Here is a 55,539-nt window from a genome sequence, read left to right as displayed (position 1 = left end):
GTTCTTCGTTAATTTTGTGTGTATCGTCGTGTTTTTAATGCTCTAAGTCAACATAGCAAAGGGTGAGCCCTGCCCACTATATCGCTGTTTTGCAACGAAGCGAACCCAGATATAGTGGTGCCAACCCGATTCCGTTGATTCCGTTTTCAGAAAGGCCGTGCATGCCCATTACACCCGAACAACAGGCTGAAATTGACGCGCAACGCGGTCAGTCCCATCACACCATTCGGGCCACCGTGCCGGGTATGGAAGCTCATCTTTACGAGGCAAAACCTGTTTTGGATCATGGGTTTATCCGCGTCATTGATTATATGGGTGATGACAATGCGATCACGCAAGCGGCGCGCGTCAGCTACGGCAAAGGCACCAAATCGGTTCAAAACGACGAAGGGTTGATCCGGTATCTGATGCGTCACTGGCACTCGACCCCCTTTGAGATGTGCGAAATCAAATTGCATGTGAAGCTGCCTGTTTTTGTGGCACGTCAGTGGATCAGGCACCGCACGGCCAACGTAAACGAATATTCGGCGCGCTATTCGATTCTGGATCGGGAGTTTTATATCCCCGCGCCAGACCACCTTGCAGCGCAGTCGGTTGTGAATAACCAGGGGCGCGGCGCTGCACTTGAAGGCGAGGAGGCCGCACGCGTTTTGGACATCCTCAAGACCGATAGCAACCGTGCCTACGACCATTACGAGCAGATGATTTCGGAAGATGGCCAGCAAGGGCTTGCCCGCGAGTTGGCCCGTATGAACCTGCCCGCAAATGTCTACACGCAGTGGTATTGGAAGGTTGATTTGCACAACTTGTTCCATTTCTTGCGTTTGCGGGCGGACGCCCACGCACAATATGAAATCCGCGTGTATGCCGATGCGATTTGTGAGGTCGTCAAGGATTGGGTGCCCTTCGCCTATTCCGCGTTTGAAGATTACCGCATGGGCGGTGCACAGCTGTCTGGCAAAGGTGTCGAATGCATGCGCCGCATGCTGGCAGGCGAAAATGTGACCCAAGAGAGCAGTGGAATGAGCAAAGGTGAGTGGCGCGAATTTATGGCTGTGATTGAGGGGTGAGCAATCTTTTGTTAATCGCCAACGCCTATCCTTTCTTGGATGTATCAGTTAGATCTATTTGACATGAACCAAGCCATCGCAATTAGAGATGAAAAATCGCCGCCAGTGAGTGCGGACTTGCGTTTTGTAGATCTTTTTGCGGGGATTGGAGGATTTCACTTTGCGCTGCATGCGCTTGGTGCGAGGTGCGTTTTTGCCTCCGAAATCGATCCGCATGCAAGGCTTACGTATGAACAAAATCTTAAACCTGTTGCCAGCGAACTGTTCGATCTTGGCAATTTCGCTGGTGATATCTCGTCTGTAGATGCAACACGCATTCCAGACCACGACATCCTGTGCGGTGGGTTTCCGTGTCAACCGTTCTCCCAAGCAGGGTTCAAGAAAGGTTTTCATGAAGCCAAAGACAATCGCGGCAATATGTTTTTTGAAATTGAGCGTATTTTAAAAACGAAGCGCCCAAGCGCATTTTTCCTTGAGAACGTGCGTCATTTGAAAAATCACGATGACGGCCGAACACTTGCGACCATACAATCAAAATTGGAAGGTCTGGGTTACTCTTTTCTTTACAAAGTGGTCAAAGCTTCTGATCACGGCCTGCCGCAACATCGGCCACGGCTTTTTATGGTGGGGTTCAAAGGAGAAAAAACAGAGGAAAGCGAGTTTCGTTTCCCAGAACCTGAACCCCTCAACTTGTTCATGAGTGATATATTTGGCGCCCCTTGTAACAAGCCTATCGGCTATACGCTTCGTGTCGGTGGGCGTGGATCTGGTTTGTTAGATAGGAGAAATTGGGATGGCTATTTGGTCGATGGTAAAGAGCACCGTCTTACACCAAAAGACGGTATAAAAATGATGGGGCTTCCAGAAGGTTTTCAATTTCCAACGAAAACGCCTCTTACGCAGGCTATGAAGCAGCTTGGAAATTCAGTTGCAGTTCCAGCCGTGAAAGCAACTGGCGCTGCAATAATAAACCACCTCAATCTACGGAATGAGAAAAATGTCGACGTGGGATGAATTTCAATCGCATGAAATTTGCAAGAAAGGCGGCACAAGCAAAGCCTTAGACACCTTTTGTGAAATAGTTCCTGATTTCAGAGAACTCGCGCACCTGAGGCCATCCGAGTACGTGTCCGAAGTCTGGTCGCGGTATACGTCGCTCGAAAACCCCAACCGAGATATCAATGGGTTGGTATTTGAGTATACACTTATAAGCCTTCTTATGAACAAAGGCTTATTGCCAATTTATGTTCAGGCACGCGTCGCATTTGTGCCTAATGTAAACTTTGACCTCCTCCTTTACACTAAACAAAAGCCTGTTGTCATTAGTGCCAAGACGAGCCTGAGGGAACGGTACAAGCAAGCAGATTTGGAGGCGATTGCGCTGAAATACGTTCATCGCAAGGCTGACAGCTATCTTCTTACCCTGAATGAGAAAGAGTCGGCATCAGTAAACCGTAAAATCCAAACAGGCGATGTGATCGGTCTTAACAAAGTGATCCTTGCTACCAGTCCAGATATTGATGATCTGCTTGATACTTTAGGCGAATTGGACTTTGTCGAAGCGGGTACGATCGATATCGTGACGGCCAGTAGTATCATAGCGCCAAAGGTTTAGCTGCGTAAAAGCAGAAACGCACCGTTTCCATTAACCAAATTGACCTAGGGCCCAAAATGTGGCTAATCTGTGGATAAGTTTGTCCAAATAATGGTGCAGAGGCACGAGGGAGTACAATATGTTGAAGAAGTTGAGCATCGCGGCAGCCGTTGTTATCGCAGGCGCTAGTGCGGCGGCGGCAGAGGCGAAAATCTATTCGTATGATGGCGCAAAAGGCAATTATTGCCCCGCTGGTCTTCAGCCGATCACCATGAATGGTGTGATCTGCTGTGGCACGCCAAACGCTGGCAGCTACCAAGCGATGATGATGCATCCTGCGCCCAAAAAGCGCGTGAAAAAAGTTGTGAAGCGCCATACACACAGCCATGTCGTGCGCCACACCCACACGACGACATACCATTCGCACACACACAAGCACGGTCACAAACACCACTAAAGGCCAAGTGCTGAACACAAAAACGCCGCGCTGAGGATCCCTCGCGCGGCGTTTTTCATGTCTTGTCGGGTGGTGCGACTAGAGCAGAACCAACTCGCCTGCGCTTTCGCGGCCATCGCGGCCTGCGACCATCTCAAACTGGATTTTCTGGTCATCGTTCAACGATGTCAGGCCAGCGGCTTCCACTGCCGAGATATGGACAAAGATGTCTTTGCCACCATCATCGGGTGCGATAAAGCCATAGCCTTTAGTTTGATTGAACCATTTTACGGTGCCAGTGGCCATCCGCCTTCTCCTTCAGTCGTGGACCTGCGGGGTGCAGGTATCTTGTCTATTGGTGCGACATGGCGCTGGCTATGCCGCGGGGTTATGATAATTCAGTTAGTGTGATGGCGCGGAAATCAAGGTGCGCCCCTGTGACATTCGCGCCCAGAAAGGACCCCAGATGATCGTTTACGGATTAAAAGCCTGTGACACCTGCCGCAAAGCATTAAAAGCGTTGCAAGCTGCTGGACATCCCGCCCAGTTGCGTGACGTGCGTGCCGAGCCGCTTGATCCAGAGACGCTTACGCGGTTCGAAGCGGCCTTTGGTGCGGCGTTGCTTAACACGCGTTCAACCACGTGGCGGGGGCTGGATGAGGATACGCGCAAAACGCCAGCCATCGAATTGTTGCAAGAGCATCCCGCCTTGATGAAACGTCCCGTTATCGAAGCGGATGGGCGTCTCACACTGGGGTGGACGAAAGATGTGCAGGCGACGTGGATTTCCTGAGCAGGCGATCTGCCGACAGCGGACCCCCGCCGCGCACGACCAAAACGATCAGGACAAACAGCCAAAACGCCCTTTGATCCACGATGAGTGAGCCTGGGATATTGTCGAACCACACGCCGATATCGGCGGCGCCCAATCCGTGCCCAAAGATATCCACCCATGTTTGCACGGCAATAAAGCCAATCATCCCAAGTGCGGCCAATCGCGTGAAAAGGCCGATAAGGATCAGGAATGGCAGGATAAATTCCGCCCATGTGCCTGCCAATGCAACTGCCCAATGAAAAGTGCCCAGTTGCGATGGATCATATCCCACAGCCTCGATCGCCTTGGGGAAAATCTGGAAATAAGCGCCATCCGCGGGGACGAACAGCCCTGTGATCCCGTCGCCCAATTTCGTCAGGCCAGAGGCCCAGAAGTATTGCAACAGCGTCGCAACAAAAACTAGCCGTGCCAAAGTGGGTGTGATCCAATCTCCGGCAGCGGTCAGACGATCAAAAATGGCGTGATGCAAAGTGATAAGACGGGTCATGGGGCAGGGGCTTTCGGTAGGGTCAGGGACGTGATGGCGCCGCCCGCCAGCAAAATGCCAAGGGCTGCGCCGAGGTCGAAGTCAGCAACGGCCGCCGTGGCCGTATCAAGCGCTGCGCCAAGCGGCTGCGTTTCAAGCGCGATCAGGAATGTCGCCATGCCCGCAGGCAATAGGTGCGGCGTGGGATCATACTCTGGCCGCATGATCAGCACCGCTTCGCCGTGCATCTGTGGTGTGGGCGCGTCCAGCATATTTGCCGCCCAAATGCCGTAGATTGGCCAGCGTGAGCGCAACAAGATTGCCGAGGGCGCAAGCGCGATGCGGCTTTGCATCAGTGTTTCCGGGGGAATTGCGGCCAAAACACTTGGTTCTATCGGTGCGGCATCTTTCGCATGATAGCTTTCGCGCATAGCAAGTTCCAAGCGGGCCACATCGGCAAGATAGGGCAGGTTTTGGGCGGGTGGGAAGCCTTGCAGAAATGCAGGCAGCTCCTGACCGTAGTGCATCATCAGCGGCGTTTTGGGGGGATGGGCGCGCAGATATACCCCTGCCAAGGCATCAAAGAAGCGATCGCCAACCAACTTGCGAATAACCGGAAAGCCCGTGCGCAGGGCTTCGGTCAAACTGGCGGCTACGTTGTTGCGGTATACGGCAAACCGTTTGGGCGCGGTTTGGCCTTGCGGGTCAATCAAGCCCGCTGGCGTGGGTTGGGACGGATCCAGAAGGGCCACGGTGAAGGCGTCTTGGCAGATCATGCCTGCACCGTTGCAAGGGCGGTATGGGCGCGGGCGGCTTGGGCTTCCAGCACCGTCCAGTCGGGCACATCGGTGTCCCATTCGATCAGCACAGGGCGGGGGCCTGCGCGCTGCAGGACATGATCAAGCAAGGCCCAGACCGGATCCGCCACCTCTGCGCCGTGGCTGTCAATCAGCAAGGGCGCACCGTGATCGTCGGTGTCCTCGTCATGTCCGCCAAGATGGATTTCCCCAACCTTATCAAGGGGAAAGGCATCAAGATAAGACAGCGGATCGGTCTGTTGATTGACCGCCGACACAAACACGTTGTTGACATCCAATAGCAGGCCGCAGCCTGTTCGGTTGGTAATCTCGGTCAGAAATGCCACCTCGGACATCTGGCTTTCTGCGAAGGCCAGATAGTTTGACGGGTTTTCAAGCAGCATCTGACGACCAAGCAGGTCTTGAACCTGATCAATGTGGGCGCAAACGCGGGTCAGGGTTGTTTGGGTATAGGGCAGTGGCAGCAAATCGTTCAAAAACCCGATATCGTGGGTCGACCACGCAAGATGTTCCGAAAAACTGGCTGGTTTGACGCGGTCGCACAACGCCTTGAGCCGCGCAAGGTGGTCTGGGTCAAGCGGGCCTTCGCCGCCAATCGACAGGCCAACACCATGAACGGACAGGGGAAATGTCTCGGCAAGAGCGGCAAGCTGCGCCAAGGGGCGGCCACCTGCGCCCATGTAGTTTTCGGCATGCACTTCCAACCAGCCAACCGATCCCGCGTTCTCCATAATCTGGGTGAAATGCTGCGGCTTGTAGCCAACGCCTGCGCAATGCGGCAGGCCGTGAGGGGGGGATTGATCAAACATCTGTCAGGGTCTTTGTCAGGGAGTGGGTGGCGCGGGGCGCATAAAACGTCCCGCGCCGAAACGCTTATGCTGGCAGATCGCGGTCCAGTGGCTCAAGCGAGCCCATGCGGCCGCCTTCTTTTTCCATTGTGACGCATGTGCCCGCGTCGACCGATTTCCATGCATTGCCTTGGTAATCGACTGTTGAAGACCCTGCACAAGTTGTGCCTGGGCCTGCTGCGCAATCGTTTTCGCCTGCAAGGCTGATGCCGTAGCATTTCTCTTTCGACATGGCGGTTGCCGTTGTGGTGGAATGTGCAGTCAAAGCGGCTGCAACGGCGCCTGCAACGGCGAGTGTTTTCATAGTATTGGACATAAATGTCTCCCTTTGGTTTCATGTGTCAGGGTCCCGAGAAGGACTGATCAAACCCTAGGTCAGACTGTCGCGGCAGCGCCATTCACGGGCGCGTGTGACACGGCTGCGTGAATATCCGCTATGAAACGGTGAACGGTGCGGCCCTTGTTTTTCAGGGCCACAGGAACGACTTGAAACAAAAAGCCCCGCTAAAACAGCGGGGCTTTGGTGTTTTGTTACAGATTTTCAAGCGTTGCGCTGATCAGGCGGCGTCGCATCAAGCGCCAATTCCGGAATCAGATCGGCAAGTGGTTGCACGGATGTCTGCTTTTCACCCAAGCGGCGCACCGACACTGTGCCGTTTTCCACTTCGCGCGCGCCACACGCCAGAATGACAGGCACTTTGCCAAGACTGTGTTCGCGCACCTTGTAGTTGATCTTTTCGTTGCGAATGTCGGCTTCGGCGCGGATGCCAGCGGCACGCAGCTTGGCGACGGTATCGTGCACATAGTCGTCTGCATCCGAGATGATGGAGGCGACGACCACCTGACGCGGGGCCAACCAGAACGGCAGTTTGCCCGCGTGTTCTTCGATCAGGATGCCGATGAACCGCTCGAACGAGCCTAAAGTTGCGCGGTGCAACATAACAGGGCGGTGTTTGTTGCCGTCCTGACCGATGTATGTGGCGTCCAGCCGCTCTGGCAGAACGAAATCAACTTGGTGCGTGCCGCATTGCCAATCGCGTCCGATTGCATCTGTCAGCACAAATTCCAGTTTGGGCCCGTAAAACGCGCCTTCGCCGGGGTTCAATTCGGGTTCGATCCCTGCGGCGCGGGTGGCTGCCAACAAAGCGGCTTCGGCTTTGTCCCAAACCTCGTCTGATCCCGATCGTTTTTCGGGACGGTCCGAAAACTTCACTTTGAACTCTTCAAACCCAAGATCGCGGTAAATGGTTGAAAGAAAGTTAATGAAGTCGGCTGTTTCGCTCTCGATCTGGTCTTCGCGGCAAAAAATATGCCCGTCGTCTTGGGTAAAGCCGCGCACGCGCATGATGCCGTGCAGCGCGCCCGAGGGCTCATAGCGGTTGCAGCTGCCGAATTCGGCCATCCGCAAAGGCAGGTCGCGGTAAGATTTCAGGCCTTGGTTGAAGATTTGCACGTGACACGGGCAGTTCATGGGTTTGAGCGCGTTCACGGCTTTTTCGCGGGCGTGTTCTTCGTCCACTTCGACGATGAACATGTTTTCTTGATACTTTTCCCAGTGGCCCGAAGCTTCCCAGAGTTTGCGGTCCACGACCTGAGGGGTGTTCACCTCGACATAGCCACCTGCGCGTTGCTGGCGGCGCATATAATCTTGCAGCTCGGTGTAGACGGTCCAGCCGTTGGGGTGCCAGAAAATCTGACCCGGCGCTTCTTCTTGCATGTGGAACAGATCCATCTCGCGGCCCAGTTTGCGGTGGTCGCGTTTGGCGGCTTCTTCCAGCATATTCAGATACTTGCGCAGATCTTCCTTGTTCTGGAAGGCCACGCCATAGATGCGTTGCAGCATCGCGCGGTCGCTGTCGCCGCGCCAATAAGCGCCTGCGACGGACATCAGTTTGAAGGCGTCAGCGGGCACTTGGCCTGTATGTTGCAGGTGCGGTCCACGGCACAGATCCTGCCAGTCGCCGTGCCAATACATGCGTAGGGGTTCGTTGCCGGGGATGGCGTTGATCAGTTCGACTTTATAGGGTTCGCCCCGGTCTTCGTAGTATTTGATCGCAACGTCGCGGTCCCAGACTTCGGTGCGCACGGGATCGCGCTTGTTGATGATTTCCTTCATCTTTTTTTCGATCAGCCCAAGGTCTTCGGGGGTGAAGGGCTCGGCGCGGTCAAAGTCGTAATACCAGCCGTTTTCGATCACGGGGCCGATGGTGACTTTGACGTCTGGCCAAATCTCTTGCACGGCGCGGGCCATGATGTGCGCAAGGTCGTGGCGGATAAGCTCAAGCGCAGGGGCAGCGTCCTTCAAGGTATTGATCGCAACGGAGGAATCAGCTTCAATCGGCCACTGTAAATCCCAGTGCTGATCGTTGACAGTCGCGCTGATGGCCTTCTTGCCAAGGCTTGTCGCGATAGAGCTTGCGACCTCTGCGGGGGTCACGCCAGCCGCATAATCGCGGACCGATCCATCGGGCAGTGTCAGGGAGATTTGGGCAGTCATTGTGCGGCCCCTTTCGTCAGTTTTGCGCCTACGAAGCGCACGGTTGCGGGTTGGGTTATGCGGGCCTTTTGGCCTGCCTGATCAAAGGCGTCAAGGCGCGAAAACGCATGTATGGCCTAGCGTCTGCTCACGGTATGGCAATGCGTCAGACGCTCGGCCAATCGCGGATCACGCAACACCTGCCTGATTTGCCCTAAACACTGACCCCGAACAGCCAGCCGATTGCGGCTGTGATGGCCATTGCCAGCACCCCCCATGTGACCACGCGCAAGGTGGCGGGCAGAAGCGGTGCGCCCCCTGCTGTGGCCCCAAGCGCCCCGAGAGCGGCCAGCGCAAACACCGTTACGATCAAGACGGTCGGAATGATGGCTGAGGCTGGCGCAAAGAAAGCGGCCAGCACGGGGATTGCGGCGGCCACGGTAAAGGTGGCCCCTGACGCGAGTGCGGCTTGCAACGGATTGGCGGTGTGGACCTCTGACAAGCCAAGTTCGTCGCGGATATGCGCGGCCAGCGCGTCTTTGTCTGTCAGTTCCTGCGCCACTTTGGTGGCGGTGGCCTGGCTCAGCCCGCGTTCGCGGTAGATTTCAACCAATTCGGCAAATTCTTCTTCGGGCATTTCGGCCAGTGCGACTTTTTCACGTTTGATGTCGGCGCGTTCTGTGTCGGATTGCGAGGATACCGAAACATATTCGCCAGCGGCCATCGACATGGCGCCAGCCACCAGACCTGCGATGCCCGCGATCATCACGGCGCGCGGGGTTGGGTCGGCGGCGGCGACGCCCACCACGAGCGAGGAGACAGAAACAATCCCGTCATTTGCGCCCAAGACAGCTGCGCGCAACCAACCTGTGCGGTTTACATAGTGGGGATCATCTGGGTGTGCGCTGGTGTCGGACATATCGGGCCTCGGTTAGGGTTACGCCCGCTACTATGCTATTCGGCTGCGGTTTTGTCTTTGGTCTTTGTGTCAAAATCCGAAGCGTCGTGGCGTTCGTGCAGTTGTTCATGCGCCTCGCCCCACTTGCGGTTGACCATGCGGCCGCGCTGGTAGGCAGGGCGCGACATGACCGTATCGGCCCAACGGTTCACGTGTTCGTAGCTGGCGGTGTCCAAAAATGTGGCGCTGTCGCCATAGAGCGCGCCTTGCACAAGTGCGCCATACCAAGGGGCAATGGCCATGTCGGCGATGGTGTAGTGATCGCCTGCGATGAATTCGAAGTCTTCAAGCTGCTGGTTCAACACGTCCAGCTGGCGCTTGGCTTCCATCGAAAAGCGGTTGATCGGGTATTCGAATTTTTCGGGCGCATAGGCGTAGAAATGGCCAAAGCCGCCGCCCAGATAGGGGGCAGATCCTTGCAGCCAGAACAGCCAGTTGAGCGTTTCTGTGCGCCCTTCGATATCTTGGGGCAGGAAGGCGCGGTATTTTTCGGCCAGATACAGCAGGATCGCGCCCGATTCGAACACGCGCACGCCGGTGGATTTGTCGAAAAGCGCGGGGATTTTGGAGTTGGGGTTTACGTCCACAAAGCCGCTTGAGAATTGATCGCCTTCGCCGATGTCGATCAGCCACGCGTCATAGTCAGCGGCGTGCCCTGCGGCCAAAAGCTCTTCTAGCAGGACCGTGACTTTGACGCCGTTGGGTGTGGCCAGTGAGTGAAGTTGCAAAGGGTGCTTGCCTGTGGGCAGATCCTTGTCATGGGTGGCCCCCGCGGTGGGTCGGTTGATCGAGGCAAACTTGCCCCCGTTTTCAGCATCCCATGTCCAGACTTTGGGGGGCGTATAGCTCATGATCGGGGTCCCTTGTTTATGCGTTTGGTTGGAAGGTAAGGCAGATTGGGTGGGATGCAATCCGATTGAAGGCCGAAGAGGGGCCAAATGCGAGGGATCGGCGCAAAAGCGTATACAATTGCATGCTGCAAAATCGACATTTAAGCGCAAAAAACCGACATTTGGGCTGGACGCTTTTGCTGCGGTGCGGTATTTCCTATTGGAAACAGCTGCTACATTTAGGGGATATCAGATGACCGCCTACAACAAAACGTTTGAGCTGACGATTGAAGATCTGGATGTGATTGAAACCGCGCTTTTGGAAAAGAAGCGCGAGTTGGCATTGGAAGATCAGGCCAGCGGCGACGCCCGCCAAATCCATGACTTGCTTGGTCGTCTGCACAATCAAAAGGTGTTCTACCGTCCCAAAAACGACGTCTATGTCGGTGGCTGAGGCCTTTATTCAGCGCAAAGCAAAAGCCGCCAGGTTTCGAGCGGCTTTTTTTATGGGCGTTTTATGCGTTGGGCGTTGTCAGGCCGCCGCGAACACGCTGTAGGCCATGATCAGGCAGCACAGCCAGCCCGCAACAAAGATCAACGGGCGCAGCGGCATGGTGGCCCATGCGGTGATGTAGCCGATGGCATGTGCGACGCGCAGCCAGAAAAAAGCGATGGCGGTCCAGTAGGTTAGCGCGGTGAACCCATCCAAACGGTCAACCAGAAGAACAAGGATCGCAAAGGGAACCGCCTGTTCCAGCAGGTTCATGTGCGCGCGGTAGGCACGCCCGACCCATGCACGGTGATTGCGGTGATTGCCCACGCGCACAAAGCCATCGGGGTGGTCGGCGGGCAGGGCCGTGTCATCGGCCGTGTTGACCCCGATAATATAGGGAATCCAAAGCGAGGCCGCGAGGATCATCAGGCAGGTCAGGATACCCAGTTCTGTTGGAAAGCTGTCCATCCTATGCCGCTCCTGTTGCGGCGGTTCGGCCTGTTTCAAGGAAGGTTTTGAGATTGGAGAGCATCCGCACCCATCCATCTGCGACACCGTCCTGACCTGCAGGGATGTCGTAGTGTTCCAGCGTCAGCTTGCAGTTTTCGCCATCGGCTTCGATCAGGTAGACAAAGCGCGACTGGGTCATTGTCGGGCCTTCCCACTTGGGGGCGAAGGTGGATTCGATGCGCGATTTGGGGTCCAGTTTGGTTTCAACCGTTTCGAGCATCAGGTTCCCGTCAGGGGTGTAATAGTCGATCCGTGCGCCATCGCGTCGGATGTCATTGGCCATGAAGTGGTAATTGGGCATTTGATCGGTCGAGGTGAGCGCATCCCAAAGCGCGTCTTGGGTGCAGCGAATATAGGTATGCATGACGAAGTCAGGTTTCATCTGAGCGGGCCTTTCGAGTTGGGTCTTGAGCGTCATGACGGCGCGGGCGGTAGGGTGAACGCGCATCGGTTCGACCCATCTGTCCATCGCCTCCATGATCGGCAGGGCGTTGAGGTAGTGATATTTGAAACGGCCATCTTTGCGGGTGGTGATTAACTGCGCCTTTTCAAGAAGTTGCAGGTGTTTCATCACGCCAAAACGGGTCATGCCATCGAGGGTCTTTTCAAGCTCTGTCAGGCTTTGTCCGTCCTTGCGGCGCAGAGCGTCAAGCAAGGTGCGCCGCGCGGGATCAGAGAGGGCTTTGAATATCTTATCCATGCTTTGACTTTAGGTGATTAAATAGTCACGTGACAATAGGGTAACTTATAAAACATGCTAATCACTTGAACTCACGGTCTTTTCTCGTAGGGTTCTGCCAGTACATAACGGCATGCTGGACACGCAGCCGCGCCAAACTTGGGGGATATCATGAAAAAAACGGCTTTGGCCTTGGGAGCGATTCTGGCACTTGGCGCCTGCGAGCTTGAAGGCGTATCAAGCACAACCGCACCCGGCACGCAAAGCGCACCCGCCGCAGCAGCAGGCGGCCTGCCAGATGCACCGCCCCCCACAACGGCGTCCAGCCGAGCGATTGCCGCGTTGCCAGACGGCGTTCCAGCCTCGGCGCTCTACCGATCGCCCAATGGGTGCTATTCTTATGCCGTGCGCTCTGAAGGCGGCTATTTGATCCCGCTGATCAGTGTAACCTCTGGCACGCAGGTCTGTGACCGTGTCTGACCCACAGATCTGGCACGCGCCCACGGGACGCAAGATTGCGTTTCACCAGACCGATGGCGACGGGCCGGGGGTGGTCTTTCTGGGTGGGTTCAAATCGGACATGGAAGGTTCTAAGGCGACGTATCTTGAGCAATGGGCCCGCGCGCAGGGCCGCGCGTTTTTGCGGTTTGATTATTCGGGGCATGGGCAATCGTCGGAAGAGTTCACGGCAGGGGCGATTGGCGATTGGTTCGAAGATGCGCTTGGCCTGATTGCCAGCCAAACCGATACGCCGCAAATTCTGGTTGGTTCGTCTATGGGCGGCTGGATTTCCCTGTTGATTGCACGGGCCAAACCGCGCCGCGTGCACGCGTTGGTGACCATCGCAGCCGCGCCTGATTTCACCGAAGATGGCTTTTGGGCCGGGTTTTCGGATGCGCAAAAGGCCGAGTTGGAGGCCAAGGGCCACGTGGCCCTGCCGTCAGAGTATGGTGAGCCATATATCATCACCAAGCGGTTGATCGTCGAGGGCCGTGCCAATCTGGTGCTGCGCGATCCGCTGGAGCTGCCATTCAAGGTGCGCGCCTTGCAGGGCACGGCAGATACATCCGTGAGCAGCCAGACTGCTTTGCGCCTGATGGATCATGTGACCTGTCCTGACTACCAATTGCTGATGGTCAAAGACAAAGACCATTCGTTTAGTGATGACGCGTGTCTGCCGCTGATCGTTTCCGCCATCCAACACGTGACCTAACGAAACGCTTTGGGACGGTTTGAAAGCCTGCTTAACCTTGTTTGACAGCTTGTCGGGACCTTGGGAGGGGACAGCATGGCATTAAGCTTGGGCGAAAAGGCGGGTTGGGGCCTGGCCGACATGGGCGTTGTGGTCTTTGTGGTGGTCAAGCAACTTCTGGTTCTGGCATTTCTGACCAATTATCTGGGCGTCCCGATTGGTGTGGCGGGAATGGTCACAACGGCTGTTTTGCTGTTTGATATGGTGACGGACCCGTTGATTGGATACCTGTCTGATCGGACAGACAGCCGCTTTGGGCGGCGCGCACCGTGGATGTTCTTTGGGGCGTTGGTTTTGGTGGCGGGTGTGATTGGCATTTTTGCTGTGCCCCAGGGATTTGGGACAACGGGCAATCTGGCGTGGGTCACAGGGTTTTTCATTCTTGCGACGGTCGGGTTTACCATGGTTGCCATTCCGTATGGTGCAATGGCAGGCGAAATCACCGATGATCCGCGGGAACGCAGCCAGATGACAGCGTGGCGCATGGGGTTTGCATCGCTTGGCATTCTGCTTGGTGGGGCCGTTATTCCCGTGCTTGCAGGCGATAGCCGCGAGGGGCATGTGTTTGCCGCCATGGCCGTTGCGCCGATTATCGTGGGTGCGATCTGGATCAGCATTTTCGCCACCCGCAAAGCGCCGCGTGAACCTCTGCCAAGCCAGCAGGCCTTTGCGCCGATGCTTGGGTTGGTCTTTGGCAATCGGGCCTTTGTTATCCTGGCGTTGCTTTACGGATTGATGACCATGGCAGTTGCGCTGATCACGGCGGGTTTGCCCTTTGCGGCGTTGTATCTGGTGGTCGATGACGGGGGCACGGCGCTGTCTGGCGTGGCGGCGGGGCTTGGGGTGTTGAGCCTGATGTTTGCGGCCTTTGTCGTGGGATCGATCCTGAGCCAGGCGGTCTGGGTTGTCTTGAGCCATCGCCTTGGCAAATCCGGGGCGCTGATGCTTGGGCTGGCGCTTTATATGGTGCTGCTCTACGGGCTGTTTTCGGCGCTGCCATCGGTGAATGTGACCCTGATTGCAGGGCTTTTTGTGCTAGCGGGCATGACCAACGGCGCCTATCAGCAAATCCCATGGGCTATGTATCCTGACCTGATGGATGTGACCAAACGCGAAACGGGTGCGGCCATTGAAGGCGCCTTTTCGGCGATCTGGCTTTTTGGTCAAAAGGCGGCCAATGCGCTGGCACCATTGGTGTTGGGCGGGATATTGCAGGCCTACGGCTGGCGCGAGACGACCATGGGCAGGGTCGAGCAACTGCCAGAGGCGATCACCGCGTTGCAGTGGTCTATCACGCTGGTGCCCGCGGCGGTGATGGGTCTGTCGATTTTGTTATTGGCGGTGCTGTATCGGCCATCGGCCAAACGCGTGCTGGAGGCGGTGTGATGCAGGTCCACGAGGTTGACGCATTTTTGGCCAAACGCGAAGCGGATGTGCCGCATTTGCGTCCCGATCAGCACAAACGGGTCATCTGGGCGGATAAGGCGGGCCAGCGCACCCCGATCAGCGTTGTTTTTGTGCACGGGTTTTCGGCCAGTTCGGGCGAGTTGCAGCCCCTGTGCGAGATTATCGCGCAAGCACTGGGCGCAAATTTGCACTACACACGACTGGCAGGCCACGGGCAGGACGGGGCCGCGATGGGGCAAGCCACGTGGACCGATTGGATGGCGGACACGGACGAAGCCCTTGCGGTGGGCCGCGCTATAGGCGAGCGCGTGGTGGTGGTCAGTTGTTCGACAGGTGGCACGCTTGTCACGCTTGCGCTGGCCCGGCAGGCGCGTGATATCGCGGCGACTGTCTTTGTGTCCCCCAACTACGGGATGACATCTGTTATTGCCCGTGCCTTGCTTGCCGCGCCTTTTGTGCGCAGGTGGGGGCCAATTCTTCTGGGGGCCGAACGCGGATTTGAGGCGGCCAATCCGCGCCACGCAACCTATTGGACCCTGCGCTATCCGACCAAAGCGGTCTTTGCGATGGATGATGCTGTGCGGGCCTGCCGCGGCGTTGATGTGTCAACCATCAAGACACCTGCGTGTTTTGTCTTTAGCGAAAAGGACCGTGTGGTGGATCCGTCGAAAACACGCGCGGTCGCTGCGGCATGGGGTGGGCCAGCCGAAGTGATGCCGCAAGAGGCAAGGCGCGGGGATGATGAGAATGCCCATGTTCTGGCCGGCGATGCCCTTTCGCCGCTGTCCACAGAACCGATTGCAGAGGCCGTTCTGAGGTGGCTTGAGCCGCATGTGTAGAAAATTGCATAGGTTTGCAAAAATCACTTGAGCGCTTGCTTGGCCCCGCTATTGTAGCCCCAGACATATTTGGGGGAGGCTGAGATGGCTGAATATTTGAAGCGCGGAAAATCCGAAGCGGACCGTGCAACAGACGATGCAAAAGTCCGTAAATCGGTTGAGGATATTTTGGCAGATATCGAAGGGCGCGGCGATGCGGCCGTGCGCGACCTGAGCCAGAAATTTGATGGCTACAGCCCCCAAGCCTTTGCGCTGACGCAATCCGAGATTGAAGCGGCCATGTCAAAGCTGAGCAGCCGCGAGATTGATGATATCAGGTTTGCGCAAGATCAGGTGCGCAACTTTGCCCAAATCCAGCGCGACAGCATGACCGATGTCGAGGTCGAGACGATGCCCGGTGTGGTGCTTGGCCATAAGAACATCCCTGTGCAATCGGTGGGTTGCTATGTGCCGGGTGGCAAGTTCCCGATGATCGCAAGTGCGCATATGTCTGTGTTGACCGCCAAGGTGGCAGGCGTGCCGCGCGTTCTGGCCTCGTCCCCGCCTGTGAATGGCGCGCCGCACCCTGCGGTGGTCACGGCGATGCATCTGGCAGGGGCTGACGAGATCATGATTTTGGGCGGCATTCAGGCCGTGGGCGCGATGGCGATCGGCACCCAAACCGTAACGCCTTGTGATATGATTGTAGGGCCAGGCAATGCTTTTGTGGCCGAAGCCAAACGCCAGCTTTACGGGCGTGTCGGCATTGATCTGTTTGCAGGGCCAACAGAAACCTGCGTGATCGCGGATGAAACAGTGGACGCCGAGATTTGCGCGACAGATTTGTTGGGCCAAGCCGAGCATGGCTACAACAGCCCCGCGGTGATGATCACCAACAGCCGCAAACTGGCCGAAGAAACCATGGCCGAAATCGCGCGGATTTTGGAAATTCTGCCAACAGCCGAGACAGCCCGCGTGTCGTGGGAGGACTATGGCGAGATCATCCTTTGCGACAGCTATGACGAAATGCTGGCGGTCAGCGAAGAGATTTGTTCAGAGCATATTCAAGTGATGACCGACCGTGATGATTGGTTCTTGGAGAATATGACCAGCTATGGCGCGTTGTTCTTGGGGGCGCGCACGAATGTGGCCAATGGTGACAAGGTCATCGGCACAAACCACACGCTGCCAACCAAGAAAGCCGGGCGTTACACAGGTGGGCTTTGGGTCGGCAAATTCCTCAAGACGCACAGCTATCAGAAAGTGCTGACCGATGAGGCGGCAACGCTTGTCGGCGAATACGGATCGCGCCTGTGCATGATGGAAGGGTTCGTCGGTCACGCCGAGCAATGCAACGTGCGTGTGCGCCGCTACGGTGGCATAAACGTGCCATATGGTGCGGGTGCGCCTTACCGTGACGCAGCGGAGTGAATGGCACGGGCAGACCGGGGCGCTGCCCCGGACCCCGAGGTATTTTGCCAACAATGAATTGAAAAGGGGGAGGCCATGAGCCTGTCGATCGTGGCGCCTTTGGATGCGTTGCAGGCCTGTGATCTGGGCCAAGCACAGCGGGCCTTTCGTGCGATTTTCACGGCTGATGCGCAGGTCAAGCTGGCCCATCCGTTCGAGAGTTTGAGCGTTGATGCGTTCTGTGACGGTGCTTTGGCGCAGCTGTATGAAGCCTTCCCCGATGTGGAGCGGCGCGTCTGGATCTCGATGTGTGCGGAAGATACCAACGGTGCGCTTTGGATTGGGCAGGGCGGCCATTACGCGGGCCTGTTTGCGGCCCCGTTTCTGGACATACCCCCGACACGGCGTTGGGCGCATATGCGCTTTCACGAGTTTTACCGCGTCGAGGGTGGCCGGATTGTGGAAATGCAGGCGATCTGGGACATTCCCGAGGTAATGATGCAGGCGGGTGTTTGGCCTTTGTCGCCCTCGCTTGGGCGCGAGATGATGGTGCCCGGACCGATGAGTTGTGATGGGCTGCAGATTTCTGGAGATGGCAGCCGCGCGATTCAGGTGGTGAGTGATATGCTGGAGGGGTTGTCGCACAACCGCGAGGGCGAGGCGGCGATGCGGCTGGATCACTACTGGCATCCGCGGTGCAGCTGGTACGGGCCTGCGGGCATCGGCACGGCACGGGGGATCAAAGGGTTTCGCAACCACCATCAAATCCCGTTTCTGAACGCCATGCCAAATCGCGTTGGTGGCAAGGCGACGGGGCATCTGTTTGCCAGTGGCGATTACGTCGGGTTTACCGCGTGGCCTGGTATGAAGATGACGCTGGATGGCAGCGGCTGGTTGGGCATTCCGCCTGTGAACAAGGATCTGACGATGCGCAGTCTTGATTTTTGGCGCGTGGATCAGGAGGGAATGATCCGTGAAAACTGGGTGTTGGTGGATCTGTTGCATGTTTACGACCAGCTTGGTGTTGATGTTCTGGCGCGGATGCGCGAGATGACGCAGACATGAAGCGTGCGCCCGCGAGCATGAGGGGGTTGGAAAACCTGGGCCGTGTGCGGCTGTCCAAGTCGTTCTACATGCGCGATATGCTGTATTCCGAAATCAGCAATATCCACGGCGTTCCCAATGTTCCTGACCGTCCTGATGTGGCGATTGAGCGGGGCAGGGCGTTTTGCGAGACGATCCTTGAGCCGATGCAAGACACTTTTGGGCGGTTGGCCATCCGCTCGGCGTATCGGTCGGCTGCGGTGAACAGATTTGGCAATGAAAACAACCTCAATTGCGCGCGCAACGACAACCCCGACGAGATACATGTCTGGGATTATCATGACGATGCCCATGCGGTTGCAGGTGCGTCTGTCGTTGTGCCGTGGTTTGCTGATCAATTCGAAAAGGGACGTGATTGGCGCGACCTGGCGTGGTGGATACATGATCATCTGTACTATTCGAACCTGTGGTTTTTCCCGAAACTGGCGGCGTTCAACATCGCTTGGCGGCCCGTGCCTGTGCCCAAGATCAACAGCTATGCCGCGCCCAAGGGCAGCCTGCTGCGTGCGGGGCAGGAGCCTGATGAGACCGTGCAGATGCGTCAAAAACGCTATGCTGATTTCCCGTCCTTTAGGGGTATTGCCAGCCCTGTGAGGCCTCGTTAATCTGATTTTGCAAACCTATGCAAAGGACTTCAGATGCTGCCCAAGACCCCTTCGTTTCGCCTTGATGGAAAGCGTGCTTTGGTCACTGGCGGCTCGCGCGGCATCGGGTTGGGCAGCGCCGTCGCCTTGGCAGAAGCGGGCGCCCATGTGGTGATTGCGGCGCGCAGCGCGGATGAAATTGCGGCCTCTGTGACGGCAATGACGGATGCGGGGCTGAGCGCAGAAGGCCTGCAGCTGGACGTCACGGATATGGCCGCTGTCAAAGACGCTCTGGCCACGCCTGTGGATATTTTGGTGAATTCGGCAGGGCTGGCCCGACATTCGCCTGCATTGGATACGCTTGAAGATGATTTTGATGCGGTGATGCAGATTAATGTGAAAGCGGCCTATTTTCTGGCGCAGCAAGCGGCAAAAGGCATGCAAAACGGCGGGTCGATCATTCAGATCAGCAGTCAGATGGCGCATGTGGGCGGGATTGATCGCGCGGTGTATTGCGGCACCAAACATGCGGTTGAGGGCATGACCAAGGCGATGGCGATTGAATGGGGCGCACGTAACATTCGGGTCAATACCGTATGCCCGACGTTTGTGCGCACAGCGCTGACTGCACCCACATTTGAGGACCCTGAAAAGCGCGCATGGATTGAGCGGATGATCAAGCTGCCCCGCGTGGCCGAGGTCGAGGACCTGATGGGGGCTGTCTTGTTTTTGGCATCTGATGCCAGTGCGATGGTGACGGGCACGTCGTTGCTGGTCGATGGCGGGTGGACGGCGGAATGAACCGTAAAGTGACCTCTTTGGATGTGGCTTTGCGCGCAGGTGTCAGCCAATCGGCCGTCAGCCGTGTTTTCAGCGGGGCCAGTGCCAGCAAATCGACCCAGAAGAAAGTGCGAGAGGCGGCCGAAGCCCTCGGGTATCGTCCGAACCGTCTGGCGCGTGGTCTGATCACGGGGCGCAGCCGGATTATCGGCCTGGTTGTGGCCTATCTGGATAACCAGTTTTACCCCGACGCGGTTGAGCGGTTGAGCAATGTTTTACAAGAGCAGGGCTACCATATCCTTATTTTTACCGTGCGCGGGCATGGCGAGCATGTGGAAGACACGTTTAATCAACTGTTGGACTACCAAGTGGACGGGATTATTGCCGCCAGTGTCGGGATTTCAGATGAATTGACCGATAAATGCGCGGCAGCGGGCATTCCTGTCGTGCTGTTCAACCGTGGTCATGAGGGGCGCACGCTTAGCCATGTGACCAGCAACAACCGTGCGGGGGCGGCCAAAATAGCGGAGTTTCTGGTTGCAGGCGGTCACACGCGGATCGGGCATGTGTCGGGTTGGATGGGCTCGACCACGGGTGTGGACCGCGCGCTTGGATTTGCCCAAGGACTGGCGGATGCGGGTGCGACACTGGTAGGGCAAGAGGACGGTATGTACCGCCGCGATGTCGCAGCGGAAATGGCGGAAAAACTGGTTGTGGATCAAGGGTGTGATGCCCTGTTTGTGGGAAATGATCACATGGCGTTTGGCGTGATGGATCACCTGCGCGGCACGCTGAACCTGAGGATCCCTGACGATGTCTCGATTGTCGGCTACGATGACGTGTCGATTGCAAGTTGGGTCGCTTATGATCTGACCACCTTGCGCCAGCCCACAAACCGTATGGTGAGTGCGACAGTCGACACCCTGATGGGGTTGATCGAACGCACGGGCGACACACAGCATATTGAAATTGATGGGCCGCTGATGATCCGCAGCTCTGCACGTAGACCCAAAGGATAGCTGATGCGCGGTTTTGATAACAAATTCAAAGACTTCCCTGACTATATCATCGGCATCACCAAAGAGATTTGGGAAGATCGCGGTATGGGCGAGGCGATGTCGCGCTACTACCACCCCGATGTGATCGTGCGCATGCCTGGCAGTTTCGGACGCGGCGAGGCGGGAATGACGGCAGCGACAATGGCCACGATTGTTCAGTTTCCCGATCGCACGCTTTTGGGACAAGACGTGATTTGGTCTGGCACGCCAGAGGACGGGATGCTGTCATCGCATCGCATTTTGTCGACGGCGACGCATATGGGCGATGGCATGTTCGGCCCGCCCACAGGGCGCAAAATTGCCAGCCTCGCTTTGGCGGATTGCTATGCCAAGGACAACATGATTTCCGACGAATGGCTGATCCGCGACAGTGGTGGCATCGTGCGTCAAATCGGTGGCGATCCCAAGGAATTTGCTGCTGAAAACATGGGCAAGATCACGCCCTTTACCCCCGATATGGATGTCGATGGCCCCTATATGGGCCGGGGTAACGACAACGCGTGGGGCGCGAAAACAGCCGACATGTTAACGCGCCTCATGCAGGCCGAATTTTCGTTGATCCCAGAGGTCTATGACCGCGCGGTTGAGACCCATTATGCAGGCTCGCGCACAGGGCATGGCACCGCCGCTGCCGATGAATTCTGGCTTGGCTTGCGCAGTGCATTTCCGTCGGCGCAGTTTAGCGTCAAACACGTGATCGGGCGCGAAGATCCCATGATGCCGCCCCGCGCGGCGGTGCGTTGGGCGCTGGACGGCACCCATGATGGGTGGGGCGCTTTTGGGCGCCCGACAGGGGCCAAGGTGCATGTTATGGGGATCACCCATGTGGAATACGGGCCGTGGGGCCTGCGCCGCGACTACACCCTTTACGACGAGGTTGCGATCTGGACACAAATCCTGTCGCACACCGGATAGCCAAAACACTTGTGGAGCCTGACCAATGCAAGCCAATGACATGACCGCGCGGATCGTCCGCTACGGCGATCTCAAACCCTGTAAAACCGCATTTATTGACGCCCATACACCCGGGAGTGATCAAAAGGAAAACTTTACGATCATCGGGGGCGGCGTGTCGGAAAGCGCTGACCAGCATGTGCATATTACCGACCAGATCGGGTTTAATATTGGTGCGGCAGGACAGCCGCCCAAGTGCCGCAACTCGCTTCACAGTCACCGCACGGCTGAGGTGTTTTTTGTGCTGTCCGGTCGCTGGCGGTTTTTTTGGGGGCGGCATGGCACGGCAGGCGAGGTGGTGCTGGAGGAAGGGGACATCTTTAACATCCCTACAGGCATCTTTCGCGGATTTGAGAATATCGGTACCGACTACGGGATGATCATGGCGATCCTTGGCGGCGATGATGCAGGCGGTGGCGTGATCTGGGCACCGCAGGTGATTGAGGACGCGCAGGACCATGGCCTGATACTGGGCGAAAACGGCAAGCTTTATGACAGCAAGAAGGGCCAAGGCCTGCCTGAAGGCGTAAACCCCATGCCCCTGCTGACCGAAGAAGAGTTGAAGGCATTTCCCGAACCCACAACCGCGGATGTCATTCCCAACTATGTGGCGCGCTATTGGGATATGATGGCCTTGGCCGACAAACAGCCCTGCGATGTCATTTCACCAACGGGTCTGTTGAAAGACAAACCAGGATTTGAAGTGGAACTGCTGTCGCGCACGTCCGTCAGTGATGCGCCGCACACCTGTGATCAGCACGAAGTGTTGATGGGCATGAAGGGGCATTGGCGTGTCACGGTTGATGGTTTTGATACGGCCATTGCGCCCGGCGATACCTTTGCGATCCCGCCTGGTGTGACGCGGTCGATCAAACCTGCGATGACGGGGCAGGCCAGCCTTTACCGGGTGCGTGCGACCGAAGATCCAGCAGGGCTGACATGGCAGTCCTAGTCTTGCGAAAAAGCGCTTGAGGGCAGGGGTAAAAGACTTCACTCTGCCAACAAATACAGGAGCAGTTTTATGGTCAAAACCAGCCATGTCGGCAGCCTTCCCCGCACGCAAGAGGTGGTGGATTTTATCTTTGCGCGCGAAAACGGCGAAGCCTATGACAGTGCGGCGTTTGACGCCTGCATGCGATCGGCGGCGGCCGAGACAGTGCGCAAGCAGGTGGAGGCAGGTATTGATATTGTCAGTGATGGCGAAACGTCAAAGATCAGCTATGCGACCTATGTCAAGGATCGCTACACGGGGTTTGACGGGGACAGCCCGCGCAATGCCCCTGCCGATCTCAAGCTGTTTCCGAGCTTTCTTGAACGCCTTGCAAACGAAGGGGGCACACCGCAATACGCGCGCCCGATGTGTGTCGGCGAAGTAAAATCCAAAGGCCAAGAGGATTTGCATAAAGATATTGCGAACCTCAAGGCAGGGATGGCCGAACACGGAGCCGCCGAGGGCTTTATGAACGCCGCAAGCCCCGGTGTGATTAGCCTGTTTTTGCAGAATGATTTTTATGCCAGCCGCGATGAATACCTGGCCGCTTTGGCAGATGCCATGCGCGAGGAATATCGCACGATTGTCGATGCGGGGCTGTATTTGCAGCTTGATTGCCCCGATCTTGCGCTGTCGCGGCACATGCTGTTTCAGGACCTGAGCGATGAAGAATTCCTGAAGATTGCGGCCAGCCATGTTGAGGCATTGAACCATGCCCTTGATGGCATCGATCCGTCACGTGTGCGTGTCCATATCTGTTGGGGTAATTATGAAGGGCCGCATGTCTGCGATATTGATATGGACAAGGTGTTTGGCACCTTGATGAATGTGGGTGCCAGCCAGCTTTTGTTTGAAACCTCAAATCCCCGCCACGCCCACGAATGGACTGTTTTCCGTGATCGTGCGGCCGAAATTCCAGACGATAAAATCCTTGTGCCCGGCGTTGTCGATAGCACAACAAATTTTGTCGAGCATCCCAAGCTGGTGGCCGAACGCATTGAAAAGTTTGTGAACATTGTCGGCGCGGATCGTGTCATTGCAGGCAGCGATTGCGGGTTTGGCACATTTGCAGGCTTTGGTGCTGTGGATCCGTCTATCGCCTATGCCAAACTTGGTGCTTTGGTCGAGGGGGCAAAGTTGGCGCGGCTATGACTGAACCGATCGTCTTTTTGCCAGGAATGATGTGTGATGCGCGGCTCTTTGGGCCGCAAATCGCTGCGATGTCCTCTACCCATGCTGTGACGGTTGCGCCAATCACCCAAGGGGAACGTGTCGAGGAAATCGCAAGCGGTCTGCTGGATTTATTGCCCAAAAAGTTTGCTTTGGCGGGGCTATCGATGGGCGGGATCGTCGCGATGGAGATTCTACGCCGCGCACCAGACCGGATTTCGCGGCTATGTTTGATGGACACCAATCCATTGGCAGAGACACCACAGATTGCCGCGATGCGCGAACCCCAGATCGTCGGGGCCAAAACAGGTCGCCTGTTAGAAATCATGCGCGATGAAATGAAACCGAACTACCTTGCTCCCGGTCCTGCGCGCGATGAGGTTTTGTCGCTTGTGATGGAAATGGCCCAAACGCTTGGGCCAGAGGTTTTCATCCGTCAATCCCGTGCCCTGCAACGCCGCCGTGACCAACAGGGGACCCTACGCAAAATCAAGGTGCCGACTTTGATTATGTGTGGCGAACATGATGCGCTGTGTCCTGTAAGGCGGCATACGTTTATGGCAGAATTGATCCCCAATGCGCGTTTGCACGTCATTGACCGAGCTGGTCATCTTCCGACTTTGGAAACACCAAATGAGGTGATTGATCAGCTGTATGCATGGATGAAACAGCCCTTTGTGCTGCAAAACCCTGTGGTCGGATCACAGACCTGAATAAGCCGCGTCGCGTTCTGCTTTGTCCAACACGATCGGCTCAACCACGGGTTCCATGGACGACGCATCAAAAAACGGCGTGTCTTTCCAGCGACCGGAGATGCGTTCACGCGCCATTCGGCTGATCATGCCTGCCATCATATGGCGCATGCCGGGGTGCGTGGTTTTACCGTTATTTTTGACAAAGCCCCGCGTTTTTACGGGGCCAATGTCCGCACCGTCTTCCATGGTGCTGGTGACGACCCCGACAAAGGGAAGTTTTGGTGATTTCATTGTGTTGTACATCGGCGTGTTACAACATTTGGCATACCAACGCAGAATGCCGGCCTGACGAAGTTTCATCACGCCAAGGTTTTCACCACCTTTAAGGATTTTGAGGTTGCTTGGACTGGTTTGATACAGATCCACGCCTTCCGCGCCAGGATCATCAAGGCCGAGGTGGTTGTTGGCCGCACGGCAGTCATCGCAATGACAGACAATATGCGTGCCGTGTTGCGGACCGACGTTGAGAAGTTTTGCGCAAAGCGCCCCGCATGTGCAGGTAAGCGTTACATCTTTGTTCATCGTCGGCCCCTTTTTGATATCGTTATGCGGCCGCGTTGTCGTTAGCCGCCTTTTTCGATGATGGGCGCGCATTGGCGTCGATAAATTCAAGCACCAGCGGGCGGATATTTTCGCGCCATTTGCGTCCCGCGAAGATACCATAGTGGCCTGCACCTGGTTCCAAATGACTAGCCTTTTTGCTGTCATCAAGGCCAGTCAACAAATCGAGAGCGGCAAGGCATTGACCCGGCGCCGAGATGTCATCGTTTTCACCTTCAACGATTTTCACCGCAACATCTGTGATATCACCGATGTCCACCTGCACGCCTGCAACGACGAATTCGTTTTTCGCAATTTCACGTTCTTTGAAAATGCGCTCAACCGTTGAAAGGTAGAATTCGGCAGTCATGTCCATAACCGCCAGATATTCGTCATAGAATTTGTTGTGACGGTCGTGTTCGGATGCTTCGCCATTGGCGACCCGCGTGATTTGGTCTTGGAAGGCTTTTGAGTGTGTTTGACTGTTCATCGAAATGAAAGATGTCAGCTGAAGCAATCCTGGATAGACCTTGCGACCGACGCCTTTGTATTTGTACCCAACACGCTGGATCATCATCTCATGCAGTTGCGTCATCGTCACGGAGTGGCCGAAGTCTGTCACATCAGTGGGGTTTGCGTTCGGGTCAACGGGCCCGCCAATGAGTGTCAGAGACGCAGGTTGCGCCTTTGGGTCTTCTTTGGCCAGATAAGCCGTTGCCGCCAGAGCCAGCGGGACGGGTTGGCACACAGCAATCACATGGGTTTCCGGGCCAAGTTCCTTCATGAAGTCAGCCAGATAGAGGGTGTAATCCTCGATGTCGAATTTGCCTTGGCTGACGGGGATATCACGGGCGTTGTGCCAGTCGGTGATATAGACCTCACAATCAGGCAACAGCGACAGCACCGTCGAGCGCAGCAATGTCGCGTAGTGGCCCGACATGGGGGCCGCGATCAAAACCTTGCGCTTGCGCGTTTTTCGTCCTGCGACCTCGAAGTGAAGCAAGTCGCCAAAAGGGCGCTCAATGATCGGTGTGTATTTTACGATGTGGTCTTTGCCATCTTCGCAGGTAAAGAAATCGATACCCCAATCAGGTTTGACCACCATGCGCGCAAAACTGCGTTCGGTGACTTCGCCCCAAGCGCGCATCCAATCCAACATGGGATTCGGCATTGCCGCTGTGGCGGGATAACTGTTGAGCGCGTGGGCGGTGGCCCCCAACCATTGGTTGGTGTTCCGCATCGTTTCCATAAAGTCGTATGACATCATGTATTTCACGGGTCTCTCCATATATGAGGCTGTCTGGTTTCACCTATCAGACAGGCGTAACAATTCGTCGCCTTTGCTCCCCGTGAAAGCGACTGTATTCTGCATGTGCAAAGTAGAGGGGCAAATTCGATATGACAATGGAAGAATCGTCAAAAACGTCTGGTCAGACTGACACAGGCGATACCGACGCATCCGCAGCCGACGATAAAATCACCGAGAATTTGGCGAAAATCGAAGCCCTTTCCACTCGCTTGACGAAAGCCATGCAGCACAAGCGGCCCGTCAATCCTGCTTTGGAAGGGCCCGGCGGCGATTTGATGATGAAAGCCGCAAATGCCTATATGACCGAAATGATGCGTGATCCGGGCAAGCTGTTTGAAACGCAAGTCGCCTTCTGGGGGAAAAGTTTCAAACACTACCTTGATGCACAATCCGCATTGGCCACAGGCAAGCTTGTCGCGCCCAAGGATGACACGCCTACGGATCGACGTTTCAAAAACCCCCTTTGGGACACACACCCCTACTTTAATTTTATCAAGCAACAGTATTTCCATCAAGCCGAAGCCATCGCAAATGCGGTCAATGCCCTTGATGATCTGGAGGATGCTGATCGCAAGCGCCTGACCTATTTCACAAGCCAGATTGTCGATATGATGGCACCCACCAACTTTTTGACGACCAATCCCGATGCTTTGGAAAAAGCGGTGGCCACAGAAGGTGAGTCCTTGGTTCAAGGGCTTGAAAATCTGGTGCGCGATATTGAGGCCAATGATGGCGACCTGTTGGTCACCTTGGCGGATAAAAACGCGTTTAAGGTTGGTGAAAACCTTGGAACGACGCCCGGCAAAGTCGTGTTTCGCAATCGCATGTTTGAGCTTATTCAATATGCGCCGACCACGGAACAAGTGCATGAAACACCGTTGGTGATCTTTCCGCCATGGATCAACAAGTTCTACGTTCTGGATCTCAAAGAGCAAAACAGCCTGCTAAAATGGATCGTAGATCAAGGGTTCACCCTGTTTGTCGTCAGTTGGGTGAACCCAGATGAATCCTACGCCGATGTCGGGCTAGAGGACTATATTCAAGAAGGCTATATGGCCGCCATCGCCGAGGCCAAAAAGATTTCGGGCACCAAGAAAGTGAATGCGGTCGGCTACTGTATTGCAGGCACCACTTTGTCGCTGACCTTGTCAAAGATGAAACAGGACAAGGACAAGTCGATCAACTCGGCCACGTTCTTTACAACCTTGACCGATTTTTCGGATCGGGGCGAGGTTGGGGTTTTTCTGGAAGATGATTTCGTAGATGGAATCGAAAAGCAGGTGCAGCAAGATGGCGTGCTGAACAGCTATTTCATGTCCCGCACCTTTAGCTATTTGCGCTCAAACGATCTGATCTATCAGCCCGCCATTCGCAGTTACATGCTTGGTGAGGCGCCACCCGCGTTTGACCTGCTTTTTTGGAACGGGGATGGAACAAACCTGCCGGGGAAGATGGCCATTGAATACTTGCGGGGCCTTTGTCAGCGCGATGAATTTGCCAGCGATGGGTTTGATCTCTTCGGTCAAACGCTGAAGATCAAAGACGTCAACGTGCCTGTGTGTGCCATTGCTTGCGAGGCCGATCACATTGCAGCTTGGAAGTCATCGTTTAACGGCGTTAAGAAAATGGGCAGCAAGGACAAAACCTTTATCCTGTCCGAGTCTGGCCATATCGCGGGCATCGTCAACCCTGTGAGTAAGAACAAATACGGGTTTTATACGAACTCGAACATCAACCAGTCGGCTGACGACTGGAAAGAAACAGCGGACTTTACACCAAAACAATCGTGGTGGCCGACATGGGGCGAATGGCTTTCGGGTAAATCGGGCAAGATGATTCCCGCACGTCGCCCAGGCGATAAAGGCCATAAAACCTTGGATGATGCACCTGGCACGTATGTCGTTGCAGCTGTAGGTGACTGAAATTACGCCATTCTTTTTTCATATCGTGGCAGGGTGACGCAGGGGTATGCTGCAGCGCAGAAAAAGGTTGATATTCTGCGCTGCAGCATGCATATTGTTTGCAGATGCAGAAACCGGGGTTGGCTCGGTCACGATCTAAACCAAAGGACCTGATACAATGGCACAAGATTTCACAGCAGTCATGAAAGACATGATGGGCGCATTCCCAGTAGACACAGCTGCAATGCAAGACGCGTTCAAAACACAAGCTTCGCTTTCGGAAAAAATGTCTTCCGTAGCTCTTGAAGCTGCCGACAAATCGACAGAAATTTCGTCGAAGTGGACAAAAGAGACACTGACCAAACTGGCAGACGTCACGAAAGTCAAAGAAGATCCTGCTGACTACACAAAAGCGATGACAGACTTCGCTTCGGCAACGGCTGAAGCTTCGGCTGAATATATGGCTGCTTTCGCTGAAGTTGCGAAAAAAGTTCAGATGGAAACAGTTGAACTGATGCTGGCCGCTGGCAAAGACATCAGCGAAGAAACAACTGCTGCCGTCAAAAAAGCGACAACAGAAGTAACTGCTGCTGCGAAAAAAGCTGCCGCTAAATAAGCGACGCTTTTAAGTATTCACTGCTGAACTCCTCCCAAATCTCAGTGTGAATATCGGGGTGGGCCTTTCGGGGCTCACCCCTTTTCTTTGCGTCGTGCAAATGGATGCTTTCCTTTTGTTCTGCATGCGCATAGGCTTTCTCTGCACTGCAAAAAGGTTTGGGAGGACCCGCCGCATGGCTGATGAAAAGCCCCCACTTCTGATCAAGCGCTACGCAAGCCGCCGTCTCTACAACACAGAGACAAGCGATTATGTGACGTTAGAAGACATCGCGACAATTATTCGGGAAGGGCGGGAAGTTCAGATTGTGGACTTGAAGTCTGGTGACGATCTGACACGTCAGTATCTTCTGCAAATCATAGCGGAACACGAAAGCCGCGGTGAAAATGTGCTACCGGTCGGTGTCCTGAATGATCTGGTGCGCAGCTACACCACGCAGGCGGGATCGGTCGTGCCGCAATTTCTGCAAATGTCGTTTGATATGCTGCGGGATGGCCAGACCAAAGTTGTCGATCAGATGAACACCCTGAACCCTCTCAGTAAAATGCCCGGGTTTGAGGCCATGCAAGCGCAGCAACAAGCGTTCATGAAAGCGATTACAGGTGGCATGACAAACTGGTCCGCGCCCACGCAGGAAACACCCGCCAAAGAAACTGGTGAAGATCTGGACGAGATCAAAGCACAGCTGGCCGATCTGCAAAACAAATTATCGAAACTGAAGTAGTCAGTCGTTGCGTGACATCGCATCGTCCCGAACACTTATGTGGTGCGACATTCATAGAATTGTGGGGACTGCGCGGTGGATGCATGCACTCCGTAGGCCGACATAACACGTCGTTCAGGTGACTTCTGCAAACACCTTTTTCAGCGACGCCTCAAGCTTTTCAAACATTTCATCCATTTGCGCAGTCGTCATAATGAACGGGGGGCACAACACGATGGATTGGCCGAGTGGCCGGCAGATCAACCCGTGATCGGTACAGGTATTGGCGATACGTTCTGATACGGACAGGGATCCGTCAAAGGGGGTTTTGCTTGCTTTGTCTGCAACCGCCTCAAGCGCGCCCATCAGTCCCTTGCCGCGCCATTCACCGATATTGGAGTTATGGGAAAGCGCTTCCAACCCCGCTTCAAAGCGCGGGATCAGGGCTTGGGCTTGTTCCAACAGGCCACCTTCAAGGATCAATTCGATGGATTTGAGCGCTATGGCGCAACCGACAGGATGGCCAGACGCGGTAAACCCGTGTGGAAATTCTTCCATCATGTCGGCTGCATGTTGCAACCGATCTGACAGGTCCGGCCCCAAGATGACAGCGCCCATGGGGAAATAGCCTGCGGTCAGCGCTTTGGAGCTGATGATCGCGTCGGGGATAAAGTCATAGGTCTGGCACCCCCAGACCGATCCTGTGCGCCCGAACCCGCAAATTACCTCATCTGCAATCAGGGGTATCCCGTGTTTTTTCAAAATAGGCTGAACGGCTTGGAAATAGCCGTCTGGGGACGGGATCACACCGCCTGCACCAATCACAGGTTCCGCAAAAAACGCAGCAATGGTGTCAGCGCCTTCGCGCGCGATGACATCTTCCAGTTCGGCGGCCAGACGCGTGGTGAACGCAGCCTCGGTTTCCCCGTCCTGTCCTTCGCGCCAATAGTGGGGGCAGGTCAGGTGGATGAAGCCGTCGAGCGGTAAGCCGAACACCGAATTATATGGCTTGCCAGTCATGGACGCTGAAACAACTGTCACACCGTGATAGCCGTTCTTGCGCGTAATGATCTTTTTGCGCTGCGGCGCACCTTCTGAAATCCCGAGCATCCACAGCATTTTGACCATCGTGTCATTCGCCTCGGACCCCGAGTTGGTATAAAAAACCTTACCCCGTTCAAAGGGCGACACTTCGATCAGCTTTTCAGACAGCATCACCGTTTGGTCGGACATCCGCCCAAAAAACGCGTGATAGCCTGGGAAGCGTGCAAACTGTGCTTGTGCAGCTTGTGTCAGTGCAGGGTGGTCAAAGCCTGCCACCATGTTCCAAAGCCCCGAATTGGCATCCAGATACTGCCGCCCGTTTACATCCACGACATAGGGGCCATGCCCGTGTGTCAGAACAACTGTTCCGCGGTCATGGATGGTCGGCAGATCGGTGAAGCCATAAAAACTATGGGCATCTGCACGGGCGTCCCAACTTTGTGACATGGTATTTTTCATCGGGTGACCTCTTGATATGACGCCAACGCTACGCGGGCCGTTGCGCGTTGCCAAGAATGGTTTTAGCGTTCAGCCACGTTTGTTGAAAGGACCCCGATGGCAACCTCCCAAGACCGTTTCACCCTTTGGGGTATCGAGGTGTTTTTGGCCACGGTCGAAGAGCGCAGTATCAGCGCGGCCGCGCGTAGATTGGGCACATCCCCGGCAACGGTCAGCCAACAGTTAACAAATCTTGAAACAGCCATCGGTACGACACTTCTGGATCGATCTCAGCGCCCCATTATGGCCACGCCCGCTGGTGATACATTCCGGGTGCGCGCCCAGAATATCGTAAATGAGGCAACTCAAGCGCGGTCCGAACTTGCCTTGGATGGTCAAACGACTTTGACAAGTTTCCGCCTTGGAATGATCGAAGATCTGGATGCGGATGTAACGCCAAGGTTGCTTTCCGACATGGCCGAAAAGCTGGAAGGCTGCCAATTCCTGCTTGAAACGGGCGCGTCCCACCGCTTGTTTGATCTGCTGGACGCCCGCGCCCTTGATATGATCGTCGCTGCAGATATGGGCGCTGCTGCGGATTGGACGGACGTCTATCCGCTTTTGTCGGACCCATTTATCGTTGCAGTGCCGAAAGGGGAGCCTGTCGATGCACTCTCGCTCAGTCAAAGGCCGCTTATTCAATATACGCAGCGCCATCACATGGGCCGCCAAATCACCGCCCATTTGGCGCGTCAGCGCATTCCGTTCATTCGTCAGTTCGAATTGGACAGCTACCATTCGATCCTTGCCATGGTTGCGGCGGGTCAGGGATGGGCCATCCTGAGTGCGCTTGGCTGGATGAGGGCAGGGCGTTTTCGTGATCAAGTCGACATTGCGCCCCTGCCGTTCGGCAAACTTGGCCGAACGATCAGTTTGAACGCCCGCAAAGACGTATTGCGGGACATGCCTGGCGAAACGGCGGATGCGTTACGCGCAATTCTTGCGGAAATGATCGTTCGTCCAGCGGTGGCGGAAACACCATGGCTGTCCAATGCGCTTCGGGTTGAGCGTTAAGCGGCTTTTGACACGGTTGCCTTGTCCAGAGCCGCAAGCAGAATGCCGGCAACGGCATCGCATTCGGCCAGGGTTAATCTGGCAGGCAACCGCACATCGCACGCCCGCATCAACATGGCCCGCGTCTGTGGCAGATCATCCGGCACATCAAGGAATTCCCAATTCCAGAACGCGCGTGCATTGTCAGTGCTTTGGCCAAATATCTGAACTTTTACGCCCATCGCTGCGCTGATCTGGGCAAATTCAAGCATTTGGTTTTTTGAAAGGCCGACCAGATTAAACTGTAGGCTATCGGGGGCGCGTTCTTCCGGTGCCAGTTTCTCAGGCACCTCGATAAATCGGGACGTGCTGATCTTGGCGGCAACATGGTCGTGATTGCGCAGACCGTCACGCACCCTGCGCGGCACCTCGGGTAGTTGTGCGCGGACGATGGCGGCGGAAAGATTGGACAGACGCAAATTATAAAGCGGCAATTTATTCTGCCACCGCTGCATCGCATCATGTGCGACATCGTGTTTTTTCCAAGCGTGTTCATAGGCGCCAGACATAATCACTGCGCGGGCGACAAGATCGGCATCATCGGTGACAAGGATGCCTCCTTCGCCAGCGTTCAAAAGTTTGTAGGATTGAAACGAGAAGCATCCGATTTTGCCAATCGTGCCGATGTTTCGTCCGTCCCAAGTTGTCCCGAGACTATGGGCGGCATCTTCGATGACGGGGATGTCACGCGCATCGCACAGAGCCATAATGGCATCCATGTCGCTCGTATGTCCGCGCATGTGGCTGATGATGACCGCTTGTATCGTGTCATCCAGTTTGGCTGCAAAGTCTTGGATATCGATGCGGTAGTTTTCGCCAACTTCACACAGCACAGGCACACAATCCGCGTGCACAACCGACGACGGCACAGCAGCAAACGTGAACGCGGGGATCAGGACACGTGCATCACGTGGCAGGTCTAACGCCTTCAGAGACAAAAACAGCGCCGCCGAACAACTAGATACCGCCAGCGCGTAGCGGCTGCCCAACATTTCGGCAAATTCGCTTTCCAACAGGCTGACTGGCGCGCCCGCAGCGGCGGTGTATCTGAACAGATCACCAGAACTTAGAAGTCGCTCAATCTCGGCTTGCACGGCGGATGGGATGGGTTCGGCATCATAGACGTTGGGGGCATTGAGAGGCTGCATATTCGGTATATCCTAATTTCTCTTTCGGATATCCTAAATGAGCTGGCTCAGAAATCATATGATTAATTCCGCCGCACCCAATCCTTTAGCGCCATCCAGCGCATAGCTGCACTCGTAATGGCGCCACCAAAAACGGAACCACCCGGAAGTGCAGGGGTTGGCAAGCGTCCCACACAGTCAAAATCATCGCGTTTGCCTAGCATCGCATCAACGCAAAGTGCGCCGCAAAAGCTGCCAAGCACCAGCCCGTGGCCCGAATACCCACCGCTGGTGAACAGGCCATCGCCCAGATCAGCCACATAAGGCAGCCGTGTGGCCGTCACCGCAAGGGTGCCGCCCCAGGTGTGGGTAAACGTGACGTCCGAAAGGTCGGGGTAAATGCCCATCAGGTTTTTGCGCACCCGAGCGGCGATATCGCGGGGAAAGCGCCGTCCATAGCTTTCGCCACCCCCATAAATCAGCCGACCATCCTGTGTCTGCCAAAAGTAGTTCAGCACGAATTTATCATCAAAAACGGCAACGGGCCGCGTGATGGGGGCAGACAGGCCAAGCGGCTCTGTCGCGGCCATATAATTGTTGATCGGCAAAACCCGCGCTGCGGTTTTGCGTGTCAGATGCGCGCCGTAGCCATTTGTTGCGTTCAGGGTAAAGCGGGCTGTCACGCGCCCTGCATCGGTTTGGACCATGCCGGGCGCAATTTTGTGGACGGTGCTACGTTCATGAAACACCACACCCGCGGCAACGCATGCACGGGCCAGCCCGAAGGCATAGGCCAGCGGATTGCAGTAGCCAGAAGTGGTATCAAGCACGCCCGATTGATAGGCTTTTGTCCCAAGTGTCCCGGCCATTTGGTTGGCATCAAGCGGGCTAAGAGTATGACCCAAGCCATTCAGCGTCTTTAGAACACGGGGCTGATCGCGTGGCGCTTGCGCAAAGGACGCAGCCAGCAGCCCTGCTTGAAACTGTGCATCGGGTGCGTGTTGGGCCATAAGATCGAGCGTCATCTGGCGGGCCTTGATCGCCAAACGCTCAAAATGTTCGGCCTCGCCACGTCCGAATTTTGCGGTCAGCTTTTGAAGATCCCAATTCCATCCGCGGCCGACCTGTCCACCATTGCGCCCCGATGCGCCCCACCCAACGCGGTGCGCGTCCAGCACAATGACCGACATGCCCGACAGGGCCGCGTGCAAGGCCGCAGATAATCCTGTAAAGCCAGCGCCGATAACGCATAGTTCGGCTTTGGCCTCTCCGCGCAGCGGATCGAAATGGGCAAGCCCTTCACAGGTTTGGGCATACCAACTGGACGGGTAGTGGCCTTGGGGCTCATTTGCGAACAGCCAGCGGCTCATACGTTCAGCAAAAGGTGTTCGCGTTCCCAGGGGCTGATCTGCTGCAGAAACTCGTCATATTCTGCGCGTTTGACGATGGAATAGACACGAGAGAATTCTTCGCCAAGCAGGGCGTTGATCTTGGGCGCGTTATCCATCGCATCAAGTGCTGCATAAAGGCCCCTTGGGATGGCTTCGGCAGCATCATAAGCATCGCCTTCGCAAACGTCGGTCGGGCTCTTTTTTTCAAGCAAGCCAAGAAGCCCGCAGGCCAAAGATGCGGCAAACCCCAGATATGGATTACAATCCATGCCAGCCAAACGGTTTTCGACGCGGCGGGCATCCGGATCGCTAATGGGAATACGAATGCCTGTTGTGCGGTTGTCGCGGCCCCATTCCAGATTAATCGGGGCTGCGTGATCAGGCACGTAACGGCGGTAGCTGTTGACGTAAGGGGCCATCAACGCAATGGCGCTTGGCATATGGTTTTGCAGTCCCGCGATAAAATGGGCAAACGCATCGGTTTCGTTGCCAGCAGCATCGCTAAAAATATTACGCCCGTCTTTGCCCAGAATAGAATGATGAACATGCATGGCGCTGCCTGGTTCGTTCTCTATCGGTTTGGCCATGAACGTCGCAAAACAATCATGTTTGAGCGCAGCTTCGCGGATCAGCCGTTTGAAATAAAATACTTCATCAGCCAGTTTCACGGGATCACCGTGTCGTAGGTTGATCTCGACCTGACCCGCACCGCCTTCTTGGGTGATCCCGTCAATCTCGAAACCCTGCGCTTCGGCAAAATCATAGATGTCGTCAATAACGGGGCCGTATTCGTCGACTGCAGACAGCGAATAAGCCTGCCTTGCTGCGGCGGGGCGGCCTGTGCGCCCAAGCATCGGTTCTATGGCGTGGCGGGGATCGGTGTTGCGCGCAACAAGGTAGAACTCCATCTCAGGGGCGACAACAGGGTGCAGACCTGCCGCTTCATAGGCCGCCACCACGCGTTTGAGCACATTGCGTGGAGCCATCGGGATCGGTTCTCCATCGCGCGTCGTGGCATCGTGGATCACTTGTAACGTCCAATCACCTGTCCAAGGTGCCGCTGTCGCTGTGCTCATATCAGGTGTCAGGATCATATCGGGCTCGACAAACCCGTTTTCCCCTGCAGCTTCCCCCCATCCACCAGCGATGGTTTGAAAGAAGATGGAGTGTGGCAGGAAAAACTGTTTCTGCTTTGCAAATTTGCTGGCAGGCACCGCTTTGCCGCGCGCAATCCCCGACAAATCGGCGATGACACACTCAACTTCGTCCAAGCGGTGTCCCTTTAGATAGTCACGCGCGGCTTGGGGAAGATCATCTGTCCATGTCATGGCGCACCGCGCTTCAAAAAGTCGGCAAGTGCCTGGGCGACTTTGTCCCCCTCGTTGGGAAGGCTGACCGCGGCTTGTGCCTGATCCATCAAGTCCTCCGGATAATCCGCGGTCCCGCGCCGGTTTTCGATATAGCTACCGATGACAGGGTTGGTCAGCTCGGGGTGGGGTTGGACCGTCATCACCTTGTCACCGTAGACAAGTGCCGCATTACGACAAAACGGGCTGGACCCGATGACCCGCGCATCTGCTGGCACAGTGACAACCTGGTCTTGATGCCACGCATTTACAGCAACCCGTCCAAGGCCTTCCATTTCATAATCATGACGCCCGATGGCCCAACCGCCTGTGAATTTTTCCACCGTGCCACCAAGCGCCTGCGCAATGATTTGATGACCAAAACAAATACCAACCATCGGACGATCTGCATCATAAATCCTGCGGATCAACTCTTCGAGCTTGGGAATAAATGCGTGGTCCTCGTAGGCGCCGTGTTTGGACCCTGTGACCAGCCAACCATCAGCCGATTTCGGGCTGCGTGGAAATGCCATGTCCACCACATTCCAGGTCTGAAATGTGAAATTTTGTCCTTCGAACATTTGATGAAACAGAAGATCGAAATCGCCGTGACTTGCTTTTACTTCATCAGGCGTATGCCCACATTGCAGGATGCCGATTTTCATCTGTGACCTCTGTCGTTTGCCAAAGCCTAGCCGATGCATTTAACCCGCGCTAGAGCCGTTCGCGGTAGAGCGCAAATTGCTCTGATTCAGGAAGTGCGCTGATCTTGGTCACCTCCTGCCGTTTGGTGGCGCATAGATTTTCGATAAGCAGTGGATCAAAGATCGCCTGCATCGTGGCCGCGGTTTCGAACCGATCAATCGCGCTTGTCCAGTCGGGCGCAAGGCGGGGTAAATCCAATGTGTATGCATTGCCTGTTATCGCAGGGGGCGCGGAAATCCCGTCTTCAATTCCACTTAGTGCGCTGCCCAGTATGGCGGCCAGCATCAAATACGGGTTCGCATCACACCCCGCGACCCGATGTTCGATACGCCGCGCATGGCTTGGCCCGCCGGGAATACGTATGGCGCAGGTGCGGTTGTCATACCCCCAACCAACCCCGCACGGTGCATGCGTTTCGGGGATAAGGCGGGCGTAGGAATTGCCATGGGGTGCAAAGACCAATGTCGCATCACTCATCGCCGTCAGGCAGCCTTGCACAGCATGATGCAAAACATCTGATCCCGCGCGGCTTGCATCATCAAAAATGTTTTGCGCGCCTTGCATAACGCTGAAATGGACATGCATGCCGTTGCCTGCATCGCTGTCGTCGGGCTTGGCAGCAAAGCTTGCATTCAACCCATGCTTCAGCGCCATCTCCTTGACCAGAAGTGTAAAAAGAGCCGTGTCATCTGCGGTCTTTAATGCATCCTGATGGTATAGGTTTATTTCGAATTGCCCCACACCAGCTTCGGAAATCGCAGCATCGGCGGGGATATCCATCGCCTCCGCCGCATCATAAAGCGCATCGAAAAACGCCTCAAACCGATCCAGCGCGCGCAAAGACAGAACCCCCGGTGCTGTGATTGGTGCGCCTGATTTGGGATCGTCCGCGTCAAGCAATGTGAATTCCAGCTCGGTTGCTGCGATGACCCTAAGACCCTTTGCTGCAAATCGATCCAACACCCTGATCAATGCAACACGCGGATCGCCTGCAAACCCGGCCATATACATCGGGATCAGGGTTGAAGGCGTGCGCAGCCATGGCATAGGGACAGGGTCGCGCTCCCAAGGGGTAAGGATGCCATCGGCATCGCCTGTTTCAAAAACCAGCTTGGATCCATCGATATCTGCCCCAAAAATATCGACATTCAAAACCGAAAAAGGCAGCGCCATTGGCTGACCTGCATGGGCCGCCGCGACCCGTTTGCCGCGCCACTGACGGTTTAGATCAACACAAGCCATACGTACGGTTTTTGGATGTGCTGTCATCGGATGATCTGTGGCATCAACTTCATCTTGGGTCGTGCTGTTTGCGGCAAATGGCGGTTCAGCTTTTTGTTAATGATGCCAAAAATCCCGATGATAACCAGCGTAAGCAAGATGAAATACATCGCCAAAATGGGGTAGGGTACGAAGGGGTTAAACGTCTTGTCGGCAAAATAATTGGCATAATAAAGCGCGTCTCCGCGTTGCTGCCATGCCGGAAACCCGCTGAAAAAGACGAGGGTTGTGGAATGAAACAAAAAGATCGCCTCATTGGTGTAGGCAGGCCATGCCAGCCGCAGCATCGTTGGCCATATGATCCGCTTGAACCTTGGCCAGCCTGACATGCCGTAGGCGTCGGCGGCTTCTGTGTCACCTTTGGGTATGGATTGCAGGGCACCATAAAAGATCTCGGCGGAATAGGCGGACGTGTTGAAAAACAAAACCACAAGTGCCCCCGCCCAGGCCGCGGAAAGCGGATCAAAAATGGGCGAGACCTGTTTCAAGGATAGAAAACAGAAATACCCAAAGAAGAACTGGATAAACAAAGGCGATCCGCGGAAAATGAAGATGAACCATTCAGATGGTTTACGGATAAGCGGATTTGGACTGGCTTTGCCGACGGCCAGCGCGGTCGCAAAAAAGAAGCCTGCGGCAAGTGCGATCACACCGAAATAGATGTTCCAGAGCATGCCAGACCCAATCAGTGTGAATTGCTGGCACAGGGTAAAGTCCGCACGCGGCAACAAACGCTCGCCAATACCGACCGATCGCAGGCCGTAGTCCATGATCGTCTGCGCACAGCTCATGCGGCTTTCCTTTGTGCTTCACCTGCAGCGGTGGCTTGGCCGTGCGTCAGGCGCGCCATCAGCCTGTCCAGCACAACCTCGGACAGTTTGGTGAACGCCAGATAAAAGACCAGCAAGGCAAGGAAATACCACATCCGCCAGTCCCCGTGGGGGTAATCGGTGAACCGCGGGGTTTTTGATCCTCCAAGCTCGCGCGCCCAATAGACAATGTCTTCCACACCAAGCAGGAACAGCAAAGGCGTGGCTTTTATCAGAACCATCCACAGGTTCGATAGACCCGGCAGCGCGTAGACCCACATCTGCGGAACAAGAATGCGCCAGAAGGTTTGACGCTGGTTCATGCCATAGGCGGCGGCTGTCTCTAGCTGCGCTGAGGGGACAGCCCGCATCGCGCCATAAAGCACGTTGGCCGCAAAGGCACCAAATACGATGGCAAATGTTAGAACTGCCGTCGCAAATCCGTAAACTTCATGCACCCATTGCGGCGCGTTTCCCAATGGTAATTTAGCGGCTGCACAGACAACAAAGTCGTTTCCCTGGCGCACGGCTTCCGTCCAGTCGGGACAAAGAATGCGGTGACGGATGTATTCAAACATCTGGTCCAACGCGATAACGAAAAACAAGAAAAACGCGATGTCAGGCACGCCGCGCACAATGGCAATATAGGTCTTGCCGAACCATCGTAGGGGCGCAAAACCCGCCCGCGCGGCAGAGGCGCCGCCAAAGCCGAATAACAGCGCCGTTGGTGCCGTGATCGCCAACAAAAGAAGCACAGTGCCAACAGACCAGTAGAGCGACATATGTTTGCCCGTGGTCAGGTAGCAGGCCATCCATTGCCAATCGGGCAATGAGGCGGGGTCTGTGCAGAAGGTGAACATGGCGCTTGCCTATGCGAATGGATAAAAAAAGGGCGGCCCGAACCGACCGCCCTTTTCAGTTTGATTTAGAACGTCGCCGAATCTGGCAGCCACTTTGTGATCAACGCGTTCAGCGACCCATCGTCTTTCATGGATTGAATGGCGGCGCTCATTTTATCGCGCAATTCGTTGTCGCTTTCGCGTACGCCCATGCCAATGCCGCCGCCCAAAAGAACGTCTTCCCCAACGATCATCAATTCGGCTTCTGCTTCGGCGATTGGCATCAGGAAGGATTTGTCGGCCAGCACCGCATCGGCTTCGCCAGCTTTGACGGCTGCGACCGTTTCTTCCGGTGTTGCAAACTCTACCAGTGTTGCGCCCATTTGTGCTACGTGACCTGCTTGGATGGTGCCCGATTGCGCCGCGATCACGCCACCGTCCAGATCAACGCTGTCTGACATCGCCAGATAGGCCGAAGGGTCGGGTTGCGTATATGGATCGGTGAAGTCGATCACTTCATCACGTTCGGCCGTGATCGACATGCCTGCGATAATCGCATCGTAATTGCCCGACACAAGGTTCGGAATGATGCTGTCCCATTCGTTTGTAACCCACTCGCATGAAAGTTCCGCGCGGGCACACAGTTCATCACCAAGTTCGCGCTCGAATCCATCCACTTCGCCTGCATCGTTCAGGAAGTTGTAGGGGGGGTATGCGCCCTCGGTGCCAAGACGCACAGTGCTGTGGCCATCGGCCATTGCCATGCCTGCCATCAAGGCTAATGCAGCCGTCGAAATAATCAGTTTTTTCATGAGTTTATTCTCCCTTGCTCATGTATTCGTTTAACTGTGGCCTGCGCTGAGAAACTGGCGCAGGCGGTCAGATTTTGGCGCGCCGAACACAGCGTCGGGCGGCCCTTCTTCTTCGATCAATCCGTGATGCAGGAACACAACGTGGTCCGATACATCGCGGGCAAGATTCATATCGTGGGTCACAATCAGCATGGTGCGCCCTTCGGCGGCGAGGTCTTTGATCACGCGGATCACCTCTTGTTCCAACTCTGGATCAAGGGCTGATGTGGGTTCATCAAACAGCAATGCTTTGGGCTCCATGCACAGCGCACGGGCGATGGCGGCACGTTGCTGCTGGCCCCCCGAAAGCTGTGCGGGATAGACATCGCATTTGTCGCCGATCCCGACTTTGTCGAGGTATTTGCGGGCGGCGGTTTCAACCTCGGACGCGTCGCGTTTGAGAACGGTGACAGGTGCTTCCATCACGTTTTCAAGAATTGTCATATGCGACCACAGATTGAACTGCTGAAATACCATGCACAGGTTCGTGCGGATGGCCCGGACCTGTGCTGCATCCGCAGGTTTGCGGTTGTGATTGGCCCCGCGCCAGACCACGGGTGCGCCCTCAAACAGGACATCACCTTGCTGGCTATCTTCCAGCAGGTTTGCACAGCGCAGCAGGGTGGATTTTCCCGAACCCGACGAACCGATCAACGATACCACATCCCCGCGACAGGCACGGATAGAGACGCCCTTGATAACCTCAAGGTCGCCATAAGACTTGTGCAAGTCCCTCATCTCGATCACGGGATCTGTCGTCAAACCCAATGCTCCCTCAGCGCGCAAGTCGTCAGTAAGAGGCGATTCTATGGTGATTGCAATGGTTTGCGTGGCGTGAAGAAGGCGCTTCAACCCTAGGGGGAAGGCGGGATCGGTTGCGCGAAATAAGCAGCGATTGGAATATCGACCAACTGTTGGATGCCAAGGCTTTCGCGCAGCGTGGCGGGGGCCGTTTCGATCGCCGCGCGTATGGCCGCCGCAATCTCATTTGGGTCCTGATCACGCGCGGTGATATACGGAAGGCCCGGCGTTGGTGTGGTCTGCGCGATGACTTGCAGGCATGCAGGCAAACGACCTGACGTTTTCAATAAACCGAAGGTGATTGCGTCGACGGCGCAGACATCAGCTTTTCCTTGGGCAACATATTCCAAAGATGCGGCGTGGCTGCCTGTTGCCAACTTCTGGATAGGCGCAGGACGGCTGGTTTCGGCGGCGTAGGCGCATAATGCCGCCCATCCTGATTGTGACAACGCGTCGTTGAAGGCCCATCTATCGCCCCAAGATGATCCCTCACGAGTGACAATGACGCTGAAATAATAGCCAGCGGGGCAATCCGGAAGGCCATAGTCAGGCGTGCCGACCAGCTGCACCTTGTCTCGTAGTTTTGTGCGCAGTGGTAAGGCGCAGGTTTGTGACAGTAGTAAATCTTGATCCTGCCAGTGGCCGATCAAATCAGTGGGGTGGCATAGGTCTTGGGGGCCGTATCCTAGGTTTTGCTCTATTCTGACCCAGTAGTCCGCTAGCGCGGCAGACGGCACATCATACATCGGAAGGCTTGCAAGCATGGGACGCGACAGTGCGCTAGTCGTCCGTCGCACGTTGCCGCGCAAGGTTGCTGTCCATGTCCGATACGCCAAGGAACTTTGCGACCATACGCAGCAGGGCCACTTCCTCGTCGTCGCGTTGGTCGTCGGCCATTGCCACGGACCAGAGCGCTTCGATCACGGCGACGCGGTCTTCATAGGCAATGGCGTTTTTGATGGCATCGGTAAAGCGCACGGTATCAGGCGCTTCGGATTCCAGCGTTTCAGCGCGCAGCTTGAGGTCTTGCGCATCAGGCCCACTGAGGCCGTAGCGTTTTGTGATAATCGCGGTGATGCGATCTTGTTCGGACGCAGCATAATCGCCATCCGAGCGCGCAACGCGCACCAAAAGGGCGGTAAGGGCCAAGCGCGCATCTGTCTGGGACAAAGGTTCGGGCTTGGGCGCCGAGAGGCGGGAGAGGAAATCTGCAAACATACCAGTAATTTAGGCGATGTTTTGGCGGTGACAACCCCTAGCTGTCATAGCCTTCGACAATCACCAGATCACCTTCGCTGATTGGTGTGCGCAAGGCCTTTGCGGCTTGGTATTCGGGGCTGTGATAGCAGTCTTGAGCGGCTTGGAGGCTGGGGAATTCGATGACAACGGTCCGTGGATTGCTGCTGCCCTCTTCAATCGTTTGGGTACCGCCGCGCACCAGAAAACGGGCGCCATATTTGGCAAAAGGCGCGGCATTTGCAGCCTTGTAGGCTTCATATGCATCAAGATCATGCACGATATTGTGGGCAATCCAATAGCCTTTGGGCATGGTTCTTCCTTCCTGTTTTTGGCCGAAAATCGGCGTATGGCCTAGCGTCTGCTCACGGTATGGCAATGCGTCAGACGTTTTGCTGACGGAACCGTTTGACGAATGGCGTTTCGTTTGATCTTTGGAGCGCAGAAATCATTCCATTGCAAGGACCCGCGCCATGAGCTCCAAACCCCGTATCGTTCTGTCGAGCGACCACGCTGCCATTGACCTGCGACAAGCCATCGCCGCGCATGTCAAAGGTCTTGGCCATGAGGTGCATGATATCGGCCCGACCACCACCGAAAGCACGCATTATCCCAAACATGGGGCCGCAGCTGCACAAATGATTGCAGATGGCGATGCCGATTTGGGTATCATCGTTTGCGGCACGGGGCAGGGTATTATGATGGCGGCCAACAAGGTGAAAGGCATCCGCTGCGGTGTGTGCAGCGATACGTTTTCGGCCAAGATGATCCGCGCCCATAATGACGCAAATATGCTGGCCCTTGGCGCACGTGTTCTGGGCGAAGGTCTGGCGCTTGAAATCGTCGAGGCGTTTGTGGATACCGCATTTGAAGGCGGGCGGCATGGCACGCGCGTGGACATGATCAAGGCGTTGGAAGAGTAGGTACAACCGTTCAGACGTAGGGAAGTCGCGTTTCTGAGGGGGGTATCGTCAAGCTGGCTACAGAACGCTAGGGCACAGCGATCGTCCCACTGGAGATCGGCACGGCGGTCCCGCCGATGCGGACGGCCGTCAGTGCGCCGTTCGCCACATCCGCTTCAAAGCTGATCCGGGAGGGGCGGCCCATCTGGACGCCTTGCGTCAGGGAAAGCCGGGTGGTGCCATCTGGCAAAGCAGAATGACCAAGCAGCTGGCTGGCGAGGATGGCGCTGGCGCTGCCTGTGGCGGGATCTTCGGGAATGCCAGCCGTGGGGCTGAACATGCGGGCATTAAAGGCGGGCGTATAGAGATAGGCACTGTCCACATCGCAAGCGGCCATAAGTGCGGACCACTGCGGCTCGATCGGGCGGGCGCGGGCCAGCGCGATATCTGTTTTAACCGGCACATATAAAAACCGCGGTCCGCCTTCGTGCACGCCCGCAGTGTGCGGACCAAGATCATCGCCGTTCAGATCAAGCGCGTTGGCGAGCAAAGACAGGTCAATCTGTGCATCATACGCACACGGGATAACGGGGGCGGTGAACTGCGCCGCGCCATCGCGGATGACGACCGGGACAAGGCCAGCCGCCTCTTCCAGTGTTACCTGTGTCAACTGGTGTGTCTTGGCAAGGTGCAGCGCACAGCCGATTGTGGGGTGCCCTGCAAAGGGGATTTCTGCGGTGGGAAAGAAAATACGCACCTTGGCGGTGTGCGCTGGATCATCGGGCGTTTGAACAAAGATCGTTTCGGACAGATTAAACTCACGCGCGATGGTTTGCATTTGTGTGTCCGATAACCCGTCTGCCCCTTCGACGATGGCTAAGGGATTGCCGGCAAAGGCGCGGTCGGTAAACACATCATAGGTGTGAAAGCGCAGCATCATTCAGATGTGTCGAGGCGATCCCGCATGTCGACATAGATTTCATGTTCGCGGCTGTCTTCCGAGCCGTCGGCTAGGATGACCTCGCGCAGATCGCCCAGAAACGCCTGACGGTCTTGCAGGCTGGTGACGCTGCGCAAAACCTCTTCTACAGCTTCGGTTTCGGGCATTGCTTTTTCCAAGGCTTCACATTCGGCGCGCAGTTTTGCGGCTTCGACAACATTGATGTCAAAGCGCAGGGCCAGAAGTTTGTCGATCATGGCAATTTCCGAGGCCCGATAGGTCCCGTCGGCCTTGGCGACACGCACCAAAAGCGCGCCAAGCGCGTGTTTGGCATCCATTTCAGCCAGTGGTTTCGGGGCATCTGCGGTCCACAGTGCGGTGATCCGTTCAAACATGGCAGCCTTTCAAGGTCGGTTTGTTAACCAGTTGTCCCTGTTCGTGCGGCATCGGTGCGGGCGCTGTCAATAAGTGTTTCCACCCGTTCAATCAAAATCGCCTCGGCGGGATTTTCCACTGCGTCGCATAGGACGACGGCCCAGACATCTGCCAGCAGCTGGTTCAAATCGGGTTCGGTCAGGTTGTCTGCGATCACTTTGGCAAGCACATCGGTTTGCGGCATTTCGCGTTCGAGACGTTCGCCGCTGGCCCGCATCTGTGCCGCAGCAAGGGCGTTGATGTCGAAACGCCGCGACAGAATACGATCGATGGTCGAAATCTCTGGCAGGTTGTAGGTGCCATCAATTTTGGCAACGCGCACGAAAAGCGCAACCAGACTCAGCCGTGGATCAATCGACGGAAGGGGGGTGTCCGAGACGGTTTGAGGGCGCGAAATCACGCCGAAAATCCTAGATAACATGTCACTGCTCCGCGCGGTTGTTTTTATGTGCGCTGCGGTGAATATGACCTAGGTTTCGAATTTCACAAAGAAAAATCGCATCATGTGGTGCGTTGCCCTAGTATGAAGGGGGCAGGACTGTGGCGGTAGGGGGCGGCATTTACGCCCCGACGGGGGGCGTTAATCGTTGTGTGATGCAATCAAACGAGGCGCGAGGCATCCTTGGCCGCTTTGACGAACCCTTCGAACAGGGGGTGCGGATCAAAGGGTTTTGACTTCAGCTCGGGGTGGAACTGCACGCCGATGAACCAAGGGTGGTCTTTCCATTCGACGATTTCGGGCAGGCGGCCGTCGGGCGACATGCCGGAAAAAGCCAGCCCCACTTTTTCAAGCTGTTCGCGATATTTGATGTCCACCTCATAGCGGTGGCGGTGACGTTCTTCGATGGTGGTTGTGCCGTAGACCTCGGCCACTTTGGAGCCTTCGGCCAAGGTGGCGTCATAGGCGCCCAGACGCATGGTGCCGCCTTTGTCGTCATCGGCCTTGCGCTGCACCTTGGCGTTGCCTTGGACCCATTCCTTGAGGTGGTACACCACGGGTTCGAATTTTTTGTTGCCGCGTTCGTGGTCAAATTCTTCGGAGCCAGCCGAACTGACCCCTGCGACGTTGCGTGCGGCTTCGATCACCGCCATTTGCATGCCCAGACAGATGCCCAAGTATGGCACTTTGCGGGTGCGGGCGAATTCCGCGGCCTTGATCTTGCCTTCGGTGCCACGTTCGCCAAACCCGCCTGGCACAAGGATTGCGTGGAACCCTTCAAGATGCGGCGCTGGATCCTCGCGTTCGAACATTTCAGCGTCCACCCAAGAGACATTCACCTTCACACGGTTGGCCATACCCCCATGGGTCAGGGCTTCGTTGATGGATTTATAGGCGTCTTCAAGCTGTGTGTATTTGCCGACGATGGCGACATTCACTTCGCCTTCGGGGTTGTAAATACGATCGGCCACATCTTCCCAACGCGCAAGGTTAGGTTTGGGGGCGGGCGTGATGCCAAAGGCGTCCAGCACTGCCTGATCCATGCCTTCGCGGTGATAGGCCAAGGGGGCCTCGTAGATGGATTTGAGGTCTTGGGCGGCAATCACGCTGTCGGGGCGCACATTGCAAAAGAGCGCCAGTTTTTCGCGTTCCTTTTCGGGGATCGGCCCTTCGGAGCGGCACACCAGAATATCGGGGGCCAGACCGATGCTGCGCAATTCCTTGACGCTGTGCTGTGTCGGTTTGGTTTTCAATTCGCCCGAGGCTTTGATGTAGGGCAGCAGTGTGAGGTGCATGAAAATGCACTGTCCGCGGGGTTTATCGTTTGCAAACTGGCGGATCGCCTCGAAGAAGGGCAGGCCTTCGATGTCACCAACGGTGCCGCCGATTTCGCACAGCATGAAATCAACCTCATCATCGCCGATGTCGATGAATTCCTTGATCTGGTTTGTGACATGCGGGATGACCTGAATGGTTTTGCCCAGATAATCGCCGCGGCGTTCTTTTTCCAGAACGGTCGAATAAATGCGACCCGACGAAACGGAATCGGTGTTGCGTGCGGCGACCCCTGTGAAGCGTTCGTAGTGGCCCAAATCCAGATCCGTTTCAGCACCGTCATCGGTGACGAACACCTCGCCATGTTCAAAGGGTGACATGGTGCCGGGATCGACGTTCAGATAGGGGTCCAATTTGCGCAGACGCACCGTAAACCCGCGCGATTGCAAAAGCGCACCAAGGGCAGCCGACGCGAGGCCCTTTCCAAGCGAAGAAACAACACCACCGGTGATGAAAATAAAGCGTGCCATGTGGTGAGATATCCCCGTAAAATCGATGCGTCTTGAGTGCAAATGAACGCGCAGATGCGTCCTATCACGGGATTTAAGACTAACAGGATTCGGGCAGGAGGCGCAACACGCCATCCGCAATATCCTGTGGGTATATTTGGTCGTCCCCCTAAATTTAGAGGCAACTTACCCTTGGTCAGGAACGTGTGTGTGGTTAGTCGGCGCGTGGCGTCGGTGTGACGTCATCAGCGGGTGGAAGCAGGCTGCCGCCGTCCGCCGGCACGGTATCTGTCGCGGCAGCAGGTGCCAGTTGGTCCACAACAGAGCCTGAGCCATTCTGGCTTGTCAGCACCGTCATCGCCAAGGCGCAGGCCATAAAGGCAATGCCCAAAATCCATGTCACTTTCGACAGGGCCGACGCAGCCGAACGGCCCGTCATAACACCGCCGCCGCCACCGCCGCCGCCCATACCCAGGCCGCCACCTTCAGACCGCTGCAACAGCACCACGCCGATCAGGGCAAGGGCAAGAAGCAAAAGGACGATAAGAATGACGTTTTCCATGGGTGCAGATCCAGCTGAGACGCGTTGTTTGTGGGTATGTAGTCGCAACCGCGCGTGCTCGCAAGCGATGAAATCCGCGCTGCAGTGTCGTGTGGCAGGGTTTTCGACTTCCCCCTTCGTTTGGCTTGGCCTATACGGACGCGGGTTTGAACCGGACAAGAAGGCAAACAGCATGGCAAACGTGGTTGTGGTTGGCGCACAGTGGGGCGACGAAGGCAAAGGTAAGATCGTCGATTGGCTGTCGGAACGCGCAGACGTGATCGCGCGGTTCCAAGGTGGCCATAACGCGGGCCATACGCTGGTGATTGATGGCAATGTGTACAAGCTGCATGCGCTGCCATCGGGTGTGGTGCGGGGCGGCAAGCTGTCGGTCATTGGCAACGGTGTGGTGCTGGACCCTTGGCACCTGATGAACGAGATCGAAACAGTCCGCGCACAGGGTGTCGAGATCACGCCCGAGACGCTGATGATTGCGGAAAATACACCGCTGATCCTGCCGATCCACGGTGAACTTGACCGCGCCCGCGAAGAAGCCGCCAGCAAAGGCACCAAGATTGGCACAACCGGCCGCGGGATTGGGCCGTGCTACGAAGATAAAGTGGGCCGCCGTGCCATCCGTGTGGCCGATCTGGCCGATGATGCCACGCTTGAGGCCCGTGTGGACCGCGCCTTGCAGCACCATGATCCGCTGCGCAAAGGTTTGGGAATTGCGCCGATTGACCGCGATGCGTTGATTGCACAGCTGCGTGAAATTGCGCCGAAGATTTTGCCCTATGCCGCGCCTGTGTGGAAAGAATTGTCAGAGCGCCGCCGCGCGGGCCAGCGTGTCCTGTTTGAAGGCGCGCAGGGCGCTTTGCTGGATATCGACTTTGGCACATATCCGTTTGTGACCTCGTCCAATGTGATTGCGGGGCAGGCGGCAACCGGCACCGGGCTTGGCCCGACGGCCATTGATTTTGTCTTGGGCATCGTAAAGGCCTATACAACCCGTGTGGGCGAAGGGCCGTTCCCGACAGAGTTGGATGACGCCGATGGCCAACGCCTTGGCGAGCGCGGGCATGAGTTTGGCACGACCACAGGGCGCAAGCGTCGGTGTGGGTGGTTTGATGCGACAATCGTGCGCCAAACCTGCGCGACCTCTGGCGTGTCTGGCATTGCCCTGACAAAGCTGGACGTTCTGGACGGGTTCGACACGCTGAAAATTTGTGTTGGGTACGATCTGGATGGCGAACGGCTGGACTATCTGCCCACGGCGGCGGACCAACAGGCGCGGGTCGTTCCGATCTACGAAGAAATCGAAGGCTGGTCAGACAGCACTGCGGGTGCGCGATCATGGGCGGATTTGCCTGCGGCTGCGATTAAGTATGTGCGCCGCATCGAAGAGTTGATCCAGTGCCCCGTCGCCCTAGTTTCCACCTCACCTGAACGCGATGACACAATCTTGGTCACTGATCCGTTCGCCGACTAACAAAAGGTGAAACATGGCGCTGAGTCACAAAGCTAAGAAACGCTGGTCTCTTCTGGTGCTGGTGGTCGGCCTGCCTGTTTACATCGTGTTATGTGTCACGCTGGCCGATTGGGCGCGTGAGGTTATGGGGCGTCCGTCGATCTTGGTGGAATTGGGTATTTTTGTCGGCATGGGCGTGCTTTGGGCGTTTCCTTTGAAGGCGATTTTCAAAGGGGTTGGTCAGGCCGATCCGAACGAGCCCACCGACACCTGATTGGCACCCATAAAAAAGGCGACCCCCGAGCAGTAGGGCCGCCTTTTAATACGCATGGTTTGTAACGGATTACTCGCCTGCATATCTCGCTTGTGGATTGAAACGGCTGGTTTCTGCAACCACGAACTGTCCTGCGCGTTGCTTGCTGATCTTACCTTGGCGCAGCAACTGACCGAAGGACCGCAACCCGTCTTCGCGGCTAAAGCCGTCTTCACCTTGGGCGCTTGCGACTGCGCGCATGACCTGTGGGCGCGAGAATGTCGGCTTGCCTTCGACGAACGACATATAGGCAGCGGCGGCCTCCAGCAGATCGGGCAATTCGCTTGCGCCCATGTCTTCTGCAAATTCCGCAAATCCGCCGCTTTGTTCGGGCTGTGGGGCCACTTTGGCCACACGGCGCGGACGCACCGGGGTGACGGGGGCTTGGGGTGCATCATCTGCTGCGTCGCCTTGTTCGATGTCCACACGTTGTTCGGCAACCAGTTTGAGCGGTGGCACCGATGAAGGGCGGCGCGTTGTGCTGCCGTCCGCTTTTGCGCGTTTGGGGCGCACAACCTGGGCCAGATCGGCGCGGTAATCTTCGGTTTCATCCTTTGGCGTGTTTCCACCTTCGCGGCGTTCGGCTTCGGTGGCGGCCACGGCGGCTTTCAGATGGGCGATTGCGTTCTGACGGCGACCTGTTTCAGGGGCTTTCAACTCGCGGTCGGCCTGATCCATCAGGCGATCAACGTCCAATGCCTTTTTGGGCAGTTCAGCTTCGGCCCGTGGGGTCTGCTCTGGCTGCACGGCATCGTCTTGGGACTCTGTGACAGTCTCGGCCTCGGCCTCGGCTTCTGCCTTTTGCACGGCGGCCAGTTCGGCCTGCAACTCAGCCTCTTGGGTGTCGGAAAGGGTTGTGCGCCCTGGAATTGGCTCCAGATCGGCGGCTGAGGTCATATCATCGTCGAGCGTTTCATCGTTGAAATCGTCATCGTCCTCGTCAACCTCTTCAAGCTGGCCTTCAGCGACAGCGCGTTCGAAATCCTCGCGTTTGACTTTGATGACCCGCGCGATTGGCGCAGTGGGCTTGGTCTCGGCAACCTGAGGTTCGGCGTCGGTTTCCGGGGCTTGTGTGGTCAAAAGTGCGGCTGCAATGGCTGTATCCGTGTCACCATCTGTGTCGGTTGGGGCGTCAAACTGCTGTGTGGCGTCTTCAACTGCGTCTTCTGCATCGACATCATCGGCGATAGAAGCGAGGACCGAAGAGATATCAGCCTCTTCCATTTGTGTCGCGGGGTCTTCAACCTCAGCTACCTCAGCTACCTCAGCTACCTCAGCTACCTCAGCCACCTCAGCTACCTCAGCTAACTCAGCTACCTCAGCCGCTTTGGACAGTTCAGTGTCCTCGGCAGGGGCTTTGCTATCTTCGGCGGTGTCCAGATCAAACCCGTCCAATGCGCCAGCCAGATTATTGATGGTGTCATCGGCATGTTGGTCTTCGATGTAGTCTGTCGGCTCTTGCGTGGGTTCTGACGATACCATCGCGCGAATACGCTGCAATTTTGCGGCAACGCTCTCGCCTGATGGTGCGTCTTCTTCAGTCTTGAGGTCTTGGGTCTCGACCAGACCTTCGGCATCGTCCAGACCTTCAGTCTCGATATGCTCTTCGGGTTGTGCGGCCATCGCGGTCGCATCCTCGATAGCAGGGGCTTGCGACACTTCTTCGGCAATATCCTGAGCCGCCGCGCCATCCAAAGATGCCAGATCCGCGATGTCTTCGGCCTCTGGTTCGGCCTCTTTCGGCGTATCCATTTGGGGGGCCGCAGCAACAGATTGCGCTTCGGAAGGGGCCGCGGTCACGTCTGGTTCTTGCGATGTGATCGCGGCAACACCCATAGCCGCACCTGTATCAGAGGCACGCAGTTTGACTTCATTGCCTTCGATACGCGCTTCGACGCGGCGTTCGATCTCGCGTTCTGCGATACGGGCCAGCATGTCTGCATCGGGCGTGGGTGGTTCTGCACCGAAATAGCGATCATCCGCTGCAAGATCGCGGAAATACTCTGCAATGGCTTTCATTGTGGAAAATGAATCGTCAAACCCTTCGAGGGTGCACGAAAAAGTGCCATAGGACACCGTCAGAATCTTATTTGGACCAACCATTGTTTTGCTCGCTTTCGTTTATCCAGCATCCGCTTTCTAACGGGCATTGGGTCCGCAAATGGCACAAAGGCGCGTTTTTTGCGGTATTATTTCGTGGCCTAATTGTGGTCTGTTTCCAAAATGGCCAGTAATACGCATATGACTTCAGCAATTGTTCACAGTTCGCACCCAGTTGCTCTGATCGGAGGCGGAAAAACCCGCCAAGCCGATTGGGTGGCCGTGGAATCATTGGTTAACAAGTTAGTGGCTGCGGACGGTGGCGCAAGAACTGCGCGTGCGCTTGGCTTGGTGCCTGATGCGGTTATCGGTGATCTGGACAGCATTGACAATGCAACGCGCGCGGCCTTTGAAGACCGCTTGCACCCTATTTGGGAACAAGACAGCACCGATTTTGACAAAGCGCTGCGCCATATCTCGGCGCCGCTTGTGTTGGGGCTTGGGTTTTTGGGCAAACGCGTGGATCACCAACTGGCCGCCTTCAGTGTTCTGGCGCGATATCCCGATCGAAAATGCATTCTGGTCGGCAAACATGATGTCGTGTGCCTGGCGCCTGCGAAGATCAGCCTGACGATGGACGTGGGCGAGCGGCTTTCGCTTTTTCCGCTAGGCGAGGTGAAAGGCACATCGCACGGGTTGGAATGGCCGATTGATGATGTGGCGTTTGCACCTGACGGGCGTATTGGGACATCAAACCGATCCAATGCGCGACAGGTTTATCTGACGTTTGAGGCGCCAAAGATGGTTTTGATCACACCGCGGGCGGCGCTGGCGTCTGTGGTCGCTGCTGTGACAAACGCTTTGCCGTGGCCTGCTCGCGTGCGATAATATAAAGCCCCGCAGCAATTGTGATGACGATCCCGAGGGCGGCCAGCCCGTTGGGCAGATCCTGAAACAACAGCCAGCCGATCAACGTGCCAAAGGGGATTTCGAGATATTGCATCGGTGCAACCGTGGCGGACGGGGCCAATCGCAAGCTCCACGTCATTGCCAGATGCGCGACTGTGCCAAGCAGCCCAAGGGCGACAAGCAACCAAAGCGTTTGCGGATCCGTGGGCGCGGTCAGCATTAACCCCTTGGTCTGGGTGAGGGCGCCCCACACCAAAAACGGGGCAAGCAACGCAATCGCCATCGCGCCGCTGATCCCTTGCAAGGTGATTGCATCTACTTCCTTTGCGATCTGCCGTGTCACCAGCATGAACAAAGCAAAGGCCACTGCCACCACCAAAGGAAGCAGCGCAGGCCAACCGACCGTGGCGAAGTTTGGCTGGATGACCAGAAGCGTGCCGATAAATCCCACCGTACAAGCGGCAAGCCGGTGCGGGCCTACGACTTCATGCAGGACAAATTTACCAAGCAACAACATGATAAAGGGCATCACAAAGGCGATGGCCAGGGCATCAGCGAGCGGAAGATAAAGAAGCGACGTGAACATCGTGGTCAGGCCGATCACATGAAAGACCGTGCGCAAAAACGTCAACCACAGTTGGCGACGCGTCAGAAGTAAGCTGCGGTTTAACACGCGCGACAAAGGCAAAAGCACAATGGCCTGCGTGCCAAACCGCACAACAACCAACAAAAGGACCGAAACCTGCGCCCCCAGATATTTTGCCAAACCGTCGCCAAGCGGCGCCATAACGCAAAAGCCGAGCATAAAAAGAATGCCCAGAAACGGTTTGTCAGGAATTGCGTCAGCTTTCATATGCCGACCTTACGGCGTCATCGCGGTCAGGGCTAGCAATTGGGCACATTCACGGCCAAACCGCCAAGAGAGGTTTCTTTGTATTTTTCGGACATATCAAGGCCCGTCTGGCGCATGGTTTCTATGGCTGCGTCCAGCGGCACAAGATGCGTGCCATCGCCCCGCATTGACAGGGATGCTGCCGAAACGGCCTTGATTGCGCCCAGACCGTTGCGTTCGATGCAAGGCACCTGAACCAACCCCTTAACGGGATCGCACGTCATGCCAAGATGGTGTTCAAGGGCAATCTCGGCTGCATTTTCGACCTGCATGGGGGTGCCGCCCATCACTGCTGTCAGCCCTGCCGCAGCCATCGCGGCGGCGCTGCCAACCTCGGCCTGACATCCTGCTTCGGCCCCCGAGATGGACGCATTGAACTTGACCAACCCGCCAATGGCGGCCGCCGTTAACAAAAAATCGGGGATTTTCGTGCTGGTCGCGCCGGGCACGTGATCAAGGTAGTAGCGGATCGTTGCAGGCACGACACCTGCCGCGCCATTTGTGGGGGCAGTGACCACCTGACCGCCCGCCGCGTTTTCTTCGTTCACGGCCATCGCATAAACGCTCATCCAATCGTTGATCGTATGGGGCGCGGTCAGGTTCATGCCGCGTTCGGCCTGTAGTTTATCATAAATCCCCTTTGCGCGGCGCTTGACTTGTAAGCCGCCCGGCAAAATGCCTTCGGCTTGCAAGCCCCTGTCGATACAGCAATTCATAACCTCCCAAAGGCGGGCAAGGCCGCGGTCAAGATCATGGCTCTTCATGCGCGAAAGTTCATTGGCGCGTTTGAGGTCTGCCACGGATTTGCCCGTGGTTTCGCACATGCGCAGCATGTCGGCGGCAGATTTGAACGGGTAGGGGACGGGGGCGCCTTCATCGCGATCGGCGCCTTGCGTCAGCTGTTTTTCGGTCAGAACAAAGCCGCCGCCGATGGAGTAATAGGTTTGCGACAAGATGATGTCGCCTTGCGCGTCAGTTGCGTGGATTTGCATGCCATTCGCATGACCGCCAAGCGGTGGGCCATAATCGAAAACCAGATCATGTTTGGGATGAAACTGAAGCGGCGGCAGATCAGGCGCGTTAATGGTGTGCGTGTCATGGATTTGCGCCAGCACAGCTTCGGCCCTGTCTGCGTCATAGGTACCTGGTGAAAACCCTGCCAGTCCTAAAATTGTGGCACGGTCTGTTGCGTGGCCTACACCCGTGAAAGCCAGTGATCCATGCAAAGAGGCCCTGAGCCCATGCGCTGTGAAAGGTGCATGACGCAACTGATCCAGAAACAGGCCCGCTGCAACCATCGGGCCCATCGTGTGACTGGAGGACGGGCCGATCCCGACTTTGAACATCTCGAATACCGACAAGAACATCTACACCACTCCCTTGGGGTCAGAGTAAGCAGATGCCAGCGAGCGGTAAGGCTGTTTGCGACCTCTGGTCGTCGAAACGCAACCTATTGGGCGTTGATGGGGCGGTATTTGGATATTTTTGAACAAAAGAAGATCAGTTTTTCTGCCAATCCTCTCGCACCTTTCGGCCGTGCGGCTTATACAGATGAAAACGATTATCAGGACACTGCCATGGCCGCCGACCTCTCTCCAATCGACAAAGCGAAGTTTATTGCAGCCCAACGTGCCTGCGCCTTTGTGCAATCGGGCATGAAGGTCGGTCTTGGCACAGGATCGACCGCCGCCTGGATGGTGAAATGTCTGGGCGAGCGGGTGCGCGACGAAGGATTGCGCATCAAGGGGGTTCCGACGTCGAGCCGAACAGCCGATCTTGCCCGCGAGGTCGGGATCGAGGTGATCAGTCTTGACGAGGCGCGTTGGCTTGATCTGACGATTGACGGGGCTGATGAATATGATGGCGAGCTGAGCCTGATCAAAGGCGGTGGCGGCGCGTTGTTGCAAGAAAAGATCGTTGCAACGGCCAGTGACCAGATGATTGTCATCGCGGATGCGGCAAAGAAAGTTGACACGCTTGGCGCGTTCCCCTTGCCCGTCGAGGTGATCCCATTTGGCTGGCAGACCAGTAAGACGCTGATCGAAGAGGTTTTGATCGGATTGGATGTTATGGGGCGTACGGCCAGTTTGCGGATGAATGGCGACGCGCCTTTTGTGACGGATGAAGGCAATCATATTCTTGATCTGCACCTCAAACGAATTGGTAATGCCCGTCAGTTGAGCCTTGTGATCAATCAAATCCCTGGTGTCGTTGAGAACGGATTGTTCATCGACATTTGCGACATTGTTGTTGTGGGGCACGGGGATGGCCGCGTCGAAGTCAACGATATCAACAGCGGCACATTTGACGAGACCCGCGTTGATTTTCTTGAAAATGAAAACCTGTTTGCCGACTTGGATTAGACACCTCCACGCGCTTACCCTGACACGACCCTGACCCTTTGAAAGGCCCCTGACATGACAAACTTCGACTACGACCTCTTTGTGATAGGTGGCGGATCGGGCGGGGTGCGCGCGGCGCGCGTCGCGGCAGGCGAGGGGGCCAAGGTCGCGCTGGCCGAGGAATACCG

The 55,539-nt window shown here is 56.1% G+C and carries 62 protein-coding genes (1 of these 62 only partly in view); 29 read left to right on the top strand and 33 right to left on the bottom strand.

The annotated features are described in order from the left end of the window. The first annotated feature begins 161 nt into the window (after positions 1-161). From thyX to L1065_RS03880, 4 genes are all read left to right on the top strand, one after another. Positions 162-1,070 carry an FAD-dependent thymidylate synthase gene (gene thyX / locus L1065_RS03895; protein ID WP_237094126.1) on the top strand — a complete coding sequence of 303 codons (909 nt, stop codon included), beginning with the start codon at positions 162-164 and terminating at the stop codon, positions 1,068-1,070. Positions 1,071-1,109: 39 nt separating this feature from the next. Then, the gene (locus L1065_RS03890) at positions 1,110-2,084 is read left to right on the top strand and encodes a DNA cytosine methyltransferase (RefSeq protein WP_237094125.1); all 975 of its coding nucleotides are present in this window, start codon (positions 1,110-1,112) and stop codon (positions 2,082-2,084) included. After that, the gene (locus tag L1065_RS03885; RefSeq protein WP_237094124.1) at positions 2,068-2,685 is read left to right on the top strand and encodes a hypothetical protein; all 618 of its coding nucleotides are present in this window, start codon (positions 2,068-2,070) and stop codon (positions 2,683-2,685) included. The genes L1065_RS03890 and L1065_RS03885 overlap by 17 nt, the downstream gene beginning before the upstream one ends. Positions 2,686-2,803: 118 nt before the next feature. Then, positions 2,804-3,121 (top strand): hypothetical protein, encoded by a 318-nt coding sequence (locus L1065_RS03880; RefSeq protein WP_237094123.1) that lies wholly within the window; start codon positions 2,804-2,806, stop codon positions 3,119-3,121. Between the two features lie 78 nt (positions 3,122-3,199). On the opposite strand, the gene L1065_RS03875 is transcribed toward L1065_RS03880, so the two are convergent. Beyond that, the gene (locus L1065_RS03875) at positions 3,200-3,406 is read right to left on the bottom strand and encodes a cold-shock protein (RefSeq protein WP_237094122.1); all 207 of its coding nucleotides are present in this window, start codon (positions 3,404-3,406) and stop codon (positions 3,200-3,202) included. Positions 3,407-3,566: 160 nt separating this feature from the next. Between L1065_RS03875 and L1065_RS03870 the strand changes: the two genes are divergently transcribed. Then, positions 3,567-3,893, top strand: a complete 327-nt coding sequence (locus tag L1065_RS03870; RefSeq protein ID WP_237094121.1) for an arsenate reductase family protein — start codon at positions 3,567-3,569, stop codon at positions 3,891-3,893. Here the strand turns inward: L1065_RS03870 and L1065_RS03865 are convergent. The 7 genes from L1065_RS03865 to yghU form a co-directional block, all read right to left on the bottom strand. Then, on the bottom strand, positions 3,847-4,422 hold the full coding sequence (locus tag L1065_RS03865; RefSeq protein ID WP_237094120.1) for a DoxX family protein: 576 nt from the start codon (positions 4,420-4,422) through the stop codon (positions 3,847-3,849). The two genes, L1065_RS03870 and L1065_RS03865, sit on opposite strands and share 47 nt — an antisense overlap. Further along, positions 4,419-5,177 carry a DUF2063 domain-containing protein gene (locus tag L1065_RS03860; protein WP_237094119.1) on the bottom strand — a complete coding sequence of 253 codons (759 nt, stop codon included), beginning with the start codon at positions 5,175-5,177 and terminating at the stop codon, positions 4,419-4,421. The genes L1065_RS03865 and L1065_RS03860 overlap by 4 nt, the downstream gene beginning before the upstream one ends. Beyond that, the gene (locus tag L1065_RS03855) at positions 5,174-6,028 is read right to left on the bottom strand and encodes a DUF692 family multinuclear iron-containing protein (RefSeq protein ID WP_237094118.1); all 855 of its coding nucleotides are present in this window, start codon (positions 6,026-6,028) and stop codon (positions 5,174-5,176) included. Before L1065_RS03855 ends, L1065_RS03860 begins: the two co-directional genes overlap by 4 nt. 64 nt (positions 6,029-6,092) lie before the next feature. Next, the gene (locus L1065_RS03850; protein WP_237094117.1) at positions 6,093-6,383 is read right to left on the bottom strand and encodes a DUF2282 domain-containing protein; all 291 of its coding nucleotides are present in this window, start codon (positions 6,381-6,383) and stop codon (positions 6,093-6,095) included. A gap of 225 nt (positions 6,384-6,608) precedes the next feature. Next, positions 6,609-8,564 (bottom strand): threonine--tRNA ligase, encoded by a 1,956-nt coding sequence (gene thrS / locus L1065_RS03845; protein WP_237094116.1) that lies wholly within the window; start codon positions 8,562-8,564, stop codon positions 6,609-6,611. A 193-nt stretch (positions 8,565-8,757) separates the two neighbouring features. Continuing rightward, entirely contained in the window at positions 8,758-9,462 is a 705-nt protein-coding gene (locus L1065_RS03840; protein WP_237094115.1) for a VIT family protein, read from the bottom strand. A gap of 35 nt (positions 9,463-9,497) precedes the next feature. Further along, on the bottom strand, positions 9,498-10,352 hold the full coding sequence (gene yghU / locus L1065_RS03835; protein WP_237094114.1) for a glutathione-dependent disulfide-bond oxidoreductase: 855 nt from the start codon (positions 10,350-10,352) through the stop codon (positions 9,498-9,500). Between the two features lie 232 nt (positions 10,353-10,584). On the opposite strand from yghU, the gene L1065_RS03830 reads away from it, so the two are divergent. After that, positions 10,585-10,785 carry a hypothetical protein gene (locus tag L1065_RS03830; protein ID WP_237094113.1) on the top strand — a complete coding sequence of 67 codons (201 nt, stop codon included), beginning with the start codon at positions 10,585-10,587 and terminating at the stop codon, positions 10,783-10,785. Positions 10,786-10,863: 78 nt separating this feature from the next. Here the strand turns inward: L1065_RS03830 and L1065_RS03825 are convergent, their stop codons facing one another. Both L1065_RS03825 and L1065_RS03820 read right to left on the bottom strand, forming a co-directional pair. Continuing rightward, positions 10,864-11,292, bottom strand: coding sequence for an MAPEG family protein (locus L1065_RS03825; protein ID WP_237094112.1), 429 nt, complete (start codon positions 11,290-11,292; stop codon positions 10,864-10,866). A 1-nt stretch (position 11,293) separates the two neighbouring features. Continuing rightward, complete coding sequence (locus L1065_RS03820; RefSeq protein WP_237094111.1) at positions 11,294-12,034, bottom strand: SRPBCC domain-containing protein; 741 nt, start codon at positions 12,032-12,034, stop codon at positions 11,294-11,296. 150 nt (positions 12,035-12,184) lie between these two features. Between L1065_RS03820 and L1065_RS03815 the strand changes: the two genes are divergently transcribed. The 13 genes from L1065_RS03815 to L1065_RS03755 all read left to right on the top strand — a co-directional run bounded on the left by L1065_RS03815 (position 12,185) and on the right by L1065_RS03755 (position 24,254). Then, the gene (locus L1065_RS03815) at positions 12,185-12,493 is read left to right on the top strand and encodes a hypothetical protein (RefSeq protein WP_237094110.1); all 309 of its coding nucleotides are present in this window, start codon (positions 12,185-12,187) and stop codon (positions 12,491-12,493) included. Beyond that, complete coding sequence (locus L1065_RS03810) at positions 12,486-13,226, top strand: alpha/beta hydrolase (protein WP_370641133.1); 741 nt, start codon at positions 12,486-12,488, stop codon at positions 13,224-13,226. The genes L1065_RS03815 and L1065_RS03810 overlap by 8 nt, the downstream gene beginning before the upstream one ends. Before the next feature lie 75 nt (positions 13,227-13,301). Continuing rightward, positions 13,302-14,651: an MFS transporter gene (locus L1065_RS03805; RefSeq protein WP_237094108.1), complete on the top strand. Its 1,350-nt coding sequence runs from the start codon at positions 13,302-13,304 to the stop codon at positions 14,649-14,651. Beyond that, the gene (locus tag L1065_RS03800) at positions 14,651-15,511 is read left to right on the top strand and encodes a carboxylesterase (protein ID WP_237094107.1); all 861 of its coding nucleotides are present in this window, start codon (positions 14,651-14,653) and stop codon (positions 15,509-15,511) included. Before L1065_RS03805 ends, L1065_RS03800 begins: the two co-directional genes overlap by 1 nt. A gap of 84 nt (positions 15,512-15,595) precedes the next feature. Next, a complete protein-coding gene (gene hisD / locus L1065_RS03795; protein WP_237094106.1) occupies positions 15,596-16,921 on the top strand; it encodes a histidinol dehydrogenase in 1,326 nt (441 codons plus the stop codon). Between the two features lie 75 nt (positions 16,922-16,996). After that, positions 16,997-17,965, top strand: coding sequence for an ester cyclase (locus L1065_RS03790; RefSeq protein ID WP_237094105.1), 969 nt, complete (start codon positions 16,997-16,999; stop codon positions 17,963-17,965). Between the two features lie 17 nt (positions 17,966-17,982). Next, positions 17,983-18,609 carry a hypothetical protein gene (locus L1065_RS03785; RefSeq protein ID WP_237094538.1) on the top strand — a complete coding sequence of 209 codons (627 nt, stop codon included), beginning with the start codon at positions 17,983-17,985 and terminating at the stop codon, positions 18,607-18,609. A gap of 33 nt (positions 18,610-18,642) precedes the next feature. Then, on the top strand, positions 18,643-19,389 hold the full coding sequence (locus L1065_RS03780) for an SDR family NAD(P)-dependent oxidoreductase (RefSeq protein WP_237094104.1): 747 nt from the start codon (positions 18,643-18,645) through the stop codon (positions 19,387-19,389). Then, on the top strand, positions 19,386-20,387 hold the full coding sequence (locus tag L1065_RS03775; protein ID WP_237094103.1) for a LacI family DNA-binding transcriptional regulator: 1,002 nt from the start codon (positions 19,386-19,388) through the stop codon (positions 20,385-20,387). The genes L1065_RS03780 and L1065_RS03775 overlap by 4 nt, the downstream gene beginning before the upstream one ends. A 3-nt stretch (positions 20,388-20,390) precedes the next feature. Then, positions 20,391-21,341, top strand: coding sequence for an ester cyclase (locus L1065_RS03770; RefSeq protein ID WP_237094102.1), 951 nt, complete (start codon positions 20,391-20,393; stop codon positions 21,339-21,341). A gap of 25 nt (positions 21,342-21,366) precedes the next feature. Further along, positions 21,367-22,332, top strand: coding sequence for a cupin domain-containing protein (locus L1065_RS03765; protein WP_237094101.1), 966 nt, complete (start codon positions 21,367-21,369; stop codon positions 22,330-22,332). A gap of 69 nt (positions 22,333-22,401) precedes the next feature. Continuing rightward, complete coding sequence (locus L1065_RS03760) at positions 22,402-23,523, top strand: cobalamin-independent methionine synthase II family protein (protein ID WP_237094100.1); 1,122 nt, start codon at positions 22,402-22,404, stop codon at positions 23,521-23,523. Further along, a complete protein-coding gene (locus L1065_RS03755) occupies positions 23,520-24,254 on the top strand; it encodes an alpha/beta fold hydrolase (RefSeq protein WP_237094099.1) in 735 nt (244 codons plus the stop codon). The genes L1065_RS03760 and L1065_RS03755 overlap by 4 nt, the downstream gene beginning before the upstream one ends. Here L1065_RS03755 and L1065_RS03750 read toward each other — a convergent pair. Together L1065_RS03750 and phaZ are read right to left on the bottom strand one after the other, a co-directional pair. Next, on the bottom strand, positions 24,243-24,818 hold the full coding sequence (locus L1065_RS03750) for a DUF6151 family protein (protein ID WP_237094098.1): 576 nt from the start codon (positions 24,816-24,818) through the stop codon (positions 24,243-24,245). The genes L1065_RS03755 and L1065_RS03750 overlap by 12 nt on opposite strands. Before the next feature lie 22 nt (positions 24,819-24,840). Continuing rightward, entirely contained in the window at positions 24,841-26,112 is a 1,272-nt protein-coding gene (phaZ, locus tag L1065_RS03745) for a polyhydroxyalkanoate depolymerase (protein WP_237094097.1), read from the bottom strand. Between the two features lie 122 nt (positions 26,113-26,234). On the opposite strand from phaZ, the gene phaC reads away from it, so the two are divergent. The 3 genes from phaC to phaR all read left to right on the top strand — a co-directional run bounded on the left by phaC (position 26,235) and on the right by phaR (position 29,386). Further along, a complete protein-coding gene (gene phaC / locus L1065_RS03740; RefSeq protein ID WP_237094096.1) occupies positions 26,235-28,067 on the top strand; it encodes a class I poly(R)-hydroxyalkanoic acid synthase in 1,833 nt (610 codons plus the stop codon). A gap of 157 nt (positions 28,068-28,224) precedes the next feature. Further along, entirely contained in the window at positions 28,225-28,662 is a 438-nt protein-coding gene (locus L1065_RS03735; protein ID WP_237094095.1) for a phasin, PhaP, read from the top strand. Positions 28,663-28,837: 175 nt separating this feature from the next. After that, complete coding sequence (gene phaR, locus L1065_RS03730; RefSeq protein WP_237094094.1) at positions 28,838-29,386, top strand: polyhydroxyalkanoate synthesis repressor PhaR; 549 nt, start codon at positions 28,838-28,840, stop codon at positions 29,384-29,386. 114 nt (positions 29,387-29,500) lie between these two features. On the opposite strand, the gene L1065_RS03725 is transcribed toward phaR, so the two are convergent. Beyond that, positions 29,501-30,856 carry an aminotransferase gene (locus tag L1065_RS03725; protein WP_237094093.1) on the bottom strand — a complete coding sequence of 452 codons (1,356 nt, stop codon included), beginning with the start codon at positions 30,854-30,856 and terminating at the stop codon, positions 29,501-29,503. A 108-nt stretch (positions 30,857-30,964) separates the two neighbouring features. On the opposite strand from L1065_RS03725, the gene L1065_RS03720 reads away from it, so the two are divergent. Next, entirely contained in the window at positions 30,965-31,921 is a 957-nt protein-coding gene (locus L1065_RS03720; protein WP_237094092.1) for a LysR family transcriptional regulator, read from the top strand. Here the strand turns inward: L1065_RS03720 and L1065_RS03715 are convergent. The 12 genes from L1065_RS03715 to L1065_RS03660 all read right to left on the bottom strand — a co-directional run bounded on the left by L1065_RS03715 (position 31,918) and on the right by L1065_RS03660 (position 42,659). Further along, on the bottom strand, positions 31,918-33,108 hold the full coding sequence (locus L1065_RS03715; RefSeq protein WP_237094091.1) for a DegT/DnrJ/EryC1/StrS aminotransferase family protein: 1,191 nt from the start codon (positions 33,106-33,108) through the stop codon (positions 31,918-31,920). The two genes, L1065_RS03720 and L1065_RS03715, sit on opposite strands and share 4 nt — an antisense overlap. Positions 33,109-33,170: 62 nt before the next feature. Then, the gene (locus L1065_RS03710) at positions 33,171-34,457 is read right to left on the bottom strand and encodes an FAD-binding oxidoreductase (RefSeq protein ID WP_237094090.1); all 1,287 of its coding nucleotides are present in this window, start codon (positions 34,455-34,457) and stop codon (positions 33,171-33,173) included. Continuing rightward, on the bottom strand, positions 34,454-35,806 hold the full coding sequence (locus L1065_RS03705) for a glutamine synthetase family protein (protein ID WP_237094089.1): 1,353 nt from the start codon (positions 35,804-35,806) through the stop codon (positions 34,454-34,456). The genes L1065_RS03710 and L1065_RS03705 overlap by 4 nt, the downstream gene beginning before the upstream one ends. Then, complete coding sequence (locus tag L1065_RS03700; RefSeq protein WP_237094088.1) at positions 35,803-36,489, bottom strand: type 1 glutamine amidotransferase; 687 nt, start codon at positions 36,487-36,489, stop codon at positions 35,803-35,805. The genes L1065_RS03705 and L1065_RS03700 overlap by 4 nt, the downstream gene beginning before the upstream one ends. A gap of 49 nt (positions 36,490-36,538) precedes the next feature. Then, on the bottom strand, positions 36,539-37,771 hold the full coding sequence (locus L1065_RS03695; protein WP_237094087.1) for a glutamine synthetase family protein: 1,233 nt from the start codon (positions 37,769-37,771) through the stop codon (positions 36,539-36,541). Between the two features lie 23 nt (positions 37,772-37,794). Then, the gene (locus L1065_RS03690; RefSeq protein WP_237094086.1) at positions 37,795-38,601 is read right to left on the bottom strand and encodes an ABC transporter permease; all 807 of its coding nucleotides are present in this window, start codon (positions 38,599-38,601) and stop codon (positions 37,795-37,797) included. Beyond that, positions 38,598-39,479: an ABC transporter permease gene (locus L1065_RS03685; RefSeq protein WP_237094085.1), complete on the bottom strand. Its 882-nt coding sequence runs from the start codon at positions 39,477-39,479 to the stop codon at positions 38,598-38,600. The genes L1065_RS03690 and L1065_RS03685 overlap by 4 nt, the downstream gene beginning before the upstream one ends. Positions 39,480-39,544: 65 nt before the next feature. Then, on the bottom strand, positions 39,545-40,270 hold the full coding sequence (locus L1065_RS03680; RefSeq protein WP_237094084.1) for a transporter substrate-binding domain-containing protein: 726 nt from the start codon (positions 40,268-40,270) through the stop codon (positions 39,545-39,547). Between the two features lie 30 nt (positions 40,271-40,300). Next, positions 40,301-41,047, bottom strand: a complete 747-nt coding sequence (locus tag L1065_RS03675; RefSeq protein ID WP_237094537.1) for an ABC transporter ATP-binding protein — start codon at positions 41,045-41,047, stop codon at positions 40,301-40,303. 116 nt (positions 41,048-41,163) lie between these two features. Further along, positions 41,164-41,874, bottom strand: a complete 711-nt coding sequence (locus tag L1065_RS03670) for a phosphate/phosphite/phosphonate ABC transporter substrate-binding protein (RefSeq protein ID WP_237094083.1) — start codon at positions 41,872-41,874, stop codon at positions 41,164-41,166. Between the two features lie 16 nt (positions 41,875-41,890). Then, a complete protein-coding gene (locus L1065_RS03665; RefSeq protein ID WP_237094082.1) occupies positions 41,891-42,328 on the bottom strand; it encodes a TerB family tellurite resistance protein in 438 nt (145 codons plus the stop codon). Positions 42,329-42,365: 37 nt separating this feature from the next. Next, on the bottom strand, positions 42,366-42,659 hold the full coding sequence (locus L1065_RS03660) for a DUF1330 domain-containing protein (protein WP_237094081.1): 294 nt from the start codon (positions 42,657-42,659) through the stop codon (positions 42,366-42,368). A gap of 160 nt (positions 42,660-42,819) precedes the next feature. Between L1065_RS03660 and rpiB the strand changes: the two genes are divergently transcribed. Next, on the top strand, positions 42,820-43,269 hold the full coding sequence (gene rpiB / locus L1065_RS03655; protein ID WP_237094080.1) for a ribose 5-phosphate isomerase B: 450 nt from the start codon (positions 42,820-42,822) through the stop codon (positions 43,267-43,269). A 67-nt stretch (positions 43,270-43,336) separates the two neighbouring features. Here the strand turns inward: rpiB and L1065_RS03650 are convergent, their stop codons facing one another. From L1065_RS03650 to secG, 5 genes are all read right to left on the bottom strand, one after another. Next, positions 43,337-44,188, bottom strand: coding sequence for a PhzF family phenazine biosynthesis protein (locus L1065_RS03650; protein ID WP_237094079.1), 852 nt, complete (start codon positions 44,186-44,188; stop codon positions 43,337-43,339). Continuing rightward, positions 44,185-44,583 carry a TerB family tellurite resistance protein gene (locus L1065_RS03645; protein WP_237094078.1) on the bottom strand — a complete coding sequence of 133 codons (399 nt, stop codon included), beginning with the start codon at positions 44,581-44,583 and terminating at the stop codon, positions 44,185-44,187. The genes L1065_RS03650 and L1065_RS03645 overlap by 4 nt, the downstream gene beginning before the upstream one ends. 23 nt (positions 44,584-44,606) lie before the next feature. Further along, positions 44,607-45,044 carry a TerB family tellurite resistance protein gene (locus L1065_RS03640; protein WP_237094077.1) on the bottom strand — a complete coding sequence of 146 codons (438 nt, stop codon included), beginning with the start codon at positions 45,042-45,044 and terminating at the stop codon, positions 44,607-44,609. A 179-nt stretch (positions 45,045-45,223) separates the two neighbouring features. Further along, positions 45,224-46,867 carry a CTP synthase gene (locus L1065_RS03635; RefSeq protein WP_237094076.1) on the bottom strand — a complete coding sequence of 548 codons (1,644 nt, stop codon included), beginning with the start codon at positions 46,865-46,867 and terminating at the stop codon, positions 45,224-45,226. A 193-nt stretch (positions 46,868-47,060) separates the two neighbouring features. After that, positions 47,061-47,408: a preprotein translocase subunit SecG gene (secG, locus tag L1065_RS03630; protein WP_237094075.1), complete on the bottom strand. Its 348-nt coding sequence runs from the start codon at positions 47,406-47,408 to the stop codon at positions 47,061-47,063. Between the two features lie 172 nt (positions 47,409-47,580). Here secG and L1065_RS03625 point away from each other — a divergent pair, with 172 nt between their 5' ends. Together L1065_RS03625 and L1065_RS03620 are read left to right on the top strand one after the other, a co-directional pair. Then, entirely contained in the window at positions 47,581-48,876 is a 1,296-nt protein-coding gene (locus L1065_RS03625) for an adenylosuccinate synthase (protein ID WP_237094074.1), read from the top strand. Positions 48,877-48,889: 13 nt separating this feature from the next. Beyond that, a complete protein-coding gene (locus L1065_RS03620; RefSeq protein WP_237094073.1) occupies positions 48,890-49,129 on the top strand; it encodes a DUF2842 domain-containing protein in 240 nt (79 codons plus the stop codon). Between the two features lie 69 nt (positions 49,130-49,198). Here L1065_RS03620 and L1065_RS03615 read toward each other — a convergent pair whose 3' ends face one another. Further along, complete coding sequence (locus tag L1065_RS03615) at positions 49,199-51,187, bottom strand: hypothetical protein (protein WP_237094072.1); 1,989 nt, start codon at positions 51,185-51,187, stop codon at positions 49,199-49,201. 222 nt (positions 51,188-51,409) lie between these two features. Between L1065_RS03615 and L1065_RS03610 the strand changes: the two genes are divergently transcribed. Continuing rightward, on the top strand, positions 51,410-52,096 hold the full coding sequence (locus L1065_RS03610) for a thiamine diphosphokinase (RefSeq protein WP_237094071.1): 687 nt from the start codon (positions 51,410-51,412) through the stop codon (positions 52,094-52,096). Here the strand turns inward: L1065_RS03610 and L1065_RS03605 are convergent. Beyond that, positions 52,020-52,970, bottom strand: coding sequence for a DMT family transporter (locus L1065_RS03605; protein ID WP_237094070.1), 951 nt, complete (start codon positions 52,968-52,970; stop codon positions 52,020-52,022). The two genes, L1065_RS03610 and L1065_RS03605, sit on opposite strands and share 77 nt — an antisense overlap. A 32-nt stretch (positions 52,971-53,002) precedes the next feature. Next, the gene (locus L1065_RS03600; protein WP_237094069.1) at positions 53,003-54,376 is read right to left on the bottom strand and encodes an L-serine ammonia-lyase; all 1,374 of its coding nucleotides are present in this window, start codon (positions 54,374-54,376) and stop codon (positions 53,003-53,005) included. Between the two features lie 210 nt (positions 54,377-54,586). Here L1065_RS03600 and rpiA point away from each other — a divergent pair, with 210 nt between their 5' ends. After that, entirely contained in the window at positions 54,587-55,372 is a 786-nt protein-coding gene (gene rpiA / locus L1065_RS03595) for a ribose-5-phosphate isomerase RpiA (RefSeq protein WP_237094536.1), read from the top strand. A gap of 54 nt (positions 55,373-55,426) precedes the next feature. Further along, positions 55,427-55,539 carry the beginning of a glutathione-disulfide reductase gene (gorA, locus tag L1065_RS03590; protein WP_237094068.1) on the top strand. The gene runs 1,318 nt beyond the window's last position, so 113 of the gene's 1,431 nt are visible here — the first part of the coding sequence; it begins with the start codon at positions 55,427-55,429; the stop codon falls past the right edge of the window.

Origin of the sequence: Nereida sp. MMG025, assembly GCF_021654165.1 — a bacterium.
Classification (GTDB): domain Bacteria; phylum Pseudomonadota; class Alphaproteobacteria; order Rhodobacterales; family Rhodobacteraceae; genus Nereida.
The sequence above is the reverse complement of the archived record's forward strand: the minus strand, read 5'-3'. Positions and strand labels throughout refer to the sequence as shown.

Coding starts and splice junctions, on each gene's coding strand:
- thyX (WP_237094126.1), top strand. CDS start 162: ATGCCCATTACACCCGAACAACAGGCTGAAATTGACGCGCAACGCGGT.
- L1065_RS03890 (WP_237094125.1), top strand. CDS start 1,110: ATGTATCAGTTAGATCTATTTGACATGAACCAAGCCATCGCAATTAGA.
- L1065_RS03885 (WP_237094124.1), top strand. CDS start 2,068: ATGTCGACGTGGGATGAATTTCAATCGCATGAAATTTGCAAGAAAGGC.
- L1065_RS03880 (WP_237094123.1), top strand. CDS start 2,804: ATGTTGAAGAAGTTGAGCATCGCGGCAGCCGTTGTTATCGCAGGCGCT.
- L1065_RS03875 (WP_237094122.1), bottom strand. CDS start 3,406: ATGGCCACTGGCACCGTAAAATGGTTCAATCAAACTAAAGGCTATGGC.
- L1065_RS03870 (WP_237094121.1), top strand. CDS start 3,567: ATGATCGTTTACGGATTAAAAGCCTGTGACACCTGCCGCAAAGCATTA.
- L1065_RS03865 (WP_237094120.1), bottom strand. CDS start 4,422: ATGACCCGTCTTATCACTTTGCATCACGCCATTTTTGATCGTCTGACC.
- L1065_RS03860 (WP_237094119.1), bottom strand. CDS start 5,177: ATGATCTGCCAAGACGCCTTCACCGTGGCCCTTCTGGATCCGTCCCAA.
- L1065_RS03855 (WP_237094118.1), bottom strand. CDS start 6,028: ATGTTTGATCAATCCCCCCCTCACGGCCTGCCGCATTGCGCAGGCGTT.
- L1065_RS03850 (WP_237094117.1), bottom strand. CDS start 6,383: ATGTCCAATACTATGAAAACACTCGCCGTTGCAGGCGCCGTTGCAGCC.
- thrS (WP_237094116.1), bottom strand. CDS start 8,564: ATGACTGCCCAAATCTCCCTGACACTGCCCGATGGATCGGTCCGCGAT.
- L1065_RS03840 (WP_237094115.1), bottom strand. CDS start 9,462: ATGTCCGACACCAGCGCACACCCAGATGATCCCCACTATGTAAACCGC.
- yghU (WP_237094114.1), bottom strand. CDS start 10,352: ATGAGCTATACGCCCCCCAAAGTCTGGACATGGGATGCTGAAAACGGG.
- L1065_RS03830 (WP_237094113.1), top strand. CDS start 10,585: ATGACCGCCTACAACAAAACGTTTGAGCTGACGATTGAAGATCTGGAT.
- L1065_RS03825 (WP_237094112.1), bottom strand. CDS start 11,292: ATGGACAGCTTTCCAACAGAACTGGGTATCCTGACCTGCCTGATGATC.
- L1065_RS03820 (WP_237094111.1), bottom strand. CDS start 12,034: ATGGATAAGATATTCAAAGCCCTCTCTGATCCCGCGCGGCGCACCTTG.
- L1065_RS03815 (WP_237094110.1), top strand. CDS start 12,185: ATGAAAAAAACGGCTTTGGCCTTGGGAGCGATTCTGGCACTTGGCGCC.
- L1065_RS03805 (WP_237094108.1), top strand. CDS start 13,302: ATGGCATTAAGCTTGGGCGAAAAGGCGGGTTGGGGCCTGGCCGACATG.
- L1065_RS03800 (WP_237094107.1), top strand. CDS start 14,651: ATGCAGGTCCACGAGGTTGACGCATTTTTGGCCAAACGCGAAGCGGAT.
- hisD (WP_237094106.1), top strand. CDS start 15,596: ATGGCTGAATATTTGAAGCGCGGAAAATCCGAAGCGGACCGTGCAACA.
- L1065_RS03790 (WP_237094105.1), top strand. CDS start 16,997: ATGAGCCTGTCGATCGTGGCGCCTTTGGATGCGTTGCAGGCCTGTGAT.
- L1065_RS03785 (WP_237094538.1), top strand. CDS start 17,983: ATGAGGGGGTTGGAAAACCTGGGCCGTGTGCGGCTGTCCAAGTCGTTC.
- L1065_RS03780 (WP_237094104.1), top strand. CDS start 18,643: ATGCTGCCCAAGACCCCTTCGTTTCGCCTTGATGGAAAGCGTGCTTTG.
- L1065_RS03775 (WP_237094103.1), top strand. CDS start 19,386: ATGAACCGTAAAGTGACCTCTTTGGATGTGGCTTTGCGCGCAGGTGTC.
- L1065_RS03770 (WP_237094102.1), top strand. CDS start 20,391: ATGCGCGGTTTTGATAACAAATTCAAAGACTTCCCTGACTATATCATC.
- L1065_RS03765 (WP_237094101.1), top strand. CDS start 21,367: ATGCAAGCCAATGACATGACCGCGCGGATCGTCCGCTACGGCGATCTC.
- L1065_RS03760 (WP_237094100.1), top strand. CDS start 22,402: ATGGTCAAAACCAGCCATGTCGGCAGCCTTCCCCGCACGCAAGAGGTG.
- L1065_RS03755 (WP_237094099.1), top strand. CDS start 23,520: ATGACTGAACCGATCGTCTTTTTGCCAGGAATGATGTGTGATGCGCGG.
- L1065_RS03750 (WP_237094098.1), bottom strand. CDS start 24,818: ATGAACAAAGATGTAACGCTTACCTGCACATGCGGGGCGCTTTGCGCA.
- phaC (WP_237094096.1), top strand. CDS start 26,235: ATGACAATGGAAGAATCGTCAAAAACGTCTGGTCAGACTGACACAGGC.
- L1065_RS03735 (WP_237094095.1), top strand. CDS start 28,225: ATGGCACAAGATTTCACAGCAGTCATGAAAGACATGATGGGCGCATTC.
- phaR (WP_237094094.1), top strand. CDS start 28,838: ATGGCTGATGAAAAGCCCCCACTTCTGATCAAGCGCTACGCAAGCCGC.
- L1065_RS03725 (WP_237094093.1), bottom strand. CDS start 30,856: ATGTCACAAAGTTGGGACGCCCGTGCAGATGCCCATAGTTTTTATGGC.
- L1065_RS03720 (WP_237094092.1), top strand. CDS start 30,965: ATGGCAACCTCCCAAGACCGTTTCACCCTTTGGGGTATCGAGGTGTTT.
- L1065_RS03715 (WP_237094091.1), bottom strand. CDS start 33,108: ATGCAGCCTCTCAATGCCCCCAACGTCTATGATGCCGAACCCATCCCA.
- L1065_RS03710 (WP_237094090.1), bottom strand. CDS start 34,457: ATGAGCCGCTGGCTGTTCGCAAATGAGCCCCAAGGCCACTACCCGTCC.
- L1065_RS03705 (WP_237094089.1), bottom strand. CDS start 35,806: ATGACATGGACAGATGATCTTCCCCAAGCCGCGCGTGACTATCTAAAG.
- L1065_RS03700 (WP_237094088.1), bottom strand. CDS start 36,489: ATGAAAATCGGCATCCTGCAATGTGGGCATACGCCTGATGAAGTAAAA.
- L1065_RS03695 (WP_237094087.1), bottom strand. CDS start 37,771: ATGGCTTGTGTTGATCTAAACCGTCAGTGGCGCGGCAAACGGGTCGCG.
- L1065_RS03690 (WP_237094086.1), bottom strand. CDS start 38,601: ATGAGCTGTGCGCAGACGATCATGGACTACGGCCTGCGATCGGTCGGT.
- L1065_RS03685 (WP_237094085.1), bottom strand. CDS start 39,479: ATGTTCACCTTCTGCACAGACCCCGCCTCATTGCCCGATTGGCAATGG.
- L1065_RS03680 (WP_237094084.1), bottom strand. CDS start 40,270: ATGAAAAAACTGATTATTTCGACGGCTGCATTAGCCTTGATGGCAGGC.
- L1065_RS03675 (WP_237094537.1), bottom strand. CDS start 41,047: ATGAGGGACTTGCACAAGTCTTATGGCGACCTTGAGGTTATCAAGGGC.
- L1065_RS03670 (WP_237094083.1), bottom strand. CDS start 41,874: ATGCTTGCAAGCCTTCCGATGTATGATGTGCCGTCTGCCGCGCTAGCG.
- L1065_RS03665 (WP_237094082.1), bottom strand. CDS start 42,328: ATGTTTGCAGATTTCCTCTCCCGCCTCTCGGCGCCCAAGCCCGAACCT.
- L1065_RS03660 (WP_237094081.1), bottom strand. CDS start 42,659: ATGCCCAAAGGCTATTGGATTGCCCACAATATCGTGCATGATCTTGAT.
- rpiB (WP_237094080.1), top strand. CDS start 42,820: ATGAGCTCCAAACCCCGTATCGTTCTGTCGAGCGACCACGCTGCCATT.
- L1065_RS03650 (WP_237094079.1), bottom strand. CDS start 44,188: ATGATGCTGCGCTTTCACACCTATGATGTGTTTACCGACCGCGCCTTT.
- L1065_RS03645 (WP_237094078.1), bottom strand. CDS start 44,583: ATGTTTGAACGGATCACCGCACTGTGGACCGCAGATGCCCCGAAACCA.
- L1065_RS03640 (WP_237094077.1), bottom strand. CDS start 45,044: ATGTTATCTAGGATTTTCGGCGTGATTTCGCGCCCTCAAACCGTCTCG.
- L1065_RS03635 (WP_237094076.1), bottom strand. CDS start 46,867: ATGGCACGCTTTATTTTCATCACCGGTGGTGTTGTTTCTTCGCTTGGA.
- secG (WP_237094075.1), bottom strand. CDS start 47,408: ATGGAAAACGTCATTCTTATCGTCCTTTTGCTTCTTGCCCTTGCCCTG.
- L1065_RS03625 (WP_237094074.1), top strand. CDS start 47,581: ATGGCAAACGTGGTTGTGGTTGGCGCACAGTGGGGCGACGAAGGCAAA.
- L1065_RS03620 (WP_237094073.1), top strand. CDS start 48,890: ATGGCGCTGAGTCACAAAGCTAAGAAACGCTGGTCTCTTCTGGTGCTG.
- L1065_RS03615 (WP_237094072.1), bottom strand. CDS start 51,187: ATGAAAGCCATTGCAGAGTATTTCCGCGATCTTGCAGCGGATGATCGC.
- L1065_RS03610 (WP_237094071.1), top strand. CDS start 51,410: ATGACTTCAGCAATTGTTCACAGTTCGCACCCAGTTGCTCTGATCGGA.
- L1065_RS03605 (WP_237094070.1), bottom strand. CDS start 52,970: ATGAAAGCTGACGCAATTCCTGACAAACCGTTTCTGGGCATTCTTTTT.
- L1065_RS03600 (WP_237094069.1), bottom strand. CDS start 54,376: ATGTTCTTGTCGGTATTCGAGATGTTCAAAGTCGGGATCGGCCCGTCC.
- rpiA (WP_237094536.1), top strand. CDS start 54,587: ATGGCCGCCGACCTCTCTCCAATCGACAAAGCGAAGTTTATTGCAGCC.